50 protein-coding genes (1 of these 50 cut by a window edge) are annotated in these 51,792 nt (G+C 59.0%); 35 read left to right on the top strand and 15 right to left on the bottom strand.

Translation table 11 applies throughout. From position 1 onward, the window contains the following. From CMG77_RS13385 to CMG77_RS13450, 14 genes are all read left to right on the top strand, one after another. Positions 1-104, top strand: partial view of a MotA/TolQ/ExbB proton channel family protein gene (locus tag CMG77_RS13385; RefSeq protein WP_286807027.1) — the final stretch only. Its footprint begins 412 nt before the window's first position; the window shows 104 of its 516 coding nt (coding positions 413-516); the start codon falls outside the window, past its left edge; the stop codon is at positions 102-104. A gap of 18 nt (positions 105-122) precedes the next feature. After that, complete coding sequence (locus CMG77_RS13390; RefSeq protein WP_286807026.1) at positions 123-530, top strand: ExbD/TolR family protein; 408 nt, start codon at positions 123-125, stop codon at positions 528-530. After that, on the top strand, positions 530-1,174 hold the full coding sequence (locus CMG77_RS13395; protein ID WP_286807025.1) for an energy transducer TonB: 645 nt from the start codon (positions 530-532) through the stop codon (positions 1,172-1,174). Before CMG77_RS13390 ends, CMG77_RS13395 begins: the two co-directional genes overlap by 1 nt. Positions 1,175-1,179: 5 nt before the next feature. After that, a complete protein-coding gene (locus CMG77_RS13400; RefSeq protein ID WP_286807024.1) occupies positions 1,180-2,430 on the top strand; it encodes a tetratricopeptide repeat protein in 1,251 nt (416 codons plus the stop codon). Positions 2,431-2,461: 31 nt separating this feature from the next. Further along, positions 2,462-3,376, top strand: a complete 915-nt coding sequence (locus CMG77_RS13405) for a phosphorylase family protein (protein ID WP_286807023.1) — start codon at positions 2,462-2,464, stop codon at positions 3,374-3,376. A gap of 4 nt (positions 3,377-3,380) precedes the next feature. Continuing rightward, on the top strand, positions 3,381-4,460 hold the full coding sequence (locus tag CMG77_RS13410) for a purine nucleoside permease (protein ID WP_286807022.1): 1,080 nt from the start codon (positions 3,381-3,383) through the stop codon (positions 4,458-4,460). Positions 4,461-4,465: 5 nt separating this feature from the next. Further along, positions 4,466-5,647 carry an amidase gene (locus tag CMG77_RS13415; protein ID WP_286807021.1) on the top strand — a complete coding sequence of 394 codons (1,182 nt, stop codon included), beginning with the start codon at positions 4,466-4,468 and terminating at the stop codon, positions 5,645-5,647. Continuing rightward, positions 5,644-7,224, top strand: coding sequence for a gamma-glutamyltransferase family protein (locus CMG77_RS13420; protein WP_286807020.1), 1,581 nt, complete (start codon positions 5,644-5,646; stop codon positions 7,222-7,224). Before CMG77_RS13415 ends, CMG77_RS13420 begins: the two co-directional genes overlap by 4 nt. 38 nt (positions 7,225-7,262) lie before the next feature. Beyond that, positions 7,263-8,045, top strand: coding sequence for a sulfite exporter TauE/SafE family protein (locus CMG77_RS13425; RefSeq protein WP_339618556.1), 783 nt, complete (start codon positions 7,263-7,265; stop codon positions 8,043-8,045). Between the two features lies 1 nt (position 8,046). Then, a complete protein-coding gene (locus tag CMG77_RS13430; RefSeq protein WP_286807017.1) occupies positions 8,047-9,306 on the top strand; it encodes a pyridoxal-phosphate-dependent aminotransferase family protein in 1,260 nt (419 codons plus the stop codon). Next, positions 9,303-10,565, top strand: a complete 1,263-nt coding sequence (locus CMG77_RS13435) for an allantoate amidohydrolase (RefSeq protein ID WP_286807016.1) — start codon at positions 9,303-9,305, stop codon at positions 10,563-10,565. Before CMG77_RS13430 ends, CMG77_RS13435 begins: the two co-directional genes overlap by 4 nt. 65 nt (positions 10,566-10,630) lie before the next feature. Beyond that, positions 10,631-11,764, top strand: coding sequence for a helix-turn-helix transcriptional regulator (locus tag CMG77_RS13440; RefSeq protein ID WP_286807015.1), 1,134 nt, complete (start codon positions 10,631-10,633; stop codon positions 11,762-11,764). Then, the gene (locus tag CMG77_RS13445; RefSeq protein ID WP_286807014.1) at positions 11,761-12,633 is read left to right on the top strand and encodes an alpha/beta fold hydrolase; all 873 of its coding nucleotides are present in this window, start codon (positions 11,761-11,763) and stop codon (positions 12,631-12,633) included. Before CMG77_RS13440 ends, CMG77_RS13445 begins: the two co-directional genes overlap by 4 nt. A 101-nt stretch (positions 12,634-12,734) precedes the next feature. After that, positions 12,735-13,544 carry an ATP-grasp domain-containing protein gene (locus tag CMG77_RS13450; protein WP_286807013.1) on the top strand — a complete coding sequence of 270 codons (810 nt, stop codon included), beginning with the start codon at positions 12,735-12,737 and terminating at the stop codon, positions 13,542-13,544. A 12-nt stretch (positions 13,545-13,556) separates the two neighbouring features. Here CMG77_RS13450 and CMG77_RS13455 read toward each other — a convergent pair whose 3' ends face one another. From CMG77_RS13455 to cobA, 4 genes are all read right to left on the bottom strand, one after another. Next, on the bottom strand, positions 13,557-14,201 hold the full coding sequence (locus tag CMG77_RS13455) for a flavin reductase family protein (RefSeq protein ID WP_286807012.1): 645 nt from the start codon (positions 14,199-14,201) through the stop codon (positions 13,557-13,559). A gap of 144 nt (positions 14,202-14,345) precedes the next feature. After that, complete coding sequence (nirD, locus tag CMG77_RS13460; RefSeq protein ID WP_024462039.1) at positions 14,346-14,699, bottom strand: nitrite reductase small subunit NirD; 354 nt, start codon at positions 14,697-14,699, stop codon at positions 14,346-14,348. A 43-nt stretch (positions 14,700-14,742) separates the two neighbouring features. Continuing rightward, positions 14,743-17,286 carry a nitrite reductase large subunit NirB gene (gene nirB, locus CMG77_RS13465; RefSeq protein ID WP_286807011.1) on the bottom strand — a complete coding sequence of 848 codons (2,544 nt, stop codon included), beginning with the start codon at positions 17,284-17,286 and terminating at the stop codon, positions 14,743-14,745. 71 nt (positions 17,287-17,357) lie between these two features. Continuing rightward, a complete protein-coding gene (cobA, locus tag CMG77_RS13470; protein WP_286807093.1) occupies positions 17,358-18,179 on the bottom strand; it encodes a uroporphyrinogen-III C-methyltransferase in 822 nt (273 codons plus the stop codon). A 446-nt stretch (positions 18,180-18,625) separates the two neighbouring features. Here cobA and CMG77_RS13475 point away from each other — a divergent pair, with 446 nt between their 5' ends. Continuing rightward, positions 18,626-21,331, top strand: coding sequence for a nitrate reductase (locus tag CMG77_RS13475; protein ID WP_286807010.1), 2,706 nt, complete (start codon positions 18,626-18,628; stop codon positions 21,329-21,331). Between the two features lie 323 nt (positions 21,332-21,654). On the opposite strand, the gene CMG77_RS13480 is transcribed toward CMG77_RS13475, so the two are convergent. Beyond that, complete coding sequence (locus CMG77_RS13480) at positions 21,655-21,948, bottom strand: type II toxin-antitoxin system RelE/ParE family toxin (RefSeq protein ID WP_286807009.1); 294 nt, start codon at positions 21,946-21,948, stop codon at positions 21,655-21,657. Further along, entirely contained in the window at positions 21,948-22,187 is a 240-nt protein-coding gene (locus CMG77_RS13485; RefSeq protein ID WP_286807008.1) for a type II toxin-antitoxin system ParD family antitoxin, read from the bottom strand. The genes CMG77_RS13480 and CMG77_RS13485 overlap by 1 nt, the downstream gene beginning before the upstream one ends. 151 nt (positions 22,188-22,338) lie before the next feature. On the opposite strand from CMG77_RS13485, the gene CMG77_RS13490 reads away from it, so the two are divergent. The 8 genes from CMG77_RS13490 to CMG77_RS13525 all read left to right on the top strand — a co-directional run bounded on the left by CMG77_RS13490 (position 22,339) and on the right by CMG77_RS13525 (position 28,072). After that, the gene (locus CMG77_RS13490; RefSeq protein WP_286807007.1) at positions 22,339-22,590 is read left to right on the top strand and encodes a hypothetical protein; all 252 of its coding nucleotides are present in this window, start codon (positions 22,339-22,341) and stop codon (positions 22,588-22,590) included. Positions 22,591-22,711: 121 nt separating this feature from the next. Next, positions 22,712-23,551, top strand: coding sequence for a restriction endonuclease (locus CMG77_RS13495; RefSeq protein WP_286807006.1), 840 nt, complete (start codon positions 22,712-22,714; stop codon positions 23,549-23,551). A gap of 89 nt (positions 23,552-23,640) precedes the next feature. Continuing rightward, the gene (locus CMG77_RS13500) at positions 23,641-24,630 is read left to right on the top strand and encodes a hypothetical protein (RefSeq protein ID WP_286807005.1); all 990 of its coding nucleotides are present in this window, start codon (positions 23,641-23,643) and stop codon (positions 24,628-24,630) included. A gap of 97 nt (positions 24,631-24,727) precedes the next feature. Next, positions 24,728-25,114, top strand: coding sequence for a hypothetical protein (locus tag CMG77_RS13505; RefSeq protein WP_286807004.1), 387 nt, complete (start codon positions 24,728-24,730; stop codon positions 25,112-25,114). Between the two features lie 214 nt (positions 25,115-25,328). Then, positions 25,329-25,607, top strand: a complete 279-nt coding sequence (locus CMG77_RS13510; protein ID WP_286807003.1) for a type II toxin-antitoxin system RelE/ParE family toxin — start codon at positions 25,329-25,331, stop codon at positions 25,605-25,607. After that, positions 25,607-25,900, top strand: coding sequence for a HigA family addiction module antitoxin (locus CMG77_RS13515; protein ID WP_286807002.1), 294 nt, complete (start codon positions 25,607-25,609; stop codon positions 25,898-25,900). Before CMG77_RS13510 ends, CMG77_RS13515 begins: the two co-directional genes overlap by 1 nt. A 40-nt stretch (positions 25,901-25,940) precedes the next feature. Beyond that, on the top strand, positions 25,941-27,593 hold the full coding sequence (locus CMG77_RS13520) for a SulP family inorganic anion transporter (RefSeq protein WP_286807001.1): 1,653 nt from the start codon (positions 25,941-25,943) through the stop codon (positions 27,591-27,593). Between the two features lie 38 nt (positions 27,594-27,631). Further along, positions 27,632-28,072, top strand: coding sequence for a YqaA family protein (locus tag CMG77_RS13525; RefSeq protein ID WP_286807000.1), 441 nt, complete (start codon positions 27,632-27,634; stop codon positions 28,070-28,072). Between the two features lie 30 nt (positions 28,073-28,102). Here CMG77_RS13525 and CMG77_RS13530 read toward each other — a convergent pair whose 3' ends face one another. Then, positions 28,103-28,993 carry a poly(ethylene terephthalate) hydrolase family protein gene (locus tag CMG77_RS13530; RefSeq protein WP_286806999.1) on the bottom strand — a complete coding sequence of 297 codons (891 nt, stop codon included), beginning with the start codon at positions 28,991-28,993 and terminating at the stop codon, positions 28,103-28,105. Positions 28,994-29,155: 162 nt separating this feature from the next. Between CMG77_RS13530 and CMG77_RS13535 the strand changes: the two genes are divergently transcribed. The 5 genes from CMG77_RS13535 to CMG77_RS13555 all read left to right on the top strand — a co-directional run bounded on the left by CMG77_RS13535 (position 29,156) and on the right by CMG77_RS13555 (position 35,804). Next, positions 29,156-30,157 (top strand): serine hydrolase domain-containing protein, encoded by a 1,002-nt coding sequence (locus CMG77_RS13535; RefSeq protein ID WP_286806997.1) that lies wholly within the window; start codon positions 29,156-29,158, stop codon positions 30,155-30,157. Positions 30,158-30,322: 165 nt separating this feature from the next. Beyond that, positions 30,323-32,491, top strand: coding sequence for a catalase/peroxidase HPI (gene katG / locus CMG77_RS13540; protein ID WP_286875097.1), 2,169 nt, complete (start codon positions 30,323-30,325; stop codon positions 32,489-32,491). Positions 32,492-32,642: 151 nt separating this feature from the next. Then, positions 32,643-33,872, top strand: a complete 1,230-nt coding sequence (locus CMG77_RS13545) for an efflux RND transporter periplasmic adaptor subunit (RefSeq protein ID WP_286807367.1) — start codon at positions 32,643-32,645, stop codon at positions 33,870-33,872. Then, complete coding sequence (locus CMG77_RS13550; RefSeq protein ID WP_286807368.1) at positions 33,872-35,092, top strand: ABC transporter permease; 1,221 nt, start codon at positions 33,872-33,874, stop codon at positions 35,090-35,092. The genes CMG77_RS13545 and CMG77_RS13550 overlap by 1 nt, the downstream gene beginning before the upstream one ends. Beyond that, positions 35,085-35,804 carry an ABC transporter ATP-binding protein gene (locus CMG77_RS13555; protein ID WP_286807369.1) on the top strand — a complete coding sequence of 240 codons (720 nt, stop codon included), beginning with the start codon at positions 35,085-35,087 and terminating at the stop codon, positions 35,802-35,804. The genes CMG77_RS13550 and CMG77_RS13555 overlap by 8 nt, the downstream gene beginning before the upstream one ends. A 43-nt stretch (positions 35,805-35,847) precedes the next feature. Here CMG77_RS13555 and CMG77_RS13560 read toward each other — a convergent pair whose 3' ends face one another. The 5 genes from CMG77_RS13560 to nudE form a co-directional block, all read right to left on the bottom strand. Beyond that, entirely contained in the window at positions 35,848-36,654 is an 807-nt protein-coding gene (locus tag CMG77_RS13560; RefSeq protein ID WP_286807370.1) for a M48 family metallopeptidase, read from the bottom strand. Continuing rightward, entirely contained in the window at positions 36,654-37,133 is a 480-nt protein-coding gene (locus tag CMG77_RS13565) for a YbjQ family protein (protein ID WP_051174465.1), read from the bottom strand. The genes CMG77_RS13560 and CMG77_RS13565 overlap by 1 nt, the downstream gene beginning before the upstream one ends. A gap of 4 nt (positions 37,134-37,137) precedes the next feature. Further along, entirely contained in the window at positions 37,138-37,455 is a 318-nt protein-coding gene (locus CMG77_RS13570) for a YbjQ family protein (protein ID WP_024462065.1), read from the bottom strand. Between the two features lie 79 nt (positions 37,456-37,534). Continuing rightward, positions 37,535-37,744 carry a hypothetical protein gene (locus CMG77_RS13575; RefSeq protein ID WP_024462066.1) on the bottom strand — a complete coding sequence of 70 codons (210 nt, stop codon included), beginning with the start codon at positions 37,742-37,744 and terminating at the stop codon, positions 37,535-37,537. Positions 37,745-37,891: 147 nt separating this feature from the next. Then, complete coding sequence (gene nudE / locus CMG77_RS13580; protein ID WP_024462067.1) at positions 37,892-38,440, bottom strand: ADP compounds hydrolase NudE; 549 nt, start codon at positions 38,438-38,440, stop codon at positions 37,892-37,894. Between the two features lie 39 nt (positions 38,441-38,479). Here nudE and yrfG point away from each other — a divergent pair, with 39 nt between their 5' ends. From yrfG to CMG77_RS13600, 4 genes are all read left to right on the top strand, one after another. Continuing rightward, positions 38,480-39,148, top strand: coding sequence for a GMP/IMP nucleotidase (yrfG, locus tag CMG77_RS13585; protein WP_024462068.1), 669 nt, complete (start codon positions 38,480-38,482; stop codon positions 39,146-39,148). A gap of 8 nt (positions 39,149-39,156) precedes the next feature. Next, the gene (hslR, locus tag CMG77_RS13590; RefSeq protein WP_286807405.1) at positions 39,157-39,549 is read left to right on the top strand and encodes a ribosome-associated heat shock protein Hsp15; all 393 of its coding nucleotides are present in this window, start codon (positions 39,157-39,159) and stop codon (positions 39,547-39,549) included. Positions 39,550-39,618: 69 nt separating this feature from the next. Next, the gene (gene hslO, locus CMG77_RS13595; protein WP_286875090.1) at positions 39,619-40,494 is read left to right on the top strand and encodes an Hsp33 family molecular chaperone HslO; all 876 of its coding nucleotides are present in this window, start codon (positions 39,619-39,621) and stop codon (positions 40,492-40,494) included. A 606-nt stretch (positions 40,495-41,100) separates the two neighbouring features. Next, on the top strand, positions 41,101-42,252 hold the full coding sequence (locus CMG77_RS13600; protein ID WP_286807373.1) for an AGE family epimerase/isomerase: 1,152 nt from the start codon (positions 41,101-41,103) through the stop codon (positions 42,250-42,252). A 30-nt stretch (positions 42,253-42,282) separates the two neighbouring features. On the opposite strand, the gene CMG77_RS13605 is transcribed toward CMG77_RS13600, so the two are convergent. Then, positions 42,283-43,320, bottom strand: coding sequence for a LacI family DNA-binding transcriptional regulator (locus tag CMG77_RS13605; RefSeq protein ID WP_024462072.1), 1,038 nt, complete (start codon positions 43,318-43,320; stop codon positions 42,283-42,285). An 86-nt stretch (positions 43,321-43,406) separates the two neighbouring features. Then, positions 43,407-45,056: an MFS transporter gene (locus CMG77_RS13610; protein ID WP_024462073.1), complete on the bottom strand. Its 1,650-nt coding sequence runs from the start codon at positions 45,054-45,056 to the stop codon at positions 43,407-43,409. Between the two features lie 353 nt (positions 45,057-45,409). Here CMG77_RS13610 and CMG77_RS13615 point away from each other — a divergent pair, with 353 nt between their 5' ends. From CMG77_RS13615 to CMG77_RS13625, 3 genes are all read left to right on the top strand, one after another. Further along, complete coding sequence (locus tag CMG77_RS13615; RefSeq protein WP_286807375.1) at positions 45,410-47,284, top strand: sodium:solute symporter family protein; 1,875 nt, start codon at positions 45,410-45,412, stop codon at positions 47,282-47,284. 402 nt (positions 47,285-47,686) lie between these two features. Beyond that, the gene (locus tag CMG77_RS13620; RefSeq protein WP_502691922.1) at positions 47,687-48,685 is read left to right on the top strand and encodes a glycoside hydrolase family 130 protein; all 999 of its coding nucleotides are present in this window, start codon (positions 47,687-47,689) and stop codon (positions 48,683-48,685) included. Further along, positions 48,685-49,896 carry an AGE family epimerase/isomerase gene (locus CMG77_RS13625; protein ID WP_286904817.1) on the top strand — a complete coding sequence of 404 codons (1,212 nt, stop codon included), beginning with the start codon at positions 48,685-48,687 and terminating at the stop codon, positions 49,894-49,896. The genes CMG77_RS13620 and CMG77_RS13625 overlap by 1 nt, the downstream gene beginning before the upstream one ends. A gap of 59 nt (positions 49,897-49,955) precedes the next feature. Here CMG77_RS13625 and CMG77_RS13630 read toward each other — a convergent pair whose 3' ends face one another. Then, positions 49,956-51,680, bottom strand: a complete 1,725-nt coding sequence (locus tag CMG77_RS13630; protein WP_286904819.1) for a bifunctional protein-serine/threonine kinase/phosphatase — start codon at positions 51,678-51,680, stop codon at positions 49,956-49,958. Positions 51,681-51,792 lie beyond the last annotated feature (112 nt).

Consider the following 51,792-nt stretch of genomic DNA (forward strand, 5'->3'; position numbering starts at 1 on the left):
GCATGGTGGTGGCGATTCTCGCCATCCCTTTTGCGACGGAGTTGAACCGTCGCTACCAGCGCGAACGGCGGCGGTTACACACCGCCATGTCGCGCGAAGAATGACAGGCCACCGAGGTTGCTATGAGTGATAACCAGTTTTTCATGAACGAAGACGACGACAACGATATCGACATGACACCCATGCTCGATGTGGTGTTCATCATGCTGATTTTCTTTATCGTCACTTCGACTTTTGTCAAAGAGGCGGGCGTCGATGTCACTCGGCCCCAGGCGGACACCGCCATGCAGGCAGAAGCCAACAGCATTCAGATTGGCATCGACGCCTCCAACCAGGTGTTTATGGACAAGCGTCAGATCGACAAGCGCGCGATCCGCGCTAACGTAGAGCGCGGTCTGGCGGAAAGTCCGGGGGCGGCGGTCATCATTGTTGCCGACCGCGACTCCAATACGGACACCTTGATTCAGGTGATGGACCAGGCCCGGCTTGCCGGAGCCGAATCGGTATCGGTGGCGTCGGAGAATAACTGATGTGGGTGAAATATTCGGTAAGTTTGGGCGCGGCGGCGCTGCTTGGCCTGCTGATCTTTATCGGCATGCAGGTGCTGATCGCCACCGAGGGTCGGTTCGCCGATGGCAGTGGTGATCAGCCCGCTTTGAACTTCGTTCGCATCGATGCGGCAGAGGAAAAGGTGGAAACCAAAGACCGGCGCACTCCCGAGGAACCTCCGGAGCCGGATACGCCACCGGAAACTCCCACGGCCGCGGTGGAAGACAATCAGGTGCAGAACCAGAACGCGCTGTCGATGGACATGCCGAGTATGGATATGCCCTTGCAGACCGGCGGTGGGCCCAATATGGCGGGCCTGTCCGGAAGTGGTGGCACCGGTATGGGGGGCTTTGATTCGGATGTGATTCCCACGGTGAGAATTCCACCGAACTATCCGCAGCGCGCCCGTCAGGCCAAGCTGGAAGGTTACGTCACGATGCACGTACAGATTCGCGCGGACGGAACCGTCTCCAATGTCGAAGTGGTTGAGTCGAACCCTCCGCGCTTGTTTGACCAGGCCGCGGTCCAGGCCATGCAGCGCTGGCGCTTCCGCCCGAAAATGGTGGACGGTGAAGCTCAGCCCCAGCAGGCACGCCAAACGATCGAATTTACGCTGAGAGACTGACCGACATGAGTACTGTTATTGCAAACTGTCTGCGTCGTATTCGCCGACCCCTAACAGTGACGCTTCTTATAGGGTGCAGCGCTCTTGCCGTTGCTCAAGACGACTCCCTGAGTGGCAGCACTTACAACAAGCTGACCGACATTCAGGAGTTGATGGCGGAAGAGAAAACCGAAGAAGCGTTGACAGAACTTTGGGAGCTGCGTGAGGAGGTAGACCCGGACACCATGGACCTGGCCATGGTGCTGCAGATGCTCGGCTACGCTGAGCTTACCCGGGATAACCATTCTGAGGCGCTGGAATTGATGCGCGCGAGCCTGGATATCGGAAAGCTGCCGGAGCAAATGAAGGTGGAGCTTGGCTACATGGTGGCCCAGCTTTACGCCGCGCAGGAGCAATTTGACGAGGCCATCCGTTTTGCTCAGGTGTGGTTCGAAACCCTCGAAGAACCCAAACCGCAACAACTGATGTTCATGGCCAACCTGCTGGCGCAGACCGAGCGCTACGCCGATGCGATTCCGTTCGCTGAGCAGGCGGTCACCATGACTGACGAGCCTCAGGAGAGCTGGTACCAACTGCTGATTGCCGCCAGCTTCCAGTTGGAGGAGTACGACAAAGCCGCCCGCTTTCTGAAGGGCGCCGCTGGCCACTGGCCGGAAAAGTCCCAGTACTGGGAACAGTTGGCCAGTGTCTACCTGATGCTGGAACAGGAAGGAAAGGCGCTGGCCAGCCTGCAGCTCGCCTGGCGCAACGGGGTACTGGAAAAGGAAAGCTCCGTACGCTCACTGGTGCAATTGGCCATTGCCGAAGGCATTCCCGATCGTGCCGGTCGTTTTCTGGAAGCAGCGCTCGAACAGGAGCTGGTCCCGCGCGATGAGACCTTCCTCGGGTTATGGGTCAACGCCTGGAACAGTGCCCGTGAATACGACAAAGCTGTGGCCGCCTTGCAAGCGTTGGCCGAAGCTACGGGCGAGGGTGACCCTTACCTGCGCATTGCCAACATCCGCGTGGAGCAGGCCCGTTGGGCCGACGCCGTCGCGGCGCTGGAAAGCGCGCAACAACGGCCCCTGAAAAAGCCCGGACAGGTCTGGTTGACCTTGGGTATCGCTCTCACTGAACAGGAAAATTTTGAAGCGGGGCTGAACGCTCTGCGCGAGGCACGCGCCTACGATGATACTCGGGAGCAAGCCAACGGCTGGCTTAAATACGCAGAAGGCCTTCGTCGTCAAAGTCGTTGGCAGAGCCGAAACAACAGCTGAGCATACGCTCTAAATATCTGGAGTTACAATCATGTTCCACACATTATTCCGACCGTTTCGCTTCGTCGTTCTCACGTTCTTCGTGTTGGCCGCCGGTATGGCCGGTGCAGCCCAACCCAAGGCCCGCATCGCCATACTGGGTGGCACTTTTTTGAACGACATCATTTTTCATCGCGACGGTCTGATTCAGTCCGAGTTCACGATTGATACCAAGGTGGGGCAGTCACCCACCATCTACTATGCCGAGCACAAGGGCATTCCGTTCTACTACATTCACGCCCACGGTGAGGGCAAGTGGCTGGAAACCTGGGTGGCGTTGTACGACCTGGGTGTCGAGGAAGCAATCGGTGGAGCCACCGCCGGTGCCATCAACCGCAGCATGGAGGTGTACGACTACATTCTGGTGGATGACTTCATCGACCTTAATATCGACCGGCCCATCAGCATTCCCCACGAAGTGTATCGGGACCCGGACGCCATTCCACTGCCTCGCTTTGTACCGGCGGTGGATACTGACATTCGCGACATCCTGCTCGAGGAAACCCGCAAGGCCATTCTGGATAATCCGGACTACCAGGACATCAGCATTCACGACGGCGGCACGGTTCTACAGAGTCGGGGCGGCCGGTTTGAAACCGTAGCGGAAGTGGAAATGATGGCCCGCATGGGCGGTGACATTGTCACCATGAACCTCGCCTCGGAAATGGCCTATTCCCGAATGCTCGGAATCAACTACGCCGCCCTCGGTGTCATTTCCAATCCGGCCGAGGGGCGGGCCGACTGGGACTTTTCCCTGATGGAGGAGCTCTACCCGCGCGTCAATCCGCTGAGCCTCGATATCGTACTGGCCTCGCTGCCCGCCATCGCCAAACTCAAAGGCAAGCCCCGCGTGTCCGACGGTTTGATCAACCACCCCGAAATGACTTCCCAAAAGAAACAGGACTGACTTCATGTTGAAATTGACTAAACTCTCTGTGACCGGTTTGTTGTGCGCGCTACTGCTCGGCGGTTGTGCCCAGCAGGCCACCAAGGCGCCCGAGCCGATCAAAATCAAATTCGTGGTGGTTTCCATGTTTGAAATTGGCGATGTGGAAGGCGACCAGGCGGGTGAGTTCCAGTTGTGGAAAGAGCGCGCCGACCTCGACACCGTTCTGCCGTTCAAGAACTCACCGCACGACATTTACCTGAACGAAGAAACCGGCGTACTCGGCATCATTACCGGCATCGGCACCGCCTATTCCGCCGGTACCGCCATGGCGCTGGGCATGGATCCGCGCTTTGACCTGACCGACGCCTACTGGCTGGTGGCGGGTATCGCCGGGATCGACCCGGAGGATGCCTCCATTGGTTCGGCCGCCTGGGCCGAGTACCTGGTCGATGGCGACCTTGGGCACCAGATCGATATGCGGGAGGTGCCGGAGGATTGGGAGATCGGTATTTTTCCCCGTCATACGCGCAAGCCTTACGACCCGAACAAACCCGAACCCACGTTTGAAATGTTGCAGCTGAATTCCGAGTTGTTCAATTGGGCTTTTGAACTGACCAAAGACGCCGAGCTACCGGATATGGAAGGGCTGGAGGAGACCCGCTCCATGTACACCGACCACCCCAACGCGCAGAAGCCGCCGTTCGTTCTCAAGGGTGACCAACTGGCGGCCATGCGCTTCTGGCACGGTGAAATTCTCAACGACTGGGCCAATAAGTGGGTCGACTACTGGACCGATGGCAAAGGGGAGTTCGTGACCTCCGCCATGGAAGATACCGGGACCTTTCTGTCCCTGAGCCTGTTGGACAATCTGGGCAAAGTGGATAAAGACCGGGTCATGGTACTGCGCACTGGCAGTAACTACACCATGCCGCCTCCGGGCGTGACCGCGGTCGACAATCTGCTGGCGGAAAATGACGGTTACGCCGGGCTGGATGCGGCGCTCGAAAGTGCCTACATCGTCGGCTCTGAAGTGATGGAGGAAATTCTGACCAACTGGGATACTTACCAGGACCGCATTCCTTCGGTGGCTGATCTGCCCTGATGCCTATGGACCTGCGTGCGTATACTTGGCGGCCCGAAAAACGGGTCGTCCCCACCGTTGGCGGCGGTCCTCTGTCGGGGCTGCGGCTGGCGGTCAAGGACCTGTTCCATATCGCCGGTCTGCCCACGGGCGCCGGCAACCCGGACTGGCTCGCCAGCCATCCGCTGCCCACCCGCACCGCACCGGTGGTCGAGCAACTGTTGAACGCCGGCGCCGAACTGGTGGGCAAAACCCTGACCGATGAGTTGGCCTACAGCCTCAATGGTCAGAACATTCATTACGGCACGCCCATGAACCCAAAAGCCAAGAATCGCCTGCCCGGCGGCTCCAGTTCCGGTTCCGCCGTGGTGGTGGCCGCTGGCGAGGCGGACATCGGGCTGGGCACCGACACGGGGGGTTCCATCCGTGTGCCCGCGAGCTACAACGGCCTGTTCGGTCTGAGGCCCACCCACGGCGAGCTGAGTCTGGAGGAGACCGTGCCACTGGCCCCGCGCTTCGACACCGTGGGCTGGATGACGAACACCCTTGCCTTGCTCAGGCGGGTCGGCGAGGTTCTGCTGCCGGAGGATATGCCGAGCCGAACCGCCAGCGGCCCGATCACGCTGGCGGTACTGGTGCCGGAGCAGGGCGATCAACCGCTCTGGCGCGAAGAGCATGATGCCTGGCTTCAGTCCCTCGGCACTTCGGCGGTGATTCTACGGCGAATTGACGTGAACGGGGATTGGCTCAACCACGCCAGCGAGTGTTTCCGAACGCTGCAGGGGCGGGAAATCTGGCGCACCCACGGCCGCTGGATCACCGAGCGCAAACCGGTGTTCGCCCCGGACATACAGGCGCGCCTGCAATGGAGTCGGGGTTTGACCGAGGCCGATGAGCTCGCCGCCGAGCGCGACCGGGCGCCACTGTGCGCCACCATCGCCCGTTGGTTTGAAGGCGTGGAAGCGGTGCTGATGCCCACCACGCCCGGGCCCGCTCCAAGGCTTGACGCCGCCAGTGACCGGATCGCGGTCTATCGCAGCCAATTGATGGGCCTGACGGCTCCGGCGGGGCTGTGCAGTCTGCCGCAGTTGCACCTGCCGGTGCTCTCCCGCGACGGGGCGCCCATGGGCGTCTCGCTGCTGGGCGCGCATCGGCACGACAAAGTGCTGCTCGAACTGGCACACACCCTGACGGAGAACCACTCATGACTGAAGTGGCGTTCAGCGCTCCCCACCGCGAGGCGGCGAACATCGGCCTGAAAGTGCTGGAAGAGGGCGGCAACGCGGTGGATGCCATGATCGCGGGGGCCGCCGCCATCAGTGTGCTCTACCCCCATATGAACAGCCTGGCCGGTGACGGCTTCTGGCTGATTCACGAACCGGGCCACGCCCCCCGGGCCATCGACGCCTGCGGTACCGCCGCGGAGCGGGCCAGCATTGGTTACTACCGGGAACAGGGGCTGGAGGCCATACCTCCGCGCGGGGCTCCGTCGACCCTGACCATGGCCGGTACCCTGGCCGGCTGGCAGCGGGCCCGGGAGCTGATCGGCGAAACCCGTCACCTGAAGCCGCTGAAAGAGCTACTGGCGCCGGCCGCCACTCTGGCGCGTGAGGGGGTTCCGGTCACCGAGTCTCTGGCCGCCGCCAGCCGCAAGGTGTCGACCGAACTTCAGGCGGAAACCGAATACCAGTGGCTCTTTACCCGAAAGGGAGCGCCGCTCAAGGTGGGTGATACGCTGCGCAACCCGGAGCTGGGGGATTTTCTCGACCGCCTCGCCCGCCAGGGACTGAAAAGCTTTTATCGGGGCGAGATCGCCGGGGAGCTCGCGGCCGCGCTGGAAGCGGCGGGCAGCCCGTTGCGCCTGTCGGATTTCGAGAACTACCACGCCAAGCTGGTGAGGCCGCTGTCGGTCACCACCCGCTTCGGCGAATGTTACAACCTGCCGGCGCCCACCCAGGGGCTGGCCTCGCTGATCATCCTGGCGCTCTATGACCGGCTCTATCGGGACGACTGGTCCGAAGCGCAGAAAATTCATACCCTGGTGGAAGCCACCAAGCAGGCGTTCTTGATCCGGGACCGGGAAATTGCCGACCCCCGCTACATGCGTCAACTCGGCCAGTTGTGGCTGGCGGACCAGACGCTGGACGAGTTGGCGGGGCGCGTTGGCGATACTGCCTCGCCCTGGCCCCGTGTCGCCGAGCCGGGCGACACCGTCTGGATGGGCTGCGTGGATCGGCGCGGCACCATGGTCAGTTTTATCCAGAGTCTCTACTGGGAGTTCGGCTCCGGGGTGGTGATTCCCGGCACCGGCCTGGTGTGGAACAACCGGGGCCTGAGTTTCCGGCTGGACCCGGATCATCACAACGCCCTGCGCCCGGGCGCCCGCCCTCTGCACACGCTCAACCCCGCGTTGGCCCTGTTCAACGATGGCCGACGCATGGCCTACGGCTCCATGGGCGGGGAAGGCCAGCCGCAGACCCAGGCGGCGCTGTTGACCCGCTACTGGTACGACGGCCTGCCCCTGGACGAAGCCATCAATCGTGGTCGCTGGCTGTTGGGCCGAACCTGGGGCGAGACCGATGATGATCTCAAACTGGAAGCCGACCTGGCGGATCGGGTGGGGGATGAGTTGGCCCGCATGGGACATCGGACCCGCACCGTGCCGTCGCACAGTGAAATGATGGGGCACGCCGGCGCGGTGGTCGCGCTCAATGGCGGCCCGGTCATCGCCGCCAGCGACCCGCGCAGCGATGGCGCCGGATTGGTAGGGAGGGCCCCCGCTTGAGTGCCTTTTTAAATGAATGGCTGCCCACGATTCTCGCCATGCTTGCCACCGGAGCGCTCGCCGGCGTTCTTGCCGGCCTGCTCGGAGTGGGCGGCGGCATTGTCATCGTGCCGGTGCTGTATTTCGTATTGCAGGGCCTGGGCGTCGACCCCGACGTAGCCATTCGAGTGGCGACCGGCACCTCCCTCCTGGTGATCGTACCCACCAGTCTTTCCTCGGTTCGCGCCCACCATCGGCGGGGCAACGTCGACTGGGCGCTGATCAAGCGCTGGTGGCCTTTTATGGTGTTCGGCGTCATTGGCGGGAGCGCCACGGCCCTGGTAGTCAACGGCCGGGTCATCAGCGGTGTGTTTGGCGTTATCGCCCTCCTGGTGGCCGCCAATATGCTCTTTCGCCCCAAGGCGCCGCCAGTGTCCGAGTCGCTTCCCGGCCTGCCGGGGCAGGGGGTAATGGCCGGCGCCATCGGCTACTTCTCGGTGATGATCGGTATCGGTGGGGGCACCCTGGGCGTACCCATGCTCACAGCCTGTAACGTCGCCCCGCACCGGGCCGTGGGCACCGCCGCTTTCTTCGGCCTTCTGATCGCCCTGCCGGGTGCCACCGCGATGCTGCTGGCCCAGACGCCCGCGGGTGCCCCCGCCGGCATGGTCGGGCTGGTTAACCTCGCCGGCTTCGCCGCCATTGTGCCGCTCACGGTGCTGCTGGCGCCGGTCGGTACATGGCTGGGTTCCAAACTGGACGCGCTCTGGCTCAAACGCGTGTTCGCCATTTTTCTGTGCATCAGCGGCGCGCGCATGCTGATGCAGACCCTGGGAGTGTGATATGTCCGAAACTCTTCAACCCGCCTCCAATCTGATGCGGCCCTTCTCCCCTCCCCCGCGCCTGTTGATGGGCCCGGGCCCGATTACTGTGGACCCGCGCGTATTGCGCGCCATGTCCGCGCAGTTGGTGGGCCAGTACGACCCTGCCATGACCCGGTGCATGAACGAAACCATGGCCCTGTACCGGGCGGTTTTCGAGACCGACAACGAATGGACCTTTCTGGTGGACGGCACCTCACGCGCGGGCATCGAGGCGGTGCTGGTGTCGTTGCTCGAGCCTGGGGACAAGGTGCTGGTGCCCATCTTCGGCCGCTTCGGCCACCTGCTCACCGAGATTGCCGAGCGCTGTGGGGCCGAGGTGCACACCCTTGAGACGGCGTGGGGCCAGGTTTTTACCCCGGAGGAGATTGAAACCGCCATCCGCAGGGTACAGCCCAAAGTGCTCGCCGTGGTGCAGGGGGACACCTCCACCACCATGCTCCAGCCGCTCGAAGAGCTGGGAGCCATCTGTCGTGAGCACGGTGTCCTGTTCTACTCCGACGCCACCGCCTCCATCGGGGGTAACCCTTTCCGCACTGATGACTGGGGCCTGGATGCGGTATCGGTCGGCCTGCAGAAATGCCTCTGCGGACCGTCGGGCAGCGCGCCCCTGACGCTGAGCCGAAGAGCCGTGGACGTCATTCGCCGCCGCAAACATGTGGAGGCGGGGATTCGCAGTGAACACCACCGGGACGGCCAGGGCCCGCGCATTCCCTCAAACTATTTCGATCTGGGCATGATCATGGATTACTGGGGCGAGGAGCGGCTCAACCATCACACCGAAGCCACCACCATGCTCTACGGCGCCCGCGAGTGCGCCCGCATTCTGCTCGAGGAGGGCATCAAGGCGGCCATCGAGCGCCACCGCATTCACGGCCTCGCAATGGCCGAGGGCCTGGCCGCCATGAACCTCAGGCTGTTCGGCGACCAGGCGAACAAAATGCACAACGTCGTGGGTATTTATATCCCCGATGGCATTCCCGGGGAGCCGGTACGCCAAGCCATGCTGAACGATTTCGGTATCGAAATCGGTACCTCTTTTGGTCCTTTGCACGGCAAAATCTGGCGTATTGGCACCATGGGCTATAACGCCCGTAAAGACGCCGTACTGCAGACTCTGGCGTCGCTGGAGGCTGTGCTTCGCCGGTGTGGTCACACACTTACCGCTGGTGCCGGAACCGATTGTGCGCTGGAAATATACACCGAGGAGGGCGTCGTATGAGCGTCGATCTGAATCTCTCGGAAGCGGCTCTGGCCGAGCCGGCCGCTCGCCTGATGACCCGCTGTGACGAATTGGCTGGCATTAGTTCGGATCCTGACTGCCTAAGCCGTTTTTATCTGACACCTGAACACCGTAAGGCCAACGATAAGGTGGCGGGATGGATGAGAGCAGCGGGTCTGGAGACTTGGGAGGATGCCGCCGGCAATCTGTGGGGCCGCTACGCCGCAGCCGATCCGGCTGCGACCCAAGCGTTGATTGTGGGTTCCCATTTGGACACTGTGCCCAATGCTGGTCGCTACGACGGTATGCTGGGAGTGCTGACCGCACTTTCCGCCGTCGAGCAATTGCGAGCGGCCAAGGTACGACTGCCTTTCCATATTGATATCGTCGGTTTTGGTGATGAGGAGGGCGCGCGTTTTGGCACCACCTTGTTGGGTAGCCGCGCGGTCGCCGGCACTTGGCAGGATTCTTGGTGGGAGTTGACTGACGCAGAAGGCGTCTCTTTGTACTCGGCCTTCGAACGGTTCGGTTTGAACCCGGCCAGAATTGGTGAGGCAGCCCGTTCGCCGCAGGGCTTACTGGGCTATCTGGAACTACACATCGAACAGGGGCCTGTGCTTGAACAACGGGACGAACCCTTGGGGGTGGTTACAGCCATCGCTGGTGCTCGCCGCGTTGATATTGAACTGGTTGGTCATGCAGGTCACGCAGGCACCGTGCCGATGAACATGCGGCGTGATGCTTTGGTTGGTGCGGCAGAATTTATTCTTGCAGCCGAGAGAGTGGCCCGGGAGGAGGGAGTTGTTGCCACTGTGGGGCGGTGTGAGGCGTTACCCGGTGGCGTCAATGTTATTCCTGGCGCAGTGCACCTGTCATTGGATATCCGCTCCGCAGATGATCGCCTTCGCGATCACGCGTTGACGATCATTCGCGACCAATTAAAGCATATTGAAGAGCTCCGGGAGTTGAGCTCTACGTGGCGAGAAATCCATAATGCCCCGTCAGTCGCCTGTGCTGAGTGGTGGCAACAATTACAGTGCTCCGTGCTATCAGACCTCAATCTTAAGGCGCTGCGTTTGATGAGTGGGGCGGGGCACGATGCAATGGCCATGGCGGAAATTACTGATTGCGCGATGTATTTTCTGCGCTGCAAAGGTGGTATCAGTCATCATCCAGATGAGTCCGTTGCGCAAGCGGATCTGATTCCCGCAATAGCAACTCTGGTCCAAACACTACTTCACGTGCGGCGAACGGGATGAAACCCGCGACCGCCTGTGCTTTAATGAGGTGAAGCACACAGTTCTTTGACCCTCAGGAGTCGGCGGTGCCCCTTGCCAAACCCACAGCCCCGGACTTACTCGAAAGCCTCTATGACGGCGCGATGAACCCGGAGCGCTGGCCCCGGTTTCTCGGACAATTGGCCACCCGCTTCGACGGTGGAACCGCTTCCCTGCGCATTACCGATATCGAAAAACCACGGGTTTACTCCTCTTTCACTCAGGGGTTTGATGCCGAAGCCAATCGGCGCTACATGGAAGAATCCGTGGCGGTTGACCTGTTTCGTGACGCGCTGTCGGCGGCGCCCTTGGGCACCACACTGGCCAGTCACGAGATTGTGTCCGACCGGGAGTTTGAGCGCAGCGCGCACTATCAGATGGTGTTTCGTCCCAACGGGAACTTCTATGCCATGGGCGCCCAGTTCGAGCGCCAGGCCTCCCGGGCCGCGCATATCGGCGTTCACCGCCCCCGCCGTGCCGGGCCTTTCTCCCGCTCGGAACAGCGCGAACTGGATATCTTTTATCCCCACCTGAAACGCGCCGCCCGCATGATGCAGTTAATGGGGGAGTTTGAAGTCGTGTTGGGGCAGGCGAGAGCCGCGCTGGATTGCCTGCCTTACGGTGTCTGGCTGGTGGACCGGCAGAGGCGTTGTCAGTGGTTCAACGCTGTGGCGGAAGAGGCGATGCAGACGCATGTCTATGGCCTTGGGCTCAGCGGCGATCGGTTGCAGTTGCGGGATGCCATGGAAGAGTCCCGGTGGCGATCTGTCTGTGACCGGGTGAGCCGTGGTGATATCAGCGCCGATGTGATGCCCCTCGGCCACTCCGGCGCCACACTCGTGGCCATGCAGTATCGCCGGCCGTCGGCCCACGCACTCATGGGCCCCGAGCAGGAGGCGCTATTGGTGTTTCTGTTGGATCCGGAGCGACCGGTCAAGCCCAACGCCCAGCGCCTTCACACCCTCTATGGCCTGACCCAGGCGGAGATTCGTCTGCTGGGGGAATTGTTGCGCGGCTATGAGCTGTCCGAGATCAGCGCCTGCCTGAATCTGTCCATTCATACCGTGCGGGCCCAGTTGAAATCGGTCATGCGCAAGGTGGGCGTTACCCGCCAGGCGCAATTGATCCGCAAGCTGTTGATGGTGTGTGCGGCACTGCCATCGGATGGAGACGCGCATTGACCATCGAATGCTGTATTGACCGACCGGATGGGCGTCGCCTGCGGGTGCTGGAGCAGGGAGCACCCGACGCGCCGGTCTGGATTTACCTGCACGGGCTTCCGGGGTCGGCGGATGAAGCCCGGTTGCCGGAGGCTGTTGCGGAAAAGGTCCGATTGTTGGCGTTTGATCGTCCCGGTTTTGGTGGATCCACCTCATGCCCCGAGTATACCCTGGCCATGCTCGCAGAGGATATTGGCGCGATCGCTGATGCGTATTCGGTGCCGACGATCCGCTTACTGGGTTTTTCGGCCGGCGGTCTCTTTGCCCTTGCCGCGGCCCGAGTGCTCGGCGAGCGGGTGTCCCGGATGGTATCGGTGGGGGCGCCGGCGCTGCACTGGTTGGATGATCCCGATCGGGAAGCGGCGGCACTGACCGCCGGTGCCTGGCAGGGCGCCCGGGACAATCCGGCGCAGCTTGCCGAGTCCCTGACCGCTCTGACCGGCGACGGAGCCACCTTGCAGGAGGCGATGCGCAGCAGCCTGTCAGCGGAAGATCTTGCGGTTCTGGATGAGTCCGATACAAAACACCGGTTCGCGCAGACCATGACACAAGCCACCCGACAGGGGCCGGCTACATCGGCGTCGGCCCTTTCCCGTGAACTGCAGTTGATGGTGTCACCCTGGCGCTATGAACTGGAGACGCTACCGGCATCGGTCAACTTTATCCATGGCGATAGCGACCAGTTGCTCACCGTGCGCCACCTGGAGGCTCTTCACCAGAGCTGTCCTCACAGTCGCGCCGTTATTTTGCCGGGAGAGGGGCATTACTCGCCCCTGCTGGGACCCGGCGCGTCGGCATTATGGACCGACTGGATTCTGGAAAACGCCTGACAACAAAAGCCTTGAGCGGTAATAAAACTGCTTGTCAAAAGCGACACGTTGAGGGCAAAATTCGCGCCTCCTGCGGCTCGCCGTTTCTTTGAGTCTTTGTCATGCGTTTCGCCAGTTTCGATGTGTTTCGCACTCTGGGGTTTCCCGATACCCGCCATTTCAAACCCGACCACCTGTTCCGCCATCAGTCCGAGCTGAGTGCGGCCGAGTGGATATTGTTTCCCGAGTACTGGCAGATCAATGCGTTGATCTACGGCATGGGCTGCCGGGTATTTCCCAGCCAGGCCAGCTATCTGTTGGGGCACAACAAAATTGAAATGACCCGGGCATTTCAGACCGTGGCGCCGGCCCATGTACCGTTGACCCACATTCGCGCGAATACCCCGGACAATGCCGAGGAACTCTGGCAGGAGATGACTCACCCGTTTGTCGCCAAGCTCGCCAAAAGCAGTATGGGAGAGGGCGTGTGGTTGATCGAAGAGCGGGATCAATGGCGCGAGTATCTCGGGCGGACCGACACCCTCTATGTGCAAGAGTGGCTGCCCATCGATCGGGATGTGCGGGTGGTGGTCGTCGGGGATCAGGTGCTGGCGGCCTACTGGCGACTGCAATCCGGGTTCAGTTTTCACAACAATGTGGCGCGTGGCGGGAGTGTGGATTACAGCCCCGTGCCCGCGGTGGTGGCCGACCTGGCGCTGTCGGTCGCGCGAAAGCTGGGGGTGGATCACGCTGGGTTTGATATTGCTCTGGTGGGCGATCATCCCTACTTGTTGGAATTCAACCGCCTGTTCGGCAACCAGGGTATTCCGGGCGGCGGCCAGCGTCTGCGCGAGGCGATTCTGGGCTATCTGGAGCGTCAATCCGCACAGAATGACGGCCCCAGTCGCCCGCCGGAGCCGGTAGCGGCATAACGGCGTGTTGGTTTATTCCAGCGCGCGTGTCGGCTCATCCGGCTTGGCGTAGGCCAGCCGCTCCAGGCGCTCGGTGCGATGGTAGCTGTCCAGCCCGGAAATGGTCACCGCGTCCAACGCTTCGATATCCACGTAGCCGTCCGGTTGAATCACATTCGGCTCCACATGCACTGCGACGATTTCACCGACGATAAAATCGGTGTTGTTGGACTCCAGGTGTTTGCACTCCAGCAGTTTCAAGCCGATCTTCAGGCGGCTCTCGCCGACATAGGGGGCCGGGTGATCTTCCAGATAGCTTGGTTTTAACCCGGTGGCATCGAATTCCGATTGCCCGCGAAGGTAGCGAGCGGAGGTTTGATGGGCCGGGCGGATCATGCCGCCATGCACCTGATTCAGGGTGTAGTAACCGGTGGCCAGAATATTTCCCACGCTGTGCCGCTCTACCGTGCGCGGGCGCGTCACCATGCCCATCAGCGGTGGATTGGCCCCCAAATGGATGACCGAGTTGACGATTGCCAAATTGGGGTGGCCGTCCTGGTCCACAGTGCCGACCAGATTGGCGCTCTTGAAGCCCGCCAGGGAGTTGATGAATTGCGCGCGGTAGCGCTTTTCCATCTGCTCGATGCTCGGGCGGTCAAAGTACAGGGAAGAAGTCATAGTCGCTCCACAATGGCTTGTGGAAACACTATACGACAAGGTGGGGGCAATGGGTCAAAAAAAGGGGGTGGTCGGGGCCACCCCAAAGGATCGACTTCATGAAGCAATGAAGAAGAAGGGGAAATGCTATTTGGCAGAAACGCGTCAGACCTGAATGCTGACCACACCGTTTTCCACGCGAACCGGGTACACCGGTACCGAGTGGGCGTCGGACTCCAGGCACTCGCCGGTGCGCAGATCGTAGTGCTCCTTGTACAGCGGTGAGGCCACCACGGTGCGCTCGCCCAGGGAGCCGATAATGCCCCGGCTCAGGACGTTGGCTTTGCCAACCGGGTCGTAGTTGCCGATGGCAAAGACTTCATCGAGGGTCTTGCTGTAGAAAATTGCGACCTGCTTCTGATGGATCAGGGCGCACAGGCCGCTGTTGGGTTGCAGGTCGGCTTTGCTGCATACCTCAACCCAGGTCTGTTCCACTTTCTTGGCGACGGCGGTATTCATGGTGATGCTCTCCTTAAAGGCAATCGGTCATTGAACACAAACTTCAGGAATTGATTTCCACTAACGGGATGCGGTTCTTGCGCTCCTCGTCGGTGGCGGGGCGACGCTGACCGCGCTCGGCCACATAGGCGAGGTTGTCATCGATCTCGTCACTGTTGATAAAGTGGCGGAAGCGCTTGAGCTTTTCCGGATCTTCCAGGGTGGTCTTCCACTCGCACTGGTAGTTGGCCAGGTTGCGGGTCATGTCATCTTCCAGCTCCCGGCCGATATTCAGCTTGTCTTCAATCACCACTTCTTTCAGGTAATCCAGCCCGCCTTCCAGGTTCTCCATCCACACCGAGGTGCGCTGCAAGCGATCGGCGGTGCGGATGTAGAACATCAGAATCCGGTCGATGTACTGAATCAGCGTGTCGTCGTCCAGGTCGGTGGCGAACAGGTCCGCGTGGCGCGGACGCATGCCGCCGTTGCCGCAGACGTACAGGTTCCAACCTTTTTCCGTGGCAATTACGCCGATGTCTTTCGACTGGGCTTCGGCGCATTCGCGGGTGCAGCCGGATACGGCAAACTTGATTTTGTGCGGTGCGCGCAGGCCCTTGTAGCGGTTCTCGATGGCGATGGCCATATCCACGCTGTCCTGCACCCCGTAGCGGCACCAGGTGCTGCCCACACAGGATTTCACCGTACGCACGGATTTCCCGTAGGCGTGGCCGGTTTCAAAACCGGCGTCGATCAGTTTTTTCCAGATGATCGGCAACTGGTGCAATTGCGCACCGAACAGGTCCACCCGCTGACCACCGGTAATCTTGGTGTACAGGTTGAACTCCTTCGCGACCTCACCGAGCACGATCAGCTTTTCCGGGGTGATTTCGCCCCCGGCCACTCGGGGCACTACGGAGTAGGTGCCGTCCTTCTGCATATTGCCCAGATAAATGTCGTTGGTGTCCTGCAGGCCCAGGTGTTCTTCCTTCAGAACGTAATCGTTCCAGAAGGAGGCGAGAATCGAACCGACCGTGGGCTTACAGACTTCGCAGCCCAGGCCCTTACCGTGACTCGCCAACAGCTCGTCAAAGGTTTTGATCTGTTTGACGCGCACAATATCGGCCAGCTCCTGGCGGCTGTACTCGAAGTGCTCGCACAGGTGGTTGTTCACCTCCACACCCAGGGCGCTCAGCTCGGCGTCCATCACCTGCTTGGTCAATGCCGCGCAACCACCACAGCCGGTGGCGGCGCCGGTGCAGGACTTGATGCCGCCCATATCGGTACAGCCATTCTGCACCGCATCGCGAATCGAGCCTTTGGTAACGTCGTGGCAGGAGCAGATCTGGGCCGTGTCGGGCAGGGCATCCACACCCATGCCCACCGGTGCCTCGCCGTCGGTGGCGGGCAGAATCAACTGCTCCGGTGAAGCAGGCAGGTCCATCCCGTTCACGCAGATCTGTTGCAAGGTACCGTAGGCGTCGGTGTCGCCCACCAATACCGCCCCCAGCAGTTTCTTGCCGTCTTCGGAGACGATCAGGCGTTTGTACACTTCGGCCACACCGTCGCTGTAGGTATAGCTTTGGGCGCCGGGTGTCATTGCCAGGGCATCGCCGACACTGCCCACGTCCACGCCGAGCAGCTTGAGCTTGGTGCTCATGTCGGCGCCGGTGAAGGATTGCTCGGCGCGGCCCTGAATATGCTCAACGGCAATTTTGGCCATCTGGTAACCCGGGGCCACCAGGCCGAAAATCTGGTTGTTCCACAGGGCACATTCGCCAATGGCGTAGACGTTGTCCGCCGAGGTCTGGCAGTGGTTATTGATGGCGATGCCTCCGCGTTCACCCATTGCCAGGCCCGCCTGCTTGGCGAGTTCATCCCGCGGGCGAATACCGGCGGAGAAAATCACCATATCGGTTTCCAGGTGCGAGCCATCGGCGAAGTTCATCCGGAAGCGGCACTCATCACCTTCGATAATTTCCTTGGTGTTCTTGCCGGTGTGCACACTTACACCCAGTTTTTCGATTTTCCGGCACAGCAGTTGGCCGCCGCCTTCATCCAACTGACGGGCCATCAGACCATTGGAAAATTCCAGCACGTGGGTTTTCAGGCCCAGGTTCTTGAGCGCATTGGCCGCTTCCAGGCCGAGCAGACCGCCGCCGATGACCGCGCCCACCTGACTGTTCTGGGCCGAGGCGGTAATGGCTTCCAGGTCTTCAATGGTGCGGTACACCAGGCAGTGATCCTGATCCCCACCGGGGATGGGGGGCACAAACGGATAGGAGCCCGTGGCCAACACCAGCTTGTGATAGGCCTCGGTACGGCCGCTCGCCGTGGTCACCGTCTGCTCGTCCGGCTGGATGCTCACCACCTTGTCGTTCAGGGTGTACACCACGCCGCGCTCGCGGTAATCGTCCTCGGTGGTCAGCGCCAGATCCTCGACCGTCGAGCCGTCAAAGTAGCTGCTCAGCTTGACCCGGTCATAGGCCAGGCGCGGCTCTTCGGAAAAGGTGATGATCTCGTAATCACCGGCGTTCTCCACACTCAATAAAGTGTCGATAAACTTATGCCCGACCATGCCGTTGCCGACCACAATAATGCGCTGTTTCATAAAACCACTCCTGACTAAACTCAAAATTCTGATTCCGGTTTTACCGGTATTGGTGGATGACGGCCTTCGGCCTACGCAATCGACCGCTGCTGCGCCTCACTCAAAAACTGCTCCGGCGCCAACTGGTCCGCCAACCGGACCACATCCCCCACCACAATCAACGCCGGGGATTGCACGGCTTTGCGCTCGGCGGTCTCGGCCAACGCTTCCAACGTGGTGGTCAACACCCGCTGATTCGCCCGGCATCCGTTTTCAATAAACGCGGCGGGCGTATCGCCACTCAAACCGTGAGTCATCAATTGCCCGGCAATCTCTTCCGACCGGCTCACGCCCATATAAAAAACCAGGGTGTGATTCAACTGCGCCAGCGCCGGCCAATTGGCGGTCACTTCGGTTTCGCCGTGGCCGGTCACCAAGGTGCAGCCCTGGGATACGCCGCGATGGGTCAAGGGCATATGGGCGCTGCTGCTGCAACCGGAGGCGGCGGTAATACCCGGTACCACCTCGGCGTTCACACCGGCCTGGCGCAGGGTCATCAGTTCCTCACCGCCGCGACCAAACACAAAGGGGTCGCCGCCTTTAATGCGGCATACGGTTTTGCCCATCAGTGCCTGGTCCACCAGGCGCTGATTCAGATCGTCCTGCGCAATGCTGTGATGATTTTTCGACTTGCCGACATAAAGTGCGGGGGTGCCGTTCGGAAACAGCGCGCGAATATCCGCACTCACCAACTGGTCGTAAAAAATGATGTCCGCGCTTTCAATCGCGCGCAGCGCTTTCAGGGTCAGCAACTCGGCATCGCCGGGACCGGCACCCACAAGCCATACTTTCCCGGTTGATGCGGGAGTCGAGCGGGTCGGCTTGGCCGAGGGAATCAAAGGTTCAATGTTCATGGAGTTCATAACGGTTGCCCTGAAAAATCATTTTACGAATGCATGGTTGGGCTAGAGCAAAGACAGTGCCATTCACTGACAAACCCCATGAAAAAGTTTATAACCCCTTATTTTTCATGCGCTTAGCGGGCACACATTCTGCAGCGCGGGATTTTTATGCGTTACAAGTTCACGCGAAACGAGCACCACGGACGTGCAAAGGTGCGCTGAAATAATGCAAAACGGTGAAGGCGGGCTATGAGCAATTTGCGTTGAAATTGTGCAAGTGGTGGTGCGTCGTGCGCCATACCGGTGCTCTTGCAGATTTTTCGTTGGAATGAGTGCGTGAACTGAGGTGAATTCGGCCGAACGACCGACATTTAATGGCAGGAAATGAAATTGGCGTGGCGATTGCAGTACTTGAAGGCGTGATGACAACAAACACTTTCTATATTGCAGGTTGATCCATGACAGTTCATCGGTACGAACCCATTCCCACCGCCCAAGCCGAGTCCACGGTACAGACCACCTGTGCCTACTGTGGTGTTGGCTGTGGCATAAAGGCCACGGTGAATACCGAGGAACGGAAGGTGTTGATCGAGGGAGACGAGACCCATCCGGCCAACCTGGGGCGGCTCTGTTCCAAAGGCCTGGCGCTGGGGGAGACCCTGGTGGACACCGGTCGACTGCTCCACCCGAAAGTGCACGGCGAACAGACCAGTTGGAATCACGCGCTGCAGACTGTGGCTCAGGGTTTTGTGGATACCATTGTCGAGCACGGCCCGGACTCGGTGGCCTTTTATGTGTCCGGGCAACTGTTGACCGAAGACTACTACCTGGCCAACAAGTTGATGAAGGGCTTTATCGGCAGCGGCAATATCGACACCAATTCCCGCTTGTGCATGTCCTCCAGCGTGGCCGGGCACAAGCGCGCCTTTGGCAGCGATACGGTGCCGGGCTGCTACACCGATCTGGAACAGGCGGACATGATCGTGCTCACCGGCTCCAATCTCGCCTGGTGCCACCCGGTATTGTTCCAGCGTATCAAGGCCGCCAAACAGCAGCGCCCTCATATGAAGGTGGTGGTGATCGACCCGCGCCGAACCGACACCTGCGATATCGCCGACCTGCATCTGCCCATTCATCCGGGAACAGATGTGGCGTTGTTCAATGGCCTGCTCAGTTATCTGGCCCAACACAACGCCATTGACGAAGACTTTGTCCAGGCCCATACCGAGCATTTTACCGAAGCCCTGGTGGCCGCCATGGAAGACGCTGGTCAGCGCCCGGTGCTGGCCGAACAACTCGGCGTGGCCGACTATCAGTTGGAAACCTTTTTCCAGTGGTACGCCCAGACCGAAAAAACCGTCACCGTCTATTCCCAGGGGGTGAATCAGTCCACCGCCGGCACTGACAAAGTCAATGCCATCATCAATTGTCACCTGGCCACCGGCCGTATCGGCCGGGCGGGCATGGGGCCGTTCTCCGTCACCGGCCAGCCCAATGCCATGGGTGGCCGTGAGGTCGGCGGCTTGGCGAACACCCTGGCGGCCCATATGGAGTTTGACCACCCGGAGCATTGGCAACTGGTGCGGGACTTCTGGAAAGCGGACAACCTCGCCACCCGTCCCGGCCTGAAAGCCGTGGACATGTTCGACGCCGTCGCCTCCGGCAAAATCAAAGCCATCTGGATCATGGCCACCAACCCGGTCATGAGCCTGCCCAACGCCGACAAAGTCAAGCAGGCCTTGAAGGACTGTCCGTTGGTAGTGGTGTCCGACTGTATTGAAGACACCGACACCACGCGCCTGGCCGACGTGCTATTGCCCGCCGCCGGCTGGGCCGAAAAATCCGGCACCGTGACCAACTCCGAGCGGCGCATTTCCCGCCAGCGGGCCTTGCTGCCGCCCCTGGGGGAAGCAAGGCCGGACTGGTGGATCATCGCCGCCGTGGCCAAACAGATGGGTTACGGTCGCGCCTTCGACTACGCCAGCGAAGCCGAAGTGTTCAGCGAATACGCACGCCTGACCGCCACCGACAATAATGGCACCCGGGATCTCGATCTGGGTCACTATAGTCACTTGACCCTGAATGACTACGACAGCCTGCCGCCGCGGCAATGGCCGCTGCCGACGAAAGCCCCGTTGCCCGATGGCGACCAGCGCCTGTTTGGCGATGGTGTGTTCTTTACCCCCTCCGGCCGGGGGCGGTTCGTGTCGGTACGCTATCGCGCACCGGCCACCCAGGTGGATAGCCACTACCCGCTGACCCTGAACACCGGCCGCATCCGCGACCAATGGCATAGCATGACCCGCACCGGCCTGGCCTCGCGCCTGTGCGGCCACCTGCCGGAGCCGTTTATCAGCATTCACCCCAAGGATGCCGGGCGCTACCAATTGAAAGATGGTGCTCTCGCCGATGTCACCAGCCGACAGGGGCAGGCGCGGGTGCGAGTGCAGCTCACCGATCAGGTCAACCTGGGTGAAGTCTTCATGCCCATGCATTGGAACGATGTACACGCCAGCCGCGCCCGGGTGGCCGCCCTGGTAGGTGAATACGTCGACCCCACCTCCGGCCAGCCGGAAAACAAATACACCCCGGTTCAGGTCCAGCCCTGGTACGAACAGGCCGAAGCCCTGCTGGTCAGCCGAACCCCACTGCCCGAACTGGACGCCGACTACTGGGCCATGCGCCGCGTCAACGGCGGCTACCTCTATCGCATCGCCAGCGAACAGCACCCCACCGACCTGGATAAACAACTCCAGGGCCTGTGCCAGCAAGGGGACCAACAGCTCGCCTTCGGCCACCCCGAGCGCGGCGAATTCCGGCGCGCCTTTGTGCGCGAAGGCCAACTGCATATCGCCTTCTCCGTCGCCAAACAATTTGGCACCCGGGATTTCAGTTGGCTCGGCGACCTGCTCGAAGGCGACTTCGCCGCTACCGCCATGCGCGCCCTGCTAAGCGGTAAACCGGATCAGCAACAAAGCCAGGGCAAACTGGTGTGCGCCTGCAAACAGGTGGGTTACAACACCCTGTGCAACGCTATCCGCGAAAAAGGCATCGACACCGTCGACGCCCTCAGCGCCGAAACCACCGCCGGCACCGGCTGCGGCTCCTGCCTGCCGGAGCTGGAGCAGATTATTGCCAGGGAGCGTGCGCACGAGGCGGCCTGAACTTAAAGCCAGGGACGGTTAAATTCTGACCAATCCATACAGTATATTGGCAGCCGAGCCAAAATCGGGCACACTTTGTAAACCGAGCGCGCTCGTTTACACACCGTGGCTCATAAAAAAGACAATAAATTCAATGCATTACCAAACCGGGCAGTGAATTAACGCGCACCGCCCGTCAGAAAAACGCGCATGCACGCTTTTTCACCCTGACAACTTGGATGTTCAGCATGAAAATACCCGAATATCAGATAGTTGCGAAAAGCTCTTCGAGTGAATGCTCGGAGGGATATTGCGCATGCGCGATATACAAATGTTATGAGGCTCTAAAGGTGTGATGCCACATCCATACGCTTGTGGAGTATTCGAATTATGTCGATGCTGGAGTCGGTGCCAAGACGAAAGAAAATAACGTGGCTACCTTCAGGGTACTTGTAGTACGCCTGCCTAATTTCGTCACACTTGCGGCCAAGAGATGGGTTTTCGGCTAGCGCGTGGAAAGTAGAATCCAGTTGCTTGAGGTAAAACTTGCGTTGATCTCGCCCCCAGGTCGCCTCGGTGAAACGTGCGATACCAATCAGGTCTTCCTTGGCTTTATTGGTAACTTTGAAGGTGGGCATTAATGAGCTTCGCTGTCCAATTCATCCATAAGGGAATGGTAGCTGTAATCGGAAAATCCGCTACGCTCCCCCTCGATCAACAACTTACGGAGATGTACCCGCTTGGCGTCAGTTTCCTCAAGCATTCTAAGGCCGGCCCGGATAACCTCGCTAGTGGACCCGTAGCGCCCGCTTTGGAGTTGCTGGGCAATGAACTCGTCAAAATGCTCCCCAAGGGATATGCTGGTGTTTTTGGCCATGGCAGGGCTCCTAGTACCAATATGTGGTATTTAATGGTACTGCCTCATAACAATCGCGTCAACCCGGACTGCCAAAGCCTGCGCCGCTTCGCTATGCAGCCTTTGGCAGCCGGTTACGCGGGGCGTTATGTGATATACGAAGAGAACCAATATGAGTAACTCTAAGGTCAAAAAAGGTGACTGGATAACCGTCGGATCTTCTAATATCAGTGCCTACGTGTTTAATGTTATCTCAGACACTGAAGTTTCTGCTGGTTACTATCAGAACCAACGTAAGGCTATAAAAGAGGACTTCGTATGGGATGGGGAATGTTGGCAATTTAAACACCAAGGCCCCAATGGCAGCTACTTGCGGGGCGAAGAGGAAGCAATCGTCAAAAGAGGTCCTCGAAGTAGTCCATGAAACACATAACCAAGCGCAGCACTACGCAGCCTGCGGCTGCCGGACACTCGCAAGCTCGCGCCGGTGTGCGCGGGCGTTATGCACCAGATATCCCCACCTCAAAATACTTTAAGGAAGTAACGTGGCTGACGAAAATATCGAGTATGAAAAGCTCACACAGGAAATCTATCAGGCTATAAATTCTGCGGAAGGTGTTAAAAATATAGAGGTCAAACACAACATCAAACTCGCTGGGAAATCAGGGTGTAATCATCAGATTGATGTTTACTGGGAGTTTGAGATGATGGGTGAGAAGCACCGAGTTGCCATTGAGTGTAAAAATTACTCAAAGGAGGTGTCTGTTGGCAGAGTTAGAGATTTCTTCGGTGTGCTACATGATGTTGGTAATGTTAAAGGTATTTTCATTACAAAAAAAGGGTATCAGAGCGGAGCAGTAAAATTTGGGGAGCACTATGGGATATCTCTTAAAGAACTACGTTTTCCATCTCAAAGTGATTGGGAAGGACGAGTTAAAGACATCGGGATTAAAATGTCTGTTTTCTCTACAGATATAAAGCAGCGAAATATTGATATTGATATGGATTGGTTGTTTAAAAATACGGCTTATAAAGAAGGTGACCAGGTTGATTTATCTGGAATGGCTGACGATATCAAAATTGTTGACGCTGAAGGTAACAGTATAACCGACTTTCACACTATTGAAAGTGCGCTACCACACGAGTGGAAAGAGGAAGTGACAAGAACGCATGAGGAGAAATTTACTGATGCATTTTTAAAATCCCCAAAGGGAGAGTTGTTTAAGATAAACGGAATTTCATATGTTTACGATGTCAACTCTGAAACTGAAGAGTCTGTGACCGAGGGAGAAAGGATTGCGAAGGCAATCTTAAGGGATGTCACTTCTGGGAACATAAAATTTTATGATACACAGGGCAATGTTAGAGACGTAAGAAATGCATAACAAGGCGCTGCTACGGGAAATTTACTCGCCAGCGCTCCCAAATTTCTGCAGAGCGCGGCGTTATGCGATGCATCAGCCCAGAGGTACCGATGAACATCATAGGTAACGACCTCCCGACAATCTATGCCGATATGAATTTGTATCGCTACGTTGCCTACGGCGAAGTTGAGGTTGCGGATTTCGAGAGTTTCAAATGGGTATACTCTCATGTGCACCTCGACGAAATGGCCCGTACAGGGAATACCGATGCTTTAGAGGGTATGCGACTGCTGGGTGCAGTTGAGGTATGCGATGTCTTGGATAAAAATTTTGCCTCTGTGGGGAATGTCGTCCTTAATGGGTATGTTGATCCCGACGAGCGCTATCGACAGCACTTAGAGGCCGTATCTGGCTTTGAAGATTCGGATAGTACATCGGTAGAGGTCTTGCTCAGAATTTTTGGCGCCGACAACTTCGCTGAGCTTTCACTAACTCCAGAGATGTTGCGTGAAGAAGTGGATCGACTAACGGGCGATCTAGAAGATGGCCAGAGGTCCTCTCTGCTAGATCAAGCCGACTCTGCGGCCGTTGAGTTTCAGAAAACTATAGATGTGCATATGAGTGAAAGGCAGCCTATAGATAGAACCAGACTAGCCATGGGGATAAATAGCGGAGATCGACACAAGGCAGAAGCATGCGAATCTCCGATCGAAGAGATTTGGAAGATTATCGAACCGGCCATGGGCGAAGTAACTCTAGATCAATTCTTTGGCTTCACTCCCCACCCAGCTTTGGCTGAGATACCACATACCCAGCATGGTATCTTAGGAGGTGCGCATATCATCCTGAACTTGCTGGGAATCAGTCCAGATCGCGGTATGGCCAAGCGGGACAAAATTAGAAATATCATGTCGGATAGCCAACATTTGGGAATGGCTTCATATTGCAATGCCTTAATATCTTCTGATAAGCGGTTTATTAATAAGGCACGAGCAATATACACATATGTAAAATCCAAAACTAACACTCTACATATTCCATATGACCCTGAAGGTATCACGGTTTATATCGGAACTCGGGAGGCAGAAACTGGTGCATAACCATGCGCAGCACTACACAGCCTTCGGCTGTCGGACGCTCGCAAGCTCGCGCCGGTGTGCTTGGCGTTAAATTTGTCGATCGCTTAAAGGCTTTTACATGGAATTTAAAGAAGAGGCTCAGATAGAGCAGTTCCGGTCCGTGATTGCGGTTGGTGCATCGGCATTGAAAAGCGCGCTTTTAATAAATGGTGGTGGAGTCATAGCCGTACTGACATTCCTCGGGAATCAAAAGGATCAGCAAGGTTTTGTTTGGTTTGTATCTGCTATGTTCGTAATGTGTGGCGGCATCTCTCTGGCCGTTTTTGGTAATATTCTTGCCTACATAGCGCAAATTAAGCATCTAAACCAGCTAAAATCTAAGAGTCCTGGCGATCCAGCCGGTACACCTTGGGGGTATGCGGCGGTCACGCTAATTGTAATTTCGGTGGTTGCGTTCATAGGTGGGGTCATACTTGCATCGTTTGGTTTCGTACAAAAAATTTAACAAAGCGTACCAGTTCGCCGCCGCAAGCGGCGGCAGGACGCTCTGAACCTGCACCACTTTGACGGACATTACACCCCTTTAACAGGAGTGTAGCCCACTGTCCGTCAAAGTGGTCCAGGTTCGGTCGCTGGGACGCTAACCCGCTGCGCGGCTCGTCGCCCGTGGTTTGCGTTTATCGGATTGACACCGTTGCGCAACACGCTACAATCATCCCATGGTCAAGTCATTCAAACATAAGGGACTAAGGCGCTTCTACGAGACCGGTAGCGCTCGGGGCATCCAGGCCAAGCACGAGAAGCGCCTTCGAATGCAACTGGCAGCGCTGGATACCGCCAAGGAAATCAATGACTTGGATGTCCCTGGCTATAAGCTTCACCCTCTTAAAGGTGATAGGAAGGGCATCTGGGCGATTACCGTTAATGGGAACTGGAGACTGACGTTTGAATTCTCCGACGGTAATGCCTACGTACTCGATTATGAGGATTACCACTGATGAAGATGTATAACCCCCCTCATCCCGGCGAATTCATTCTGGCTACCTATATGGAGCCTTTTGGCCTTAGTTGTCGTTACTTGGCAGGGCGACTGGATGTATCGCCGTCTACTTTAAACCGCTTGCTCAAGCAGCAAAGCGGTATTAGCCCGGAGATGGCGCTGCGTCTCTCCAAGGCTTTGGGCCGGACCCCTGAAAGTTGGCTGGCGATGCAGGACATGTATGACCTCTGGATAGCAGGTAAAAGCGTTAAGCTCGACAAGGTCCAAAAAGTTGACCTTGATGCCGCATAAAACCAAATAACTTCACCTGCTGAGACGGAGATGCAAGTCAATGACGTATGGTTTTGTCAACCAACTCTTTAACCAGATCAACCTCAAAAACCTGCGGGGCGATGTTTTTGGTGGTCTGACCGCGGCCATTGTCTCACTGCCGATGGCCCTTGCATTCGGGGTTGCCTCAGGCGCAGGTGCGGAGGCTGGCCTTTATGGGGCAATTTGTGTAGGGCTCTTCGCTTCGCTATTCGGTGGTACCCCAACGCTAATCTCCGAGCCGACCGGGCCGATGACGGTTGTCATGACCGCCGTTTTGACCTCTCTCGTGGCGAGTCATCCGGAAAACGGTCTGGCAATGGCATTTACGGTGGTGATGATCGCCGGCCTTTTCCAGATTTTGCTCGGTCTATTGAAGCTGGGGCGGTATATCACCATGATGCCCTACAGTGTGATATCCGGGTTTATGTCCGGTATCGGGATCATCCTCATTATCCTGCAGTTTGGCCCGATGCTGGGTCAACCCTCGGTCAGCGGCGGTGTGCTCAATAACCTGTTGGCCATACCCCAGTTTATTAAGAATCTGAGCGTGGCCGAGCTTTCCATTTCGTTAACGGCGCTCCTGGCGCTCTTCTTTATCCCAAAACGTATCGCAAAAGTTGTGCCCCCGCAGCTCATTGTATTGGTACTGGGTACCGCTATTGCGTTGCTACTGTTCGGCGATAATCTGCGTTTGGTAGGCCCTATTTCATTGGGTATACCCGATTTCTATCTCCCGTACTTCACCGCTGATCAGGTGACCACCATGCTTATCGATGGCATGGTGCTGGGGACCTTGGGCTGCATTGATGCCCTGCTGACGGCGGTCATCGCAGACAGTCTGACCCGCAATGAGCACAACTCGAATAAAGAGTTGATCGGTCAGGGCATTGGGAACCTGGCCTCAGGCTTTATTGGCGGATTGCCTGGCGCTGGCGCTACCATGGGAACGGTGGTGAATATCCAGACGGGCGCCCGGACGGCCCTTTCGGGGATCGTGCGTGCCGCTGTTCTATTGGTGGTTGTCGCGTTTGCCTCGGGGTTGGCCTCCAATATCCCGCTCGCCATTCTGGCAGCGATCGCTGTCAAGGTTGGTCTTAGCATATTGGATTGGAGCTTTTTGAAGCGGGCTCATCGCGTCTCGACCAGCGCTACCCTCATCATGTACCTGGTCATTGCGCTGACGGTGTTGGTGGATTTGATGGTGGCGGTCGGCCTTGGGGTCTTTATCGCAAACATTATTACCATCGACAAGCTGAGCCGATTACAAGCGCAGCGAAATATGCAAGTCATCAGTGATGTCGACGATAATATCTCGCTCGAAAGCGAAGAAAAGAAAATCCTCGAAAAGAACCGCGGTGACATTGCCTTGTTGTATTTCAGTGGTCCGTTGATTTTTGGTATGTCGAGAGCGTTGGCACGCGAGAGAAACAGCTTGAATGCCTTCAGAAAAATTCTCATCGACCTAACCGATGTGCCGACGCTGGATACCACCATGGTGCTCGCCTTGGAAAACACCATTCAAGACGCTGTGCAAAGCGGCAAGTTGGTCACAACCGTTTGCTCAAATACCAATCGACACACGTCGCTGCACGAGTTTTTGGAATCAAACCAGATTCCGAAATTTACCTCCCGGATCGAGGCATTGACCTGGTTGGCTGATAAGGAAGTTTAGGTCAATGTGTTGAGCCCACCCCTTCGGTGAGATGATTGATGGAGCACTTGGCGGAACTCGGCTACCTCGGCCTCTTCCTGTCCGCATTCCTGGCGGCGACGATATTGCCCCTCAGCTCCGAGGTGGTGCTCAGCGCCTTGTTGCTGAGCGGCCTGTCGTCGGTGGTTCTGGTTTCGGTCGCCACCGTCGGCAATGTGCTCGGCTCACTGACCAACTATGCCTTGGGCTATTGGGGGAGTCTGGTGGTGGTCAAGAAGTGGTTGCGGATGTCGGAAGACGACTTTGGCCGGGCCGAGGCGCGGTTTCGGAAGTATGGGATGGTGTCGCTGTGCTTTGCCTGGGTCCCCATTATTGGGGACCCCTTGACCGTGATCGCCGGCGTGTTACGGATACGCCTGCGTTGGTTTTTGCTGTTGGTGACGGCGGGTAAACTGGCTCGCTATGTCGTCATCAGCTATATGACGCTCGCGTTTCAGTGAGCCATTGCTCCCACATCGCCTGGCACTTTGCTAAGGCAGTTTCTTCTTGTCGACGGTCCATTCAGGGTGTTCGGCCAGCCCCGGTGGATTGCCGGTAAATAACTTGCCTGCCGTTTCGTCGTCCTTCAGTTGCCATTTAAACCAGGCGGTCGCCACTCGGGCAAACTCTCCGCCGTGGGGCTGGCCGTAGGTGCCGCCGTGGCCCACGTCCATATTGCCGACGAACACTGGCACATGGTCAATCTGTTCCACGTCGTTCATGCCATTACCGTAAGCAATGTCGGATTCTCCGCCCAGCAGGTACAGTGTCGGGGTATGGATATTTTCCAACTGCTTTTTGGTCAGGTTGGGAATGCCGGGCATTGGATCTTTGGGCGGTTCGTTGAAGATGCCGCTATTGAAGACCCCCAAGGTGGTGACCCGCGGGTCGTCCGCGACGTCCAGCGCCTGCAGTCCTCCGCAGGACATGCCCGCGACGCCGATCTCGGTGGTGTCCAGCGCCTGATGGTAGGGGCTGTTCTCGTTATCATTCTGGACGATGGCCCAGTCGATGGCATCGGTCAGTTTGGAGGAGCTGGAGCGCTCTGTCTTCTGCTCCCCGTTTTCTGTGGGCATGGTGCCGATGGCGACGACCATAAAACCGTGGGAGGCGATTTCGTTCAGGAAGTTCACATGCTCCCAGGGGGAGTCGAAACAGGCGCCATTGCCCCAGACCACAATCGGGAGTTTCTCGTCGCCCTGCGCGGCGATGTTGTTGGGCCGGAACAGGGTATGTGTGGGCAGTGAGGCATCTGTTGCCATAATGGCACTGTAGGGGCCGGTGCCGCCGTCTTCGACCACCCGTGATTCGATGGTTTCGGCAGAAGCGTAATTTGCCAGGATGCACGACAGAAAAACAATTAGGGCTTTAGCGTTTCTCATGGGACTCGATCTTATTGTTGAGGGTTCGGAGCGGTCATTATGGCGATGAACCAAAATCGAGTCTACTGCCTGGGCGATAGATCCGCGCCACGTCCGCGGACGTAGCCTGTTGTGGTCTTGTCACACGTTTATTGCTGATTTCAATGAGGTCATGGTCAACCTATGCATTCTCTTCTATCCAAAGCGTTCGCTTCTCTATTGCTGCTTACGTGCAGTGCCGTGCTCGCCAATGAGGACGACTGGCGTTCTGAACTGGCGCGCGATGCGGAGCGCCTGCCCAGGTTGCACTCGTTGTTGGTGCTGCATCGGGGCGAGGAGGTGGTCGCACTGGATATCCGGGGGCCGGGGCTGGATACGCCGGTCAATATCAAATCCCTGTCAAAAACGGTGCTTGCGGCGCTGGTGGGTGTCGGGATTGAGCGTGGGGTTCTGGAGGGGGTGGATCAGCCCATTGTGGAGGCGCTGGGCGGTCAGGTGCCGGAGGCGGCCACGGAAGGGGTGGAGCGCATTACCTTGGGCAACCTGTTGTCCCTTCAGGCGGGGCTGCAGCGCACCTCGGGGCGTAATTATGGTGCCTGGGTCAATAGCGACAATTGGGTGCACCATGTGCTCACCCGGCGGTTTGTGGATAAACCGGGCGGGCGGATGCTTTACTCCTCCGGTAGTACGCATTTGCTCTCCGCCGCGCTGACCGAAAGCGCCGGGCGCAGCACGCTGGCCTTGGCGCGCGATTGGCTTGGGGAGCCGCTGGATATCGCCTTTCCCGCGTGGGATCGGGACCCCCAGGGCATTTATTTTGGCGGCAACAATATGCTGATGTCGGCGCGGGAACTGGCCGCCATCGGAGAGCTGTACCGCAATGGCGGCCGGGTAGGGGAGCAGCGGCTGTTTTCCGAGGCCTGGGTGGACACCTCCTGGACCGGGCGGGGCGAGTCCGCCTATACCGATGATCCCTACGGCTACGGCTGGTTTCTGCGCCCGCTGGGCGGTGAGCCCGGCTACTATGGGCGCGGTTATGGTGGGCAGCTGCTCTATGTCGTTCCCTCCCTTGAGTTGACGGTGGTGATGACCTCGGACCCGACTCCACCGTCCCCCGGTTCCCGCTATCTGCGCCAGCAGTTGCGACTGTTGGAGCACCACGTGATTCCCGCGCTGCGTCCGTGAGGGCCGCCCGTGCGGGCGGCCATTGCAGGGGGCTATACCGACCTTTGTGAGAATCTATCACAGATGGCAAATCGATTTGCTATGCTTCAATAGATCCATTCTTGTGCTATACCGTATAGATCATAGCCGCACGTAATCATAAATGAACGCGAAAGGAGCAGATCGATGAGTGACCAGAACACAGGCGCCGGAAAATGCCCGGTGATGCACGGGGGCGCAACGCTCGCCAGCACGTCCAATATGTCCTGGTGGCCCGAAGCCATCAACCTCGACATCCTTCACCAGCACGACCGCAAGACTGACCCCATGGGGGAAGATTACGACTACCGTGAGGAAGTCAAAAAGCTTGATTTTGAGGCGTTGAAAAAAGACCTTCACGCCCTGCTGACCGACAGTCAGGAGTGGTGGCCGGCGGACTGGGGTCACTACGGTGGCCTGATGATCCGCCTGGCCTGGCACGCCGCCGGTACCTACCGGATTGCCGATGGCCGTGGGGGCGGTGGCACCGGTAACCAGCGCTTCGCGCCGCTGAACTCCTGGCCGGACAACGCCAGCCTGGACAAGGCCCGCCGTCTGCTGTGGCCAATCAAGAAGAAGTACGGCAACAAAATCAGCTGGGCTGACCTGATCATCCTATCCGGTAATGTGGCCTATGAGTCCATGGGCCTGCCGACGTTCGGCTTTTCCTTCGGTCGTGAAGATATCTGGCACCCGGAAAAAGACATCTACTGGGGTGCGGAGAAAGAGTGGTTGGCGCCCTCCGATGAGCGCTATGCCAATGTCGACAAGCCGGACACCATGGAAAACCCGTTGGCCGCCGTGCAGATGGGTCTGATCTATGTGAACCCGGAAGGCGTCAACGGCAAGCCGGACCCGGTGAAAACCGGCGAGCAGATCCGGGAAACCTTTGCCCGTATGGCAATGAACGATGAGGAAACCGCGGCCTTGACCGCCGGTGGCCACACCGTGGGTAAATGCCACGGTAATGGTGATGCCGAAGCACTCGGCCCCGAGCCCGAAGGTGCGGATGTGCACGAGCAGGGCATGGGCTGGTACAACGCGAACCTGAAAGGCAAAGCGGCCAATGCGATTACTTCGGGTATCGAAGGTGCCTGGACCACCAACCCCACCCAGTTCGATATGGGGTACTTCAAGCTGTTGTTCGGCTACGAGTGGGAACTGAAGAAGAGCCCCGCCGGCGCCAACCAGTGGGAGCCGATCGACATCAAAGAAGAGGACAAGCCGCTGGATGCCAGCGACCCCAACGTCCGTCGTAACCCGATCATGACCGACGCCGATATGGCGATGAAGATGGACCCGACCTATCGCGCCATCTGCGAAAAGTTCATGAAGGACCCGGACTACTTCCGCGATACCTTTGCCCGCGCCTGGTTCAAGCTGACCCACCGCGACCTGGGTCCGAAAGACCGTTACATCGGCCCGGAAGTGCCTTCTGAAGACCTGATCTGGCAGGACCCGGTCCCGGCCGGCAAGAAAGACTACGACGTGGATGCGGTCAAAGCCAAGATCGCCGACAGTGGTCTGAGCATCGGTGAGATGGTCAGCACCGCCTGGGACAGTGCCCGCACCTTCCGTGGCTCCGATATGCGTGGCGGTGCCAATGGCGCGCGAATTCGTCTGGCACCACAGAAGAACTGGGCCGGTAACGAGCCGGAGCGTCTTGCCAAGGTACTGAAGGTGTACGAGAAGATCGCGGCGGACGCCGGTGTGAGCGTGGCCGATGTGATCGTGTTGGGCGGTAGTGTCGGTATCGAGCAGGCCGCAAAAGCCGCCGGTCACAAGGTGAACGTGCCCTTTGCACCGGGCCGTGGCGATGCCTCTGACGAGATGACCGATGTGGACTCCTTTGAGCCGCTGGAGCCGGTCGCCGATGGCTTCCGTAACTGGCTCAAAAAAGATTACATCGTCAAGCCGGAGGAGTTGTTGCTGGATCGTGCCCAGTTGTTGGGACTGACCGCGCCGGAAATGACCGTACTGATCGGTGGCATGCGCGCTCTGGGTACCAACCACGGTGGTACCAAGCACGGTGTGTTTACCGATCGCGAAGGTCAGCTGACCAACGACTTCTTTGTCAACCTGACCGATATGGCTTATCGCTGGGAGCCCAAAGGCAAGAATCTCTACGAGATTGTTGACCGCAAGTCCGGTGATGTGAAGTGGACCGCAACGCGCACCGATCTGGTGTTCGGCTCCAACTCCATCCTCCGGGCCTACGCCGAGGTCTACGCCCAGGACGATAACCAGGAGAAGTTCGTCAAGGACTTCATCGCCGCCTGGACCAAGGTGATGAACGCCGACCGCTTCGATATTTAAGCGGTTGCCCTGAAAAACCCGCGTCGTCTTTCTGGCGGCGCGGGTTTTTTTGTGCCCGGCGTTTGCCTTTTCCGCTCCGGATTGCGTAGTCATAGCGGTATTGATGTGAGATTCTACGTTTTCATAGAGAGCATTCACCGGGAGAGTCAGAGTGCGTCGCGTTTCAACCCAAGTTGTGGTTCCTCTGGCCATTGTGGCTTTGATCGTCCTTTATTTTGGCTGGCAAAGCTGGCGGGGGCCGGAGGTCGAAGGCTATGTCATTGAGCCGGTACCGCTGGTACAGACGGTGGTCGGCACCGGTCGGGTGATGACCGCCTCCCGCGCCCAGGTCGGCAGCGAAATTACCGCCGTGGTGAAGGAACGCCGGGTACAGGAAGGGGATACCGTCGCGCCGGGGGATCTGCTGCTGGTGCTGAGCGCCGAGGATATTGCCGCCGAGGTGCGTCAGGCCGAAGCGGCCCTGGAGGAGCTGGTGACCACCCGGCGCCCACAGGCGGCCATTGATCTGGAGCGGGCGGAATCGGAGCTGGCCCAAGCGCGGCGGGAAACCGCGCGACGGCAAGCCCTGGCAGAGCGCTCGCAGCTGTCGGCCGAGGCATTGGAGCAGGCGCAAGAGGCCGAACGACTGGCCCAGGCCACCGTAGACTCGGCGCGCTTGACGGTCTCCGCTCTGGCGCCGGGTAATGTGGAGGAGCGCCGACTGGAGCAGCGCCTGGCCGCGCTGCGCGCCCAGCTTGCCAAAACCGAGGTGCGCTCCGAGGTCGCCGGTACGGTCTTGACCCGCAATGTCGATCCCGGCGATCTGGTGCAGCCTGGCCGCGTGCTCTTTACCATCGCGCTGGAAGGGGGCATGGAAATCCGCGTGCCGCTGGATGAGCGCAACCTGTCCCGCCTGGCCCTGGAACAGAAAGCCACGGCCATTGCCGACGCCTATCCGAATCAACCCTTTCCCGCGCGCGTCAAATTTATTGCGCCGAGTATCGACCCGCAAAGCGGCACGGTGGAAGTGCGCCTTGCCGTCGATCCGGTGCCGGCGTTTGTCCGCCAGGATATGACCGTGTCGGTCACCATCGAAACCGGGCGACGAGACAATGCGCGGGCTGTCCCCAACGATGCCCTGAGGTCGGTACGGGGCCGAGAAGCCGAACTGTTTCTGGTGCGCGATGGCCGGGTGCAGCGCCAGGCGGTGACCCTGGGCCTGCGCGGATTGGCCATGTCCGAGGTGGAGAATGGACTGAGCGAGGGCGACCGGGTGGTGGCGGATATGGTGACGGAACTGACCGAGGGCAAACGCGTGCGTTTTGTTGAGCGGCAAGCGCCGGTGTCGAGCGACCGCGACGATGCCGCCTCCCGAAATGAATCACCGATGAACTTTGACTGATGGTTCGGCCGAAACGTTTATGGACAGAGTGGACCCTCGCCATCGGCTTTTTGCGCGAGGGGCGCACGCAATCGCTGATGATTGCCATCGGCGTGGCCGTAGGTGTGGCGGTGATCGTATTTATCACCGCGCTGATTCAGGGTCTGCAGAGCAACACCATTGAGCGCACTCTGGGCACCCAGGCCCATATCCGGCTGCTGGCGCCGGAGGAAGTCAATCGGGTGCATCCGGCCTCGCCGGGAACGTTGCAGTTGGTGCTGGAAGACAAACGCCCGCAGCGCCTGCGCTCGATCAACAATTGGCAGGAAATCACCGCAACCCTCGACCAACTGCCCGGCCTGAGTGCGGTGTCTCCGGTGGTGTCCGGCCCCGCCTTTGTGCGTCGAGGTGAAGCGCTGGAGTCGGTGGCACTGGTGGGCATTGATGCGGAACGCTATCAGCGGATCATTCCTCTGGACGACTACATGGTGGCCGGCGAGTTGCGCGTGGGCGCGGACGACGTGCTGATTGGGGCGCGTCTGGCTGAGGATCTTGGCGTGGGCCAGGGGCAAAAGCTGCGCCTGGAATCCGGCGAGCAGAACGGCGCGGTGGTGAATATTTCCGGCATTTTTGAACTGGGCGTCCGGGAGCTGGATGAACGCTACGTGTATATGGACTTGAAGCAGGCACAGTCGCTGCTGGACTTACCGGGCGGGGTGACGGTGATTGACCTGACCGTGCCGGATATTTTCACTGCGGATCAGGTTGCCGACCGGGTTCAGCGTCTGATCGGCCTGGATGCGCAGAGCTGGATTGAAACCAATGCCCAGTTGATGAACGCCCTGACGGCCCAGAGCCTGTCCACCAATATGATTATCGTGTTTGTGGCCATTTCCGTGGCCTTTGGTATTGCCAGCGTGCTGTCGGTGAGTGTGGTACAGCGTACCCGCGAAATCGGCATTCTGCGCGCGACCGGTGCGACACGGGCTCAGATTCTGCGGGTGTTTCTGATTCAGGGGGCGGTATTGGGCTTGCTGGGCTCGGTGATGGGCATTGCGGCGAGCTACGGGTTGGTGTGGGTATTCAACACCTTTGGCCCGGGGCTGTTTTATATTCCGGTACCGCCTGGTCTGGTGGCGGCCACGCTGCTGCTGGCCACTCTGACCGGGGTACTGGCCGCCGCCGTGCCGTCACGCCGCGCGGCACGACTGGACCCGGTGGAGGCCATTCGCTATGTCTGATACGCCCGAGGAAGTGCTTCGGCTCGACGGGCTCAGGAAGTCCTACAATGTCGGTCAGCCCAATGAAGTGGAAGTGTTGCACGGCCTGGATCTGACCATTGGCCGCAACGATTTTGCCGCGCTGATTGGTCCCTCGGGGTCGGGCAAAAGTACCTTGCTGAATGTGATTGGTTTACTGGACCGCCCCACCCGTGGTGAGCTGTATCTGCTCGGACAGGCCACCAGTGGAATGGACGACTCCGGCCGGACGGCTCTGCGCGGTTCCAGCATCGGGTTTGTGTTTCAGTTCCATCACCTGATCAATGCGTTTACGGCCATCGACAATGTCCTGATGCCCCTGATGCTGACCCACGGCAAGCCCGACCAACAGGCTCGGGACAAGGCGCGGGAGCTTCTGGTCGCCGTGGGGCTGGAGAAATACGCCAATACCAAGCCCAACCAACTCTCCGGCGGCCAGCAACAGCGGATCGCCATCGCCCGGGCGTTGATCACCGAACCGGCGCTGCTGTTGGCCGATGAGCCGACCGGCAACCTAGACACCCAAACCGCCGCCGAAGTGTTTGAACTTTTCCGCAAGGTCCATCGCGAACGCGGCTGCGCGGTCCTGCTGGTCACCCACGACCCCCGGCTGTCCGCCACCTGCGATCGCACGATTAATCTGGTGGATGGTCGTATTGTCAGCGATACCGTCAATAAAACGGATGAAGACTGATTGGCTTTTTTGCCTTCAGGTTGTGAGGGAGTGTAAAAATCGGTTACGGCGAGACGTTGGGAATGGTTGTTAGCGTGCCGTCGGTCCGGTAACCACGGGCGTTGGATAGTTGCTCAAGGCGCTCCAGTCGTGCCTCGGTGTCCGGGTGGGTGGACAGCCACTCGGGTAGGGCGCCGGCTTGCTGTTGTTCGGCCAGCCAGCGGAACAGTGAGTCTGCGCCTGCCACGTGGCCATAGTGGTTGTGCAGCGCTTCCAGGGCCCAGGCATCGGCTTCGCGCTCCATCTTTCGGGAGTAGTCCAGCATCGCAAGTTGGCCACCGGAGCCGGCGAGCCAGTTCAGGTCACCCCGCCCGAAAATCAGTGCGCTGATCAGTCCGAGTCCGGTCTGTCGGGCAGCATTCTGCAGCGGGTGTCGATAGTGGATGTGGGCAATTTCGTGCGCGAGCACAAAGGCGAGGCCCTGTTCGCTGTCTACTTCGTCAAGCAATCCGTCCAGCACAATAATGTGGCCACCGAGCGTGGCAAACGCGTTGACAGTTTCCTGCTCCTGGTGATGAACCACAACATTCAGCTTCGGGTTGAGGCCGCCGGCCCGAGCCAGTTCGTCCGTCAGTGTTTGCAGGTATTCGGTGCGTTCGGTCGGTTCGAGCTGTTCATTCAGGGAGTCGCTGAGCGACTGCTCCCAGGAGAAGGGAATCCAGCGGGCGCTCCAGCCCAACACCAGAATGACCAGCCAGGTCAGCAGTGCCAGGCCGGCGGCAAAACCGAGTACCAGGAGGATGAAATCCCGCTGCCAACCCTGGGGTTCGTAGTTGATGCCCTCTGGAGGCTGTCGGTTCTGATAACCCATCAGCGCGGTGGAATCAGTGCCGTGCCGTAGGCGAGTACTTCCAGTGAGCCGACGCTATTTTCCCGGCCTCGGCCGGCGATGGCGGCGGTTTCAAATTTGATATTGAACACCCGGTCGGCGCCCAGTGCAGCGGCTTCCTCGCGCAGTCGCAGCAGTGCTTCACGACGTGCCCGGTCGATCAGGGATTCGTAGCTGTTCAGGCGACCACCCACCAGCAACCGCAGGGCGGCGATAAAGCGTTTGAAGTAGTCCACTGATACGACGACGGAGCCCATGACCAGTTGGGTTTGCGGTGGGGTCAGTTCCGGGGGTGGTAGGCGTTCGGAAAAGACCATGACCTGGCCGGGGCGTGTTTCGGCTTCGATAATACGCTGGTAGTGGCGACGCTCGAGAATGCGACCGGAGACAAAACCGGTTGCCAGAAGCACAAGGCCGAATATCAGCGGCCCGAGCAACTGCAGCGACATGAGTGTGTTCATGCGTTCAGTCCTCAAGCACCACGGCGCTGCCGTAGACAAACAATTCGGCGGCGCCCTGGGCGACGGAACTGGTGGAGAAACGCACATTGAGTACGGCGTTGGCGCCAATGGATTCTGCCTGGGCTTTCATCCGCTCAATGGCTTCCTGGCGGGAGTCGTTGAGGAGTTCCGTGTAACCTTTGAGTTCGCCACCAAAGACGTTCTTGAACGAGGCGGCAATGTCACGACCGACGTGCTTGGCGCGCACGGTGCTGCCCTGAACCAGGCCCAGATGATCTTTGACTTTACGGCCCGGTACGATCTCGAGATTGGTAACCAGCATCCATTGAATCCTTGTGTGTTATGGGATTGTCAGGGTGCCAGTATAGCGAAAATTCAGCGGGTTGCAGACGCTCTCGTCATTAAAACGATGCGGGTAACTGAGCCAGCATGTCCCGGCGGGAGTGGATCAACTCTTTGTAGGTTTGCATCATGCTGAAATCGACGGGTTCATCGCTGGCTTTGAGGGCATCGAGTTGGCGTTCAAAGCGGGTGATCTCTCCGATGAGTTTTTCACGGAGTTGCTCGGTCCCCTTGAGCGAGGCGCTGAAGGCGTGGTTGGGTCGGGTCATGGTCAATCTCCTTGCGTGTCCTTTAGTGTTATAGAATAGTCCAATATCCCCGCGCTGTTCTGTGTTCCAATAGACTGTTTTGTTACCAAAATGGCCGTTTGGCGCATGGCTCGACTGTGCAGGTTATAAGCGCAAAATCGGGGCCATTCAGCCGTGTTTTTCGAGCCAGGCTTTGGCGTAAAACAACGCGGCGATCGAGCGGCCTTCGCACACTTCATCCTGGATGACCAGCTCCAGCAGGTCGTCGAACGCCACCGGAACCACTTCAATCGGCTCCGGCTCGTCTCCCTCAAGTGATTCCGGGTACAGACCCCGGGCAAGAATCACGTTGATGCCGTGCTCCATATAGGCGGGCGAGAGGTGCATCCGCTTGAGAAAACGCAGATCCCGGGCGCCATAGCCGGTTTCCTCTTTCAACTCCCGGTTGGCGGCATCCAGAATCTCCTCGCCCCGGTCCACGGCGCCCTTGGGCAGCGCCAGGTGATAGTCATCGATGCCGGCGGCGTACTCCCGGATCATCACGACCCGGCCGTCGTCCAGAATGGGCACCATCAGCACCGCTCCGGGGCCGCCCGCACAGAGCTTTTCGTACACGCGTTCCTCGCCATTGCTGAAGCGTAGCAGCAGCTCATCGGCGCGGAAGAGGCGGCTGCGGGCGACGGTGTGGCGCTTTAATATCTCGGGTTTTCTGGGCATACTGGACGTCAAACTCCGTTGTAATAGGCTGTTCCCGGCATGATCAACTGGCAAGAGATCGACACCGTGTTGCTCGATATGGATGGTACCCTGTTGGACCTCCATTTCGACAACTATTTTTGGCTGAATCACCTCCCAAAGCGCTACGCGGAAATCCACGGGCTGGATCAGGCGGCGGCGACCGAATTCCTGATGGAGCGCATTGAGGCGCGCCAGGGCACCCTGGAGTGGTACTGCCTGGAGCACTGGTCCCGTTCCCTGTCCCTGGATATCCGGGGCCTGAAAGAGGAAGTGCGCCACAAGATCCAGATTCGTCCCCACGTGGAAACCTTCCTGACTCGCCTTCAGGAGCACGGCAAGCGCCGGGTGCTGGTGACCAACGCACATCCGCTGAGCCTGTCCCTGAAACTGGAAGAGACCGCCATCGACCGCTGGCTGGATGGTATCATCTCATCCCACGAGCTGAATGAGCCCAAAGAGTCCCAGGCCTTCTGGGATCGGCTGAAGGAGCGAGAGCCCTTTGACCCGGAGCGGACCCTGTTTGTGGACGACACCCCGCGAGTACTGGCCTCGGCCCGGGACTACGGTATCCGCCACCTGCTGTGTATCCATCAGCCGGACAGCCAGAATGAACGCCTGGTGGAAGATTACCCGGCCATTCACCATTTTGATGAAATTACGCCCCCGGAACGACCGAAAAGCGCATGAGTGAACCTCTGGAGAAAGTCCGAATCGACAAGTGGCTATGGGCCGCCCGGTTTTACAAGACCCGCAGCATCGCCAAGCAGGCCGTCGAGGGCGGCAAGGTCCAGTGCGACGGGCAGCGGGTGAAACCCAGCAAGGATGTGACGCTGGGGCTGACCCTGAAGATCCGCCAGGGTTTTGATGACAAAACCGTGGTGATCAAAGCGCTGTCGGACCAGCGGCGGGGCGCGCCCGAAGCCCAGTTGCTGTACGAGGAGACCGCCGAGAGCATCGCCCTGCGCGAGGAGCGGGCGGCGCAACGCAAGGCCGGTGGGCTCGCCGGTCAGATCATCAGCGACCACCGGCCCAACAAGAAGGAGCGCCGCCAGATTCACCGCTTCCGGCGTCAGGAACTGGGTCCATAGCGCGCCTGCCGGCGCCTCCCGGTGCCTTATCCACCCTCTCATCACTACTGAATTGGACTACAACACCCCATGTTCGATAACGACCTGCTGCACCGCTTCCTGTTCGACGAATGCGACGTTCGAGGAGAAATTGTCACCCTTGGCGCGAGCTACCGGGAAGTGATGAACAACAACCCCTACCCGGAGGGTGTCCGTGAACTGCTCGGAGAATTTCTGGCGGCGGTGGCGCTGCTGAGTAGCACCCTGAAGTTCAATGGCATGATCAGCCTGCAGGCCCAAGGCGACGGAGTGGTCAGTATGGTGATGGCCGAGTGCGACCATCACAAAAACCTGCGCGGCATCATCCGGCTGAAAGACAGCGCTGACCGCCCTCAGGGGCGCGGTGTGGGCGATTTGCTGGGCAAGGGCATCATGGCCATCACCATCGAGCCGGAGCGCGGTGAGCGCTATCAGGGGGTGGTGCCCATGGACAGCGACAACCTGGCCGAGTGCCTTGAACACTACTTCTACCAGTCCGAACAGCTCAAAACCCGGCTGTGGTTCGCCACCGGCGAACAGGCCTGCACCGGGCTAATGCTCCAGGCGTTGCCGACCCAGAAGCACGCGGACCCGGACGAAAACCGGGACCACTGGGAAACCCTGGGAACCCTGGCTTCGACGGTCAAGGACGAGGAACTGCTGGGGCTGCCCCATGCCGATGTCCTTTATCGGCTGTTCAACGAATACCAGCTGCGCCTGTTCGACCCCAGCGAGCTGCGCTTTCGCTGCAGTTGTTCCCGCGAGCGCAGCGCCAATGCGCTGCTCTCCCTGGGCCGTGAAGAGGTGGACCAGTTGCTGATCGAGCAGGGGGGCAAGATCAGTATCGATTGCCAGTTCTGCAATCAGCATTACTCCTTCAACGCGGGCGATATTCAGGCGCTGCTGGGCGATCAGACACTGCACTGAAAAAATCTTTATTGTCACCTTGACAATATCGCAAATCGGGTCTTATACTCATTATTACCATAAGCGATGTCCTTGGTATGGCGTGGGTCCGTCCCCTTTCAGGGCTCCCGCCCAGGCTGCAGGCACCCCTTGCGGCCGCCAAGCAGAGCTGTGTCTTGGTAGACGTTGTTTTGGTTGTATCTTTTGTTCTCTCCATGTTTCGCCGGGCTGCGTCAGTAGCCCGGCTTTTTTCTTTCTGGCGTCCCGATTTTGATCTTCACTGGAAGAAGCTTCACAAAACATATTGAAACCGGTTACAAAAATGCGCACAATACGAGCCTGATTGGTGCATTAAACCGGTTATCCTGCGGTAAACCGTTTACATATTGCACTGGTCAGCGCTGCTGTGGGCATCGCCAGGACCGGCGCTTGCGCGCGGTGAGCTTTTTACCCAAGCTGTTGTACCCTTTCACCCCGGCTGGTTTCAGCCGGGGTGCTTTATTTTAGGGCTCGAGTTTCAGGGGTGCTCTGCTCGGCGTTGATGGGTAAACTGTCCGCGACCAGAGGGCCTCTCTGCTTCTGACACTCTCTGTTTCTGACACTGTGAATGACTGGAACACACCGGATATGACTCAAACGATCAAGGACGCGGCCGAGCGTCTCGAACGCTGGATTGCCCGCGAATCACTGCCGCTGTGGCAGCGCGTTGGCCTGAGCCCCGAGCATGGAGGCCACTGGGAGGCGTTGAACGCCGATGGCTCGATTGATCTTCCCTCCAATATCCGGGTGCGGGTCCAGGCCCGCCAGGCGTTCGCCTTTGCGTTTTCCACCGTACGCGGCTGGTGCGACGGTGAGGCCATGGCCCGCCAACTGATGCGCTTTGTGGCCGAGCGGACGGCCCATCCCCACGCCGGAGGCGGCTTTACCCACCTGATGAATCCGGACTTTCAGGTTATTGATCAGAAGCAGGATCTGTACGATCACGCGTTTTTCCTGCTCGCCTATGCCTGGTGTTATCGGGCGTTTGGCGACCGGGCCTATCTGGACGGCGCCGAAGCCCTGATGGCCCACCTGGACCGGCACTTCGCCTCGGTGCACGGTGGCTGGACGGAAGGCGACTACGACTATGCCCAGCGCCGCCAGAACCCCCATATGCACCTGTTCGAGGCCATGATGGCGCTCTATGAGGCCAGCGGCGACGGTAAATGGCTGGCTCGGGCCGGTGAGCTGTTCGCTCTGTTCCAGACCCGCTTTTTTGACCCGGAGCGGGGGGTGCTGTTCGAGTTCTTTGAAGAGGACTGGCGCCTGAAACATGCGCCCGAGCAGGCACCGGTGGAGCCGGGGCACATGTTCGAGTGGGTGTGGCTGTTGGACTGGTACCACCGCCTGAGTGGGCACCCGGTAGAGGTCTATACCGAGGCGCTGTATCGCCAGGGGCTGGCCATCGGCCGGGTGGCGTCCGGTCTGGTTCTGGATGAGGTGCTGCCGGATGGCACACCACTCAAAAACAGCAAGCGCTGCTGGGGGCTGACCGAGCTGATCAAAGGCAGCCTGGTGCGCGCCCGCGCCGGTGACCCGGAAGCGGAAGCCCGGGCGGTTCAGGCGATTGATGATCTTTTCACTTACTACCTGACCGCAACCACGCCCGGTGCCTATGTCGATCAGCGCGGTGCCGATGATGAGGTGGTGCTGGACAAGGCGCCCGCCAGCACCCTGTATCACCTGGTGGTGCTGGCGGCGGAAGTGGCGGACTACGCCAGAGGTCGGGCCGGTGGCTAGCGCCGCACGGGCGCTTCAGGCCCCGCACTTCTAGGGAGCGGGAGTCACCTTTTTGGGAGTGTTGGGCAGCTCGGCGCCCGGTGCCGGGGCGGTGCTTTTGCGGATAATGAATTCCGTCGGTAGCACGCACTCGGTCTGGGTCAGGGGCTCGCCTTCAATGATCTTGAGCAGCATGTCCATCGCCATTTTGCCCATTTCCTCGGCGGGCTGGGACATGGTGGTCAGGCTCGGGTCGGTGTACTTGGCGTAGGCGATGTCGTCAAAGCCGGTGACCGACATATCTTCCGGCACCCGGATGCCCTGGGACTTCAACGTCTGGATGGCGCCAATGGCCATTTCGTCATTGGTGGAGAAGATGGCGGTGGGCCGGTTCTTCATGTGGCAGAACTGGAAAGCGCTGTTCAGGCCCGACCACATGGTGAAGTCGCCTTCGGCCACCAGGTCCGGATCGAACGGGATGCCGTGTTCGGCCAGGCTTTCTTTATACCCTTTCATCCGATCGATGGCGTGTGGGTTGTCTTTCAGACCCGAGATGGCGCCGATGCGTCGGTGCCCCAGAGAGATCAGGTAATCCACGATGGTTTTTGCCGCACCCCGGTTGTCGATGCGCACCGACGGGCCGGTGGTGTACTCACAGCCGCAGGCATTGACCGTGGCGATATCCGGCGGAATCACATTGTGGGTTTTTTCCGAGTGGGGGCGCAGTTGCAGGAGGCCGTCCGCCAGCCGGGTTTCCACCCGGCGGATGTACTCCAGCTCACGCTCCGGCGTGCCCCGGGTATCCCCGAGCAGGACCGCGTAGCCCTTTTGTTGGGCGCGATCCTCGATGGCGCGGATGACCAGCGAATAAAACGGGTTGGCGATGTCCGGGACCAGTACCACGATGGCGTAAGAGCGCGCCGAACGGAAGTTGCGGGCCAGCATATTGGGTCGGTAGCCGACCTTTTCGATGGCGCGGTGCACCTTGTTCATGGCCTCTTCAGAGACCTTTTCGGGCATGCTCAGGGCACGTGAAACCGTGGCGACGGAGACACCCGCCTCGCGGGCGACATCTCGAATGCTGGACATAGCGCAACTCGTTTATTGGATTGGAACGGCCGACAGGTCAGCCGTACAAGGTACCGTATTCCGCCGCTGGCGCCAATCCCTTCGCATCAGCTGTCGCTGACCCCCGCATCGCGGCGGCGCTGGCGTAATTCATATTCTATCTGATTCATGCGCTCGGCGTTTAACGGATACACCACCAGCAGCAGAATGGCCAGAAAGGCGAACAGGGCCGGAATCCAGCTCATCAGGTGCACCATGCCGGCGGTGGCTGCCTTGATGGTCTCCGGGTCGGTGCCCACGTAGCCGTAACCGGCCAGTACCACCAGCACCAGGGCCCCGGCAAAGCCGCCGCCGGTTTTCTGGATGAACGTGCCCGCCGAGTAGAACAACCCGGTGGCGCGGCGCCCGTGTTTCCATTCCGAGTAATCGGCGGTGTCGCCGAGCATGCTGAAGGTGAGCACCGGCATAAAGGCGGCGAAGAATTCCGCAGCGCCACCTAGCAAGTAGACCCAATAAATCCGCACTTCCAGACCGTCTTCCAAAAGTGGAATCCAGGAAAGGTTCAAGTTGAACACCCAGAAACCATCGGGAGGGAGGTAGAAAAGGCCACAAGTCAGTATTCCACTGACCGACAAGGAAATGATAAACAGGGTTTTCTTGCCCAGCAGGCGGCCCAGGTAGCCGGCGGTCAGCGCCGCGACAATGGATACCGCCAGCAGCACCATGAAATAGATTCCGGCCAGGGCTGCATCGCCCACGTAGTGAGTGAAGTAGTAGGCGATCACGCCGTACTTGATGCCGTTAAACAGCATGGTCAGAAAACCCAACCCCAGAACCATCAGCCAGGGCTTGTTGGTGAGCAGGTCGATCAGGTCCCGCTGAGAGGGCGTGGTGGCGCTCTCGGGCATGCGGATCAGACGCCGCACAAAGTAGCCGGTCGCCGCAAGCACCAGCAGTGAGACGATGCCGGTGATGGTCGGATCGAGCTGATAGCGTGCGTCGGGCTCTTGGGTGACAGCGTAAAAGAAGGCCGAAATCGCCATCAACGGAACAATGATCAGCGGCAGGTTGAACGCCAGATCTTTCAATTCCTTGCCGAGAGAGGCCTGGTTTACGGCGGATTCCACCCTCTCGCGGGTGGTGACAAAAGTGATGATACAGAGGGTGACCAGCAGTGCCGCGAACACATACATGGTCCGCTGATACCCTTGGGCGGAGTCGCCCTGACCGAAATATTCCACCATCATGGGGGTGAACCCCATCACCAGAATACCGCCCAGAAAGGCGCCGGCAAAGCGGTAGCCCGACAGCACGCTGCGCTCATTGTGGCTGGGGGTCATCACGCCCATCAGGGCCGAGTAGGGCACGTTGTTCACCGTATAGGCCAGGGTCAGGCCGATATAGGTGAAATAGGCCCAGGCGAGCTTCATGCCCGGGCTCAGGTCGGGGGCGGTAAAGGCCAGGACCATAAACAGGCCCAGCACCGGGGCGGACCAGAGAATCCAAGGGCGGAAGCGCCCGTGCCGGGATTGGGTGCGGTCCGCCACCATGCCCATCACGATGTCGGTCATGCCATCCGACAGGCGCACCAACAGCAGCAGCAATGCGGCGGCCGCGGCGGAAATGCCCAGAGTGTCGGTGTAGAAAATGGCAAGATACGCCAGCGCGCCGCGCCATACCAGGTTCGCGGCGGCATCGCCCATGGCGTAGCCGGACTTTTCAAGAATCGATAGCTTGTGCTGGGAAGGTTCGTTCACTGAACACCTCATTATTTATTATGGGATTGTTGTTGGACTCGGAGCCTGTGCCGATAGTGGGTTGCGCCGGCGGGCGGCCTCCCTCAGGCTCTCAGGACGCGCGATGTGGTCCCTGCGACTGTAAGTGGGAGCTAGGATAATCGCCTCCCCCGCGCTTGTACAGCCGGATGAGAGGTTGAGCGCCAGCGATCGGTGGGTAGTGGGAGGGTGGCGCTTGCAATACGTCATGGAACCGGTTACATTTGCGCATCTTTCGGCGTTCATCCGGCATTTTGTTCTGCTGTGAGCGGCTATGACAAACGGGGCGACGCAAGCGGGCGGTCGCCTCGTCAATAATAATGGGACTTTTCACTATGCAGTTTAATCTCGCCCCCCTGGATCTCGCGATCATCCTGCTGTACGGCGTTGCCACACTCGGGGTAGGGCTGTGGGTATCGCGGCGGGCCTCGGACAATATCCGCAGTTATTTTCTAGGCGGTAACAAGCTGCGCTGGTATTACCTGGGTATTTCCAACGCCTCGGGGCAGTTCGACATCAGCGGTACCATGTGGCTGGTGTCCCTGCTGTTCATCTACGGCCTGACCAGCATCTACATTCCCTGGCTCTGGCCGGTGTTCAACCAGGTGTTCCTGATGGTGTTTCTCTCGGTGTGGTTGCGCCGCTCCGGGGTGATGACCGGGGCGGAGTGGATCACCTTCCGGTTTGGCGACGGCCTGGGGGCACGCCTGTCGCATCTGAGTGTGGTGGCCTTTGCGCTGATTGGGGTGTTGAGTTTCCTGGCCTACGGTTTTATCGGTATCGGTAAATTCGCTGCTGTCTTTCTGCCCTGGCAGCTGCACCCGGATCAGTACTGGAACGAAATCTATTACGGCCTGATCATCACCGCGGTCACCACCGTGTATGTGGTCAAGGGCGGTATGTTCAGTGTGGTATTCACCGAGGTGCTGCAGTTTTTCATCATGACCATTGCCTGTGTCGCGGTGGGCTTCATTGCCATGCAGCAAGTCTCCCCCGAGGTGTTGCAGGCAATCATTCCGGATGGCTGGACCAGTGTGGGCATCGGCTGGACCCTGGATATCGACTGGGGTGGGACCCTCGAGGCGGCCAACGCCCGCATCGCCGCCGATGGCTACGAGCTCTTTGGGGTGTTCTTCATGCTGATGTTGCTCAAGGGGATTCTGGTGAGCATGGCTGGCCCGGCCCCCAACTACGATATGCAGCGTATTCTCTCGGCGCAGTCGCCCATCGAGGCGGCCAAGGTGAGCTGGTTTGTGAATGTGGTGATGCTGTTTCCGCGCTATATGCTGATTACCGGCCTGACGGTTTTGGCGCTGGCGTTTTTCATGGACGACCTGCGGGCCATGGGCGGTGCGGTGGATTTTGAGCAGATACTGCCCCTGGCCATGAAGCACTACGTCCCTACCGGTCTGCTCGGGTTGTTGATTGCCGGCTTGCTGGCCGCCTTTATGTCCACTTTCGCTGCGACCACCAATGCGGCCCCGGCCTATGTCGTTAACGACATCTACAAGCGGTATATCAACGATGAGGCGGAGCCCAAGCGCTATGTGTACCTTAGCTACATCGTGTCCATCGCCTTTGTGGTGGTGGGGGTCGGTATCGGGCTGTTTATTCCCACGCTGCACGAAATCATTTCCTGGATCGTCAGTGGGCTCTACGGTGCCTATGCCGCCTCCAATGTGCTCAAGTGGTATTGGTGGCGCTTTAACGGTTACGGCTATTTCTTCGGCATGGTGGTGGGGTTGATCATTGCCCTGGCGTTGCCGGCCCTGACCGACCTGGACCCGCTGTACGCCTTCCCTTACATGTTGGCGGCCTGTCTGCTGGCCTGTGTGTTGGCGTCCCTGCTGACCGCGCCGGATGATATGGAGGTGCTCAAGCGCTTCTATGTGAAGGTGCGCCCCTGGGGCTTCTGGGGGCCGGTACGCGAGGCGGTGCAGGCCGAGCACCCGGGGGTGAAGGTCAATCCACACTTTGCCCGGGATGCGCTGAATGTTGTGGTTGGCGTGGTGTGGCAAACCGCCCTGGTGGCGATGCCGATTTTTATGGTGATCCAGCACTGGCAGGAGTTCGCGCTGGCGACCCTGGTGGTCGTGCTGACCAGTCTGTTCCTGTGGCGCAACTGGTGGTGCAAGCTGGAGGATTATCCGGACGATATGCCCGCCGATGTGGTGCAGGAGGCGGATGCCCATATCGTGTCCCGGCACTGATCTGTGGGCCATTGCGGCGACTCAACGATTTGAGTTGAGTCGTATTGACCATCAGATTGAAGGCAGACCTTGCAATCTGTTTTGTAACCGATTACATTGAGTGGCATTGTGGCGCCGAATAAACCCAGCCGGTACAGCGCTCCAGTTGCCGAATACGAGTATCGAACAACGCCGGGCGTTTTCACCTGTCCGGCCAACCGTCAGGACCCCTTGTACATGAACGATTTCAACCACGCTGTCCGCTCGCTGCTGAGCGACCATGAAACCCTGATTACCCGCAAGAACCAGCCCGCCCCGGGTGGCAATGGTATTTACCAGCGTTGGCAATCCCCGATTCTGACCGCCGCGCACACGCCGGTGTTCTGGCGCTATGACCTGAACCCGGCCAGCAATCCTCACCTGATGGAACGCCTGGGGGTGAATGCCACCTTCAATTCCGGCGCGCTGTACTGGAAAGGCAAGTACCTTCTGGCGGTACGTGTCGAAGGGGATGATCGAAAATCCTTTTTTGCGATCGCCGAAAGTCCCAACGGGGTGGACAACTTCCGCTTCTGGGATTATCCGATCACTCTGCCGGAAACCGAGCGGCCCGATACCAATGTTTACGACATGCGCCTGACCGCCCACGAAGATGGCTATATCTACGGCCTGTTCTGTACCGAACGCAAAGACCAGAGCCGGCCCGATGATCTGTCCGCCGCCGAGGCGCAGTGCGGCATAGCGCGCACCAGGGATCTGGTGANCTGGGAGCGGCTGCCGGATCTCATCACCTATTCCGGCCAACAGCGCAACGTGGTGCTGCATCCGGAGTTTGTCGATGGNCAATATGCCTTGTACACCCGGCCGCAGGACGGCTTTATCAGTGTGGGTAAGGGGGGCGGTATCGGCTGGGGCCTGTGCGCNTCCATGGAAAACGCCGAAATCAAAGCGGAAGTGATTGTCGATGGCAAGGAGTACCACACCATCAAAGAGGTGAAAAACGGTCAAGGTCCTGCGCCCATCAAAACGGANCACGGCTGGCTGCATCTGGCTCACGGGGTGCGCAACACCGCCGCNGGGCTTCGCTATGTGTTGTACGTTTTCATGACCGAGCTGGAGCGCCCCTGGGTGGTCACCCATCGTCCCGGCGGTCACTTCATTGCGCCTCAGGGTGATGAGCGGGTGGGGGATGTCTCCAACGTGGCGTTTGCCAATGGCTGGATCGTCAACGACAACCACGAGGTGTTCATCTATTACGCCTCATCCGATACCCGCATGCATGTGGCGACATCGACCGTCGACAAACTGGTGGATTACGCGCTCAATACGCCAGAGGATGGGTTGCGCTCNGCNGCGTCGGTGGCGACCCGAAACGCATTGATTGAGGCCAATCTCTCGCTGCTGGAAGGAATGAANAACTGATGGCGTTATACGAGCCCGCAGTGAAAAGCCCGTTGTCGGAATTGAGTCATGAGTTCCGCTCGGAATTGCTATCGATTGCCGACTGGTGGTTGGCCTATGCTCAGGACCAGNAGCGCGGTGGCTTTTACGGTGAAGTGGGAGTCGATAATGTNCCGGTGCCGGACGCCGACAAAGGTGTGGTNCTGAATACGCGCATTCTGTGGTTTTTCAGCGAACTGGCCAGCGAGGTGGATGACCCCCGTTATCGCGAGGCGGCGGAGCGCGGTTACCGNTATCTTCTCGCTCACTTTCTGGATGAAGCGTACGGCGGTTTTTTCTGGACTCTGGATGCAGACGGAGCNCCNAAAGACACCAAAAAGCANGTGTACGCNCAGGCCTTTGCGATCTATGCCCTGGTCGCCTATTACCAGTTGACCGGCGAGCCCCTGGCTTTACAGCAGGCGCAGCAGACGTTCGACCTTCTGGAGCGTCACACNGTCGATCCTGCGAAGGGNGGTTATCTGGANGCGTTCAATCGCCAGTGGGGCGCGCTGGANGATGTGCGCCTGAGCGACAAGGACCTTAACTTNCCCAAAACNATGAACACCCATCTGCATGTGGTGGAGGCATACACCACNCTCTATCAGGTGGATGCNCGCGCTTCNGTCGCTGACGCACTGCATTACGCGATTGATTGTTTTGATCGTCATATCATCAACAAAGATAACTTCCACCTGCGCATGTTCATGGATCACGACTGGCAGGANCATTCGCCCGGTTATACCTACGGGCACGACATCGAGTGCAGCTGGTTGCTGGCAAAAGCCACCGAGTCCCTTGCCGATGCNGCGGTCAGCGAGCGCCTGAAACCGAGNGTTCTCGGCACCGCCTACGTCTGTCTNCGCGAANCCATGGGTGAGCACGGCGAAATGTACGACGGCTTTGAGTTTGCGACTCAGGCGTTCAATCATGAAAGGGTCTGGTGGGTGCAGGCCGAGGCCATGGTGGGTTANTACAAAGCCTATACCCTGTCCGGTAACGANGATTTCCTGGCGACAACGGAACGACTCTGGTCGTTTATCAAGCGCTATCACAGGGCTGAAAACGGCGAGTGGTTATGGCTTTCGACGCTGGATGATCAAAGCCTCGCGCCTTCGTACAAGCTCGGCCCCTGGAAGGGTCCTTACCACAATGGTCGGGCCATGTTGGAGATGCTGCGGTTGCTCCAATGATACCGTCTGGTGGATAGTGTCGGATTACGCTTTGCTCCGAAGCGTCGGACCGATCCGACCTACGGTTTCCAAAGGTGCCAGGCCAAGACCAGGACGATGGCCCATCCGCTGATGGCCAGCACCGGCCACACCCATTCGGGTCGCCGTTGCAATATGGGTAGCCCCGCGTCTCGCGTCCACCGCGGGTTGGGCCGCTGAAGATCCTGCCACCATTCGGAAAGGGCATCGTAGCGCTGTTGGGGCTGAAGGCTCAGGGCTTTCTCCAGCGCTTTGTCCAGCCACAACGGCACCATCGGGTTGTGATGGCGAGCGGGCTGATAGCGTAACTTCTGCAACTGGCGTTCGTTCAACGCTTTGCCATAAGCGTCGCCGTACGGCTTCTGGCCGGTGAGCATTTCGTACAACAATACGGCGAGGGAAAATTGGTCGGAACGCGGGCCGGTCTGGCCACCGTAGCGATATTCCGGGGCAGAGTAATCCATGGTTCCCAGAATCTTATCTCGGGTAAAGGGGGCCTCCAGCTCTTCCACGCTGGCGACCCAGCAGGAGCCGAAATCCACGATCACTGGTCCCTTCGGTCCCATAACAATATTGTCCGGCTTGATGTCCTGATGCAGGGTCTCCTTTCGATGAAAGGAGCGTATACCCTTGATCAACTGCCCGGTAATGTCCACCGCGTCATTGATTGCCAGAGGTCCGCGTTCGGCCATCAATTGCCCGAGCGTTGGCCCGGGTATGTACTCGGTCAGATAGTACAGACACGAACGGGGCTCGGGGCCCGACATAACCCTGGCGACCTGAGGGCTTTGAATCCGTGCGCCTATCCAGGCTTCCATCACAAATCGTTCGAGGTACGCAGGGTCGTCGCTGTATAAAACCGAGGGGGTTTTCATGATCATCCTTCGCCCGGCGTCGTCCTGCACCTGGTAGACCTGGCTTCGGTTGGACTCGTGCAGTGGTTTTTCCACCCGCAACCCATCCAGGGTCTGCCCTGTATCGAGTAATGGCGGAAAAGGCAGTCGCGCCAGTACGTCCATGGCGTCATCCTGATTGGCGTGTCCCAGTTGCCGGACCGCGGCTACCTGTATGCTCAGATTGTCATCACTGCCATTGTCGAGCGCAGCTTTACTGGCTTTCTCCACCAGTTGCTGCGGGTGATCGCAGTGGGTTTTGATCAGCACGCGCAGGCGGTCTTCGGGCAGGTGATCGTGGATGCCATCGCTGGTCAGAATGAATACATCGCCAACGTGTACTTCCAGGGTGTGAAAATCCACCTCGACGCCAACGTCGGCGCCCAGTGCCCGGCTCAGGTAGGTTTCTTCGCGGCTGAGTGATTGGCAGTGGTCCCGGGTGAGTTGTTCGAGTTGGCCGCTGCGCCAGAGGTAAATGCGGGTGTCGCCGACGTGAAAGAGGTAGGCGTTGTTGCCTTTGAGGATGAGGGCGCTGAAGGTGGTAAGCAGCCCTTCACCGCGCACGCTGTTGCGACTTAGGCCCCAGAGGCTACGATTGAGGGATTGCAGTACTCGCTGACCGGATTGCCGGGTGCTCCAGGTGTCGGGGGTGGCGTAGTAGTCGGTCAAGAATCCGGTTATGGCGGTCTGGCTGGCTTCGCGCGCGGCGGAGCTGGAGCTGACGCCATCGGCGATGGCAATGGCGATGCCTTTGTGGGTAAGCGCCGCGTCATCGGGCAAGCGCGCCCCAATGGTATCCTGATTTTCGCCTTTGCGTCCGCCGTCACTATACTGGGCAAAGTCGATGGTTATTTTCGATTTTATATGGTCCATTTAGAAATCATTGTCAGTTTTTTGAAGTCGGAGAGTCCGGGCGCTCGTGGGGTATCCCGTTTGTAGCCCCGCCGTGAATACATCCCTGTAGGCTTCTCGTCGGCTCCCTGCC

Source organism: Marinimicrobium sp. (assembly GCF_002695945.1).
GTDB classification, from domain to species: Bacteria; Pseudomonadota; Gammaproteobacteria; order Pseudomonadales; family Cellvibrionaceae; genus Marinimicrobium; species Marinimicrobium koreense.

Bases quoted from the DNA above. Each gene is read 5' to 3' on its own strand.
- CMG77_RS13390 (WP_286807026.1), top strand. From the start codon at position 123: ATGAGTGATAACCAGTTTTTCATGAACGAAGACGACGACAACGATATC.
- CMG77_RS13395 (WP_286807025.1), top strand. From the start codon at position 530: ATGTGGGTGAAATATTCGGTAAGTTTGGGCGCGGCGGCGCTGCTTGGC.
- CMG77_RS13400 (WP_286807024.1), top strand. From the start codon at position 1,180: ATGAGTACTGTTATTGCAAACTGTCTGCGTCGTATTCGCCGACCCCTA.
- CMG77_RS13405 (WP_286807023.1), top strand. From the start codon at position 2,462: ATGTTCCACACATTATTCCGACCGTTTCGCTTCGTCGTTCTCACGTTC.
- CMG77_RS13410 (WP_286807022.1), top strand. From the start codon at position 3,381: ATGTTGAAATTGACTAAACTCTCTGTGACCGGTTTGTTGTGCGCGCTA.
- CMG77_RS13415 (WP_286807021.1), top strand. From the start codon at position 4,466: ATGGACCTGCGTGCGTATACTTGGCGGCCCGAAAAACGGGTCGTCCCC.
- CMG77_RS13420 (WP_286807020.1), top strand. From the start codon at position 5,644: ATGACTGAAGTGGCGTTCAGCGCTCCCCACCGCGAGGCGGCGAACATC.
- CMG77_RS13425 (WP_339618556.1), top strand. From the start codon at position 7,263: ATGCTTGCCACCGGAGCGCTCGCCGGCGTTCTTGCCGGCCTGCTCGGA.
- CMG77_RS13430 (WP_286807017.1), top strand. From the start codon at position 8,047: ATGTCCGAAACTCTTCAACCCGCCTCCAATCTGATGCGGCCCTTCTCC.
- CMG77_RS13435 (WP_286807016.1), top strand. From the start codon at position 9,303: ATGAGCGTCGATCTGAATCTCTCGGAAGCGGCTCTGGCCGAGCCGGCC.
- CMG77_RS13450 (WP_286807013.1), top strand. From the start codon at position 12,735: ATGCGTTTCGCCAGTTTCGATGTGTTTCGCACTCTGGGGTTTCCCGAT.
- CMG77_RS13455 (WP_286807012.1), bottom strand. From the start codon at position 14,201: ATGACTTCTTCCCTGTACTTTGACCGCCCGAGCATCGAGCAGATGGAA.
- nirD (WP_024462039.1), bottom strand. From the start codon at position 14,699: ATGAATACCGCCGTCGCCAAGAAAGTGGAACAGACCTGGGTTGAGGTA.
- nirB (WP_286807011.1), bottom strand. From the start codon at position 17,286: ATGAAACAGCGCATTATTGTGGTCGGCAACGGCATGGTCGGGCATAAG.
- cobA (WP_286807093.1), bottom strand. From the start codon at position 18,179: ATGAACATTGAACCTTTGATTCCCTCGGCCAAGCCGACCCGCTCGACT.
- CMG77_RS13475 (WP_286807010.1), top strand. From the start codon at position 18,626: ATGACAGTTCATCGGTACGAACCCATTCCCACCGCCCAAGCCGAGTCC.
- CMG77_RS13480 (WP_286807009.1), bottom strand. From the start codon at position 21,948: ATGCCCACCTTCAAAGTTACCAATAAAGCCAAGGAAGACCTGATTGGT.
- CMG77_RS13485 (WP_286807008.1), bottom strand. From the start codon at position 22,187: ATGGCCAAAAACACCAGCATATCCCTTGGGGAGCATTTTGACGAGTTC.
- CMG77_RS13490 (WP_286807007.1), top strand. From the start codon at position 22,339: ATGAGTAACTCTAAGGTCAAAAAAGGTGACTGGATAACCGTCGGATCT.
- CMG77_RS13500 (WP_286807005.1), top strand. From the start codon at position 23,641: ATGAACATCATAGGTAACGACCTCCCGACAATCTATGCCGATATGAAT.
- CMG77_RS13505 (WP_286807004.1), top strand. From the start codon at position 24,728: ATGGAATTTAAAGAAGAGGCTCAGATAGAGCAGTTCCGGTCCGTGATT.
- CMG77_RS13510 (WP_286807003.1), top strand. From the start codon at position 25,329: ATGGTCAAGTCATTCAAACATAAGGGACTAAGGCGCTTCTACGAGACC.
- CMG77_RS13515 (WP_286807002.1), top strand. From the start codon at position 25,607: ATGAAGATGTATAACCCCCCTCATCCCGGCGAATTCATTCTGGCTACC.
- CMG77_RS13520 (WP_286807001.1), top strand. From the start codon at position 25,941: ATGACGTATGGTTTTGTCAACCAACTCTTTAACCAGATCAACCTCAAA.
- CMG77_RS13525 (WP_286807000.1), top strand. From the start codon at position 27,632: ATGGAGCACTTGGCGGAACTCGGCTACCTCGGCCTCTTCCTGTCCGCA.
- CMG77_RS13530 (WP_286806999.1), bottom strand. From the start codon at position 28,993: ATGAGAAACGCTAAAGCCCTAATTGTTTTTCTGTCGTGCATCCTGGCA.
- CMG77_RS13535 (WP_286806997.1), top strand. From the start codon at position 29,156: ATGCATTCTCTTCTATCCAAAGCGTTCGCTTCTCTATTGCTGCTTACG.
- katG (WP_286875097.1), top strand. From the start codon at position 30,323: ATGAGTGACCAGAACACAGGCGCCGGAAAATGCCCGGTGATGCACGGG.
- CMG77_RS13550 (WP_286807368.1), top strand. From the start codon at position 33,872: ATGGTTCGGCCGAAACGTTTATGGACAGAGTGGACCCTCGCCATCGGC.
- CMG77_RS13555 (WP_286807369.1), top strand. From the start codon at position 35,085: ATGTCTGATACGCCCGAGGAAGTGCTTCGGCTCGACGGGCTCAGGAAG.
- CMG77_RS13560 (WP_286807370.1), bottom strand. From the start codon at position 36,654: ATGGGTTATCAGAACCGACAGCCTCCAGAGGGCATCAACTACGAACCC.
- CMG77_RS13565 (WP_051174465.1), bottom strand. From the start codon at position 37,133: ATGAACACACTCATGTCGCTGCAGTTGCTCGGGCCGCTGATATTCGGC.
- CMG77_RS13570 (WP_024462065.1), bottom strand. From the start codon at position 37,455: ATGCTGGTTACCAATCTCGAGATCGTACCGGGCCGTAAAGTCAAAGAT.
- CMG77_RS13575 (WP_024462066.1), bottom strand. From the start codon at position 37,744: ATGACCCGACCCAACCACGCCTTCAGCGCCTCGCTCAAGGGGACCGAG.
- nudE (WP_024462067.1), bottom strand. From the start codon at position 38,440: ATGCCCAGAAAACCCGAGATATTAAAGCGCCACACCGTCGCCCGCAGC.
- yrfG (WP_024462068.1), top strand. From the start codon at position 38,480: ATGATCAACTGGCAAGAGATCGACACCGTGTTGCTCGATATGGATGGT.
- hslO (WP_286875090.1), top strand. From the start codon at position 39,619: ATGTTCGATAACGACCTGCTGCACCGCTTCCTGTTCGACGAATGCGAC.
- CMG77_RS13600 (WP_286807373.1), top strand. From the start codon at position 41,101: ATGACTCAAACGATCAAGGACGCGGCCGAGCGTCTCGAACGCTGGATT.
- CMG77_RS13605 (WP_024462072.1), bottom strand. From the start codon at position 43,320: ATGTCCAGCATTCGAGATGTCGCCCGCGAGGCGGGTGTCTCCGTCGCC.
- CMG77_RS13615 (WP_286807375.1), top strand. From the start codon at position 45,410: ATGCAGTTTAATCTCGCCCCCCTGGATCTCGCGATCATCCTGCTGTAC.
- CMG77_RS13630 (WP_286904819.1), bottom strand. From the start codon at position 51,680: ATGGACCATATAAAATCGAAAATAACCATCGACTTTGCCCAGTATAGT.